This window comes from Glutamicibacter sp. AOP12-B1-11, assembly GCF_052379245.1.
Classification (GTDB): domain Bacteria; phylum Actinomycetota; class Actinomycetes; order Actinomycetales; family Micrococcaceae; genus Glutamicibacter.
Genome location: NZ_JBQSYL010000007.1, coordinates 1 through 57,671, shown reverse-complemented (window position 1 = coordinate 57,671; position 57,671 = coordinate 1). Strand labels below are relative to the sequence as shown.

49 protein-coding genes, 1 tRNA gene and 1 other RNA gene (1 of these 51 running past the window's edge) are annotated in these 57,671 nt (G+C 60.8%); 31 read left to right on the top strand and 20 right to left on the bottom strand.

The genetic code is table 11. From position 1 onward, the window contains the following. Positions 1-219: the final stretch of an FBP domain-containing protein gene (locus tag ACT3UQ_RS05640; protein WP_444636641.1), read on the top strand. Its footprint begins 270 nt before the window's first position; only the last 219 of its 489 coding nucleotides appear in the window; its start codon lies off the left edge, out of view; the stop codon is at positions 217-219. Positions 220-747: 528 nt separating this feature from the next. Further along, the gene (locus tag ACT3UQ_RS05635) at positions 748-3,990 is read left to right on the top strand and encodes a S8 family serine peptidase (protein ID WP_444615794.1); all 3,243 of its coding nucleotides are present in this window, start codon (positions 748-750) and stop codon (positions 3,988-3,990) included. 136 nt (positions 3,991-4,126) lie between these two features. Here ACT3UQ_RS05635 and ACT3UQ_RS05630 read toward each other — a convergent pair whose 3' ends face one another. From ACT3UQ_RS05630 to ACT3UQ_RS05615, 4 genes are all read right to left on the bottom strand, one after another. Further along, positions 4,127-5,356, bottom strand: a complete 1,230-nt coding sequence (locus ACT3UQ_RS05630; RefSeq protein ID WP_176484146.1) for a glycoside hydrolase family 3 protein — start codon at positions 5,354-5,356, stop codon at positions 4,127-4,129. A gap of 25 nt (positions 5,357-5,381) precedes the next feature. Then, positions 5,382-6,701: a Y-family DNA polymerase gene (locus ACT3UQ_RS05625; protein WP_096285530.1), complete on the bottom strand. Its 1,320-nt coding sequence runs from the start codon at positions 6,699-6,701 to the stop codon at positions 5,382-5,384. Then, positions 6,691-7,107 (bottom strand): LexA family protein, encoded by a 417-nt coding sequence (locus ACT3UQ_RS05620; protein WP_096285532.1) that lies wholly within the window; start codon positions 7,105-7,107, stop codon positions 6,691-6,693. The genes ACT3UQ_RS05625 and ACT3UQ_RS05620 overlap by 11 nt, the downstream gene beginning before the upstream one ends. A gap of 78 nt (positions 7,108-7,185) precedes the next feature. Continuing rightward, entirely contained in the window at positions 7,186-8,310 is a 1,125-nt protein-coding gene (locus ACT3UQ_RS05615) for a glycosyltransferase 87 family protein (protein ID WP_444636639.1), read from the bottom strand. 322 nt (positions 8,311-8,632) lie between these two features. Here ACT3UQ_RS05615 and ACT3UQ_RS05610 point away from each other — a divergent pair, with 322 nt between their 5' ends. Beyond that, positions 8,633-9,490 (top strand): NAD(P)H-binding protein, encoded by an 858-nt coding sequence (locus ACT3UQ_RS05610; RefSeq protein ID WP_096285536.1) that lies wholly within the window; start codon positions 8,633-8,635, stop codon positions 9,488-9,490. Positions 9,491-9,614: 124 nt separating this feature from the next. Here ACT3UQ_RS05610 and ACT3UQ_RS05605 read toward each other — a convergent pair whose 3' ends face one another. Continuing rightward, a complete protein-coding gene (locus tag ACT3UQ_RS05605; protein WP_096285538.1) occupies positions 9,615-10,892 on the bottom strand; it encodes an NAD(P)/FAD-dependent oxidoreductase in 1,278 nt (425 codons plus the stop codon). A 310-nt stretch (positions 10,893-11,202) separates the two neighbouring features. Between ACT3UQ_RS05605 and ACT3UQ_RS05600 the strand changes: the two genes are divergently transcribed. Next, positions 11,203-12,399 (top strand): hypothetical protein, encoded by a 1,197-nt coding sequence (locus ACT3UQ_RS05600; RefSeq protein ID WP_096285540.1) that lies wholly within the window; start codon positions 11,203-11,205, stop codon positions 12,397-12,399. Between the two features lie 496 nt (positions 12,400-12,895). Here ACT3UQ_RS05600 and ACT3UQ_RS05595 read toward each other — a convergent pair whose 3' ends face one another. Beyond that, positions 12,896-13,093, bottom strand: coding sequence for a hypothetical protein (locus ACT3UQ_RS05595; RefSeq protein ID WP_444636637.1), 198 nt, complete (start codon positions 13,091-13,093; stop codon positions 12,896-12,898). A gap of 344 nt (positions 13,094-13,437) precedes the next feature. Further along, positions 13,438-14,622: a histidine kinase gene (locus ACT3UQ_RS05590; RefSeq protein ID WP_105553480.1), complete on the bottom strand. Its 1,185-nt coding sequence runs from the start codon at positions 14,620-14,622 to the stop codon at positions 13,438-13,440. Between the two features lie 312 nt (positions 14,623-14,934). Here ACT3UQ_RS05590 and ACT3UQ_RS05585 point away from each other — a divergent pair, with 312 nt between their 5' ends. The 5 genes from ACT3UQ_RS05585 (at position 14,935) to ACT3UQ_RS05565 (ending at position 20,475) form a co-directional block, all read left to right on the top strand. After that, positions 14,935-15,609, top strand: coding sequence for a response regulator (locus tag ACT3UQ_RS05585; protein WP_105553481.1), 675 nt, complete (start codon positions 14,935-14,937; stop codon positions 15,607-15,609). Between the two features lie 112 nt (positions 15,610-15,721). After that, a complete protein-coding gene (locus ACT3UQ_RS05580) occupies positions 15,722-18,274 on the top strand; it encodes an ATP-dependent Clp protease ATP-binding subunit (RefSeq protein ID WP_105553482.1) in 2,553 nt (850 codons plus the stop codon). 99 nt (positions 18,275-18,373) lie between these two features. Beyond that, positions 18,374-18,724 (top strand): VOC family protein, encoded by a 351-nt coding sequence (locus ACT3UQ_RS05575; protein ID WP_105553483.1) that lies wholly within the window; start codon positions 18,374-18,376, stop codon positions 18,722-18,724. A gap of 77 nt (positions 18,725-18,801) precedes the next feature. Further along, a complete protein-coding gene (locus tag ACT3UQ_RS05570; protein WP_105553484.1) occupies positions 18,802-19,716 on the top strand; it encodes a hypothetical protein in 915 nt (304 codons plus the stop codon). Between the two features lie 108 nt (positions 19,717-19,824). Continuing rightward, positions 19,825-20,475, top strand: coding sequence for an alpha/beta hydrolase family protein (locus ACT3UQ_RS05565; protein WP_258133567.1), 651 nt, complete (start codon positions 19,825-19,827; stop codon positions 20,473-20,475). Between the two features lie 159 nt (positions 20,476-20,634). On the opposite strand, the gene ACT3UQ_RS05560 is transcribed toward ACT3UQ_RS05565, so the two are convergent. Next, on the bottom strand, positions 20,635-21,357 hold the full coding sequence (locus tag ACT3UQ_RS05560; protein WP_105553486.1) for an AAA family ATPase: 723 nt from the start codon (positions 21,355-21,357) through the stop codon (positions 20,635-20,637). A 13-nt stretch (positions 21,358-21,370) separates the two neighbouring features. Continuing rightward, complete coding sequence (locus tag ACT3UQ_RS05555; RefSeq protein WP_374954790.1) at positions 21,371-22,858, bottom strand: helix-turn-helix domain-containing protein; 1,488 nt, start codon at positions 22,856-22,858, stop codon at positions 21,371-21,373. 389 nt (positions 22,859-23,247) lie between these two features. On the opposite strand from ACT3UQ_RS05555, the gene ACT3UQ_RS05550 reads away from it, so the two are divergent. From ACT3UQ_RS05550 to ACT3UQ_RS05525, 6 genes are all read left to right on the top strand, one after another. Further along, on the top strand, positions 23,248-23,790 hold the full coding sequence (locus ACT3UQ_RS05550; protein ID WP_444636636.1) for a thymidylate kinase: 543 nt from the start codon (positions 23,248-23,250) through the stop codon (positions 23,788-23,790). 9 nt (positions 23,791-23,799) lie between these two features. Then, complete coding sequence (locus ACT3UQ_RS05545; protein ID WP_105569731.1) at positions 23,800-24,402, top strand: HutD family protein; 603 nt, start codon at positions 23,800-23,802, stop codon at positions 24,400-24,402. Between the two features lie 311 nt (positions 24,403-24,713). Further along, the gene (gene aceA, locus ACT3UQ_RS05540) at positions 24,714-26,015 is read left to right on the top strand and encodes an isocitrate lyase (RefSeq protein WP_105569732.1); all 1,302 of its coding nucleotides are present in this window, start codon (positions 24,714-24,716) and stop codon (positions 26,013-26,015) included. A gap of 78 nt (positions 26,016-26,093) precedes the next feature. Then, on the top strand, positions 26,094-27,731 hold the full coding sequence (aceB, locus tag ACT3UQ_RS05535) for a malate synthase A (RefSeq protein WP_105569733.1): 1,638 nt from the start codon (positions 26,094-26,096) through the stop codon (positions 27,729-27,731). A gap of 339 nt (positions 27,732-28,070) precedes the next feature. Then, positions 28,071-28,472, top strand: a complete 402-nt coding sequence (locus ACT3UQ_RS05530; RefSeq protein ID WP_105650125.1) for a hypothetical protein — start codon at positions 28,071-28,073, stop codon at positions 28,470-28,472. A 146-nt stretch (positions 28,473-28,618) separates the two neighbouring features. Continuing rightward, positions 28,619-29,656 carry an alpha/beta hydrolase gene (locus ACT3UQ_RS05525; RefSeq protein WP_096285567.1) on the top strand — a complete coding sequence of 346 codons (1,038 nt, stop codon included), beginning with the start codon at positions 28,619-28,621 and terminating at the stop codon, positions 29,654-29,656. On the opposite strand, the gene ACT3UQ_RS05520 is transcribed toward ACT3UQ_RS05525, so the two are convergent. Next, on the bottom strand, positions 29,657-30,229 hold the full coding sequence (locus ACT3UQ_RS05520) for a histidine phosphatase family protein (RefSeq protein ID WP_105569736.1): 573 nt from the start codon (positions 30,227-30,229) through the stop codon (positions 29,657-29,659). It abuts the gene before it with no gap. 248 nt (positions 30,230-30,477) lie between these two features. On the opposite strand from ACT3UQ_RS05520, the gene ACT3UQ_RS05515 reads away from it, so the two are divergent. Beyond that, positions 30,478-31,806: an amino acid permease gene (locus ACT3UQ_RS05515; RefSeq protein ID WP_258134013.1), complete on the top strand. Its 1,329-nt coding sequence runs from the start codon at positions 30,478-30,480 to the stop codon at positions 31,804-31,806. Positions 31,807-31,867: 61 nt separating this feature from the next. Here the strand turns inward: ACT3UQ_RS05515 and ACT3UQ_RS05510 are convergent, their stop codons facing one another. Then, the gene (locus tag ACT3UQ_RS05510) at positions 31,868-32,524 is read right to left on the bottom strand and encodes a YoaK family protein (RefSeq protein ID WP_444636634.1); all 657 of its coding nucleotides are present in this window, start codon (positions 32,522-32,524) and stop codon (positions 31,868-31,870) included. A 90-nt stretch (positions 32,525-32,614) separates the two neighbouring features. Between ACT3UQ_RS05510 and ACT3UQ_RS05505 the strand changes: the two genes are divergently transcribed. Further along, positions 32,615-33,271, top strand: a complete 657-nt coding sequence (locus tag ACT3UQ_RS05505) for a DsbA family oxidoreductase (protein ID WP_105569739.1) — start codon at positions 32,615-32,617, stop codon at positions 33,269-33,271. A 51-nt stretch (positions 33,272-33,322) separates the two neighbouring features. On the opposite strand, the gene ACT3UQ_RS05500 is transcribed toward ACT3UQ_RS05505, so the two are convergent. Further along, the gene (locus ACT3UQ_RS05500) at positions 33,323-33,955 is read right to left on the bottom strand and encodes a LytR C-terminal domain-containing protein (RefSeq protein ID WP_105569740.1); all 633 of its coding nucleotides are present in this window, start codon (positions 33,953-33,955) and stop codon (positions 33,323-33,325) included. Positions 33,956-34,020: 65 nt separating this feature from the next. Beyond that, the gene (locus ACT3UQ_RS05495; protein ID WP_181148438.1) at positions 34,021-34,320 is read right to left on the bottom strand and encodes a type II toxin-antitoxin system VapB family antitoxin; all 300 of its coding nucleotides are present in this window, start codon (positions 34,318-34,320) and stop codon (positions 34,021-34,023) included. Between the two features lie 259 nt (positions 34,321-34,579). On the opposite strand from ACT3UQ_RS05495, the gene ACT3UQ_RS05490 reads away from it, so the two are divergent. Then, positions 34,580-35,620: an isopenicillin N synthase family dioxygenase gene (locus ACT3UQ_RS05490; RefSeq protein WP_444636632.1), complete on the top strand. Its 1,041-nt coding sequence runs from the start codon at positions 34,580-34,582 to the stop codon at positions 35,618-35,620. Positions 35,621-35,865: 245 nt separating this feature from the next. Here the strand turns inward: ACT3UQ_RS05490 and ACT3UQ_RS05485 are convergent, their stop codons facing one another. The 3 genes from ACT3UQ_RS05485 to ACT3UQ_RS05475 all read right to left on the bottom strand — a co-directional run bounded on the left by ACT3UQ_RS05485 (position 35,866) and on the right by ACT3UQ_RS05475 (position 37,293). After that, a complete protein-coding gene (locus ACT3UQ_RS05485) occupies positions 35,866-36,633 on the bottom strand; it encodes a response regulator transcription factor (protein ID WP_181148440.1) in 768 nt (255 codons plus the stop codon). A gap of 76 nt (positions 36,634-36,709) precedes the next feature. After that, positions 36,710-37,081, bottom strand: coding sequence for a VOC family protein (locus tag ACT3UQ_RS05480; protein ID WP_105569744.1), 372 nt, complete (start codon positions 37,079-37,081; stop codon positions 36,710-36,712). A 124-nt stretch (positions 37,082-37,205) separates the two neighbouring features. After that, positions 37,206-37,293: transfer RNA gene (locus tag ACT3UQ_RS05475), tRNA-Ser, on the bottom strand. A 187-nt stretch (positions 37,294-37,480) separates the two neighbouring features. Between ACT3UQ_RS05475 and ACT3UQ_RS05470 the strand changes: the two genes are divergently transcribed. From ACT3UQ_RS05470 to ACT3UQ_RS05430, 9 genes are all read left to right on the top strand, one after another. Continuing rightward, positions 37,481-39,004 (top strand): DUF222 domain-containing protein, encoded by a 1,524-nt coding sequence (locus ACT3UQ_RS05470; protein ID WP_444636631.1) that lies wholly within the window; start codon positions 37,481-37,483, stop codon positions 39,002-39,004. Positions 39,005-39,092: 88 nt separating this feature from the next. Further along, an RNA gene (gene ffs / locus ACT3UQ_RS05465) (signal recognition particle sRNA small type) lies at positions 39,093-39,189 on the top strand. Positions 39,190-39,216: 27 nt separating this feature from the next. Further along, positions 39,217-40,137: a tRNA glutamyl-Q(34) synthetase GluQRS gene (gluQRS, locus tag ACT3UQ_RS05460; protein ID WP_105553497.1), complete on the top strand. Its 921-nt coding sequence runs from the start codon at positions 39,217-39,219 to the stop codon at positions 40,135-40,137. Positions 40,138-40,146: 9 nt separating this feature from the next. Further along, positions 40,147-43,728 carry a DNA polymerase III subunit gamma and tau gene (locus ACT3UQ_RS05455; RefSeq protein WP_444636630.1) on the top strand — a complete coding sequence of 1,194 codons (3,582 nt, stop codon included), beginning with the start codon at positions 40,147-40,149 and terminating at the stop codon, positions 43,726-43,728. Positions 43,729-43,843: 115 nt separating this feature from the next. Then, entirely contained in the window at positions 43,844-44,461 is a 618-nt protein-coding gene (gene recR / locus ACT3UQ_RS05450; RefSeq protein ID WP_105553499.1) for a recombination mediator RecR, read from the top strand. Between the two features lie 157 nt (positions 44,462-44,618). Beyond that, a complete protein-coding gene (locus tag ACT3UQ_RS05445) occupies positions 44,619-46,226 on the top strand; it encodes a DHA2 family efflux MFS transporter permease subunit (protein ID WP_258133569.1) in 1,608 nt (535 codons plus the stop codon). A 5-nt stretch (positions 46,227-46,231) separates the two neighbouring features. Beyond that, positions 46,232-46,702: a MarR family winged helix-turn-helix transcriptional regulator gene (locus ACT3UQ_RS05440; protein ID WP_105553500.1), complete on the top strand. Its 471-nt coding sequence runs from the start codon at positions 46,232-46,234 to the stop codon at positions 46,700-46,702. Positions 46,703-46,850: 148 nt separating this feature from the next. Then, a complete protein-coding gene (locus ACT3UQ_RS05435) occupies positions 46,851-47,402 on the top strand; it encodes a hypothetical protein (RefSeq protein ID WP_105553501.1) in 552 nt (183 codons plus the stop codon). 172 nt (positions 47,403-47,574) lie between these two features. Further along, positions 47,575-48,861 carry an aspartate kinase gene (locus ACT3UQ_RS05430; RefSeq protein ID WP_096285600.1) on the top strand — a complete coding sequence of 429 codons (1,287 nt, stop codon included), beginning with the start codon at positions 47,575-47,577 and terminating at the stop codon, positions 48,859-48,861. A 75-nt stretch (positions 48,862-48,936) separates the two neighbouring features. Here ACT3UQ_RS05430 and ACT3UQ_RS05425 read toward each other — a convergent pair whose 3' ends face one another. Then, a complete protein-coding gene (locus ACT3UQ_RS05425; RefSeq protein WP_444636629.1) occupies positions 48,937-50,544 on the bottom strand; it encodes an alkaline phosphatase D family protein in 1,608 nt (535 codons plus the stop codon). A gap of 183 nt (positions 50,545-50,727) precedes the next feature. Between ACT3UQ_RS05425 and ACT3UQ_RS05420 the strand changes: the two genes are divergently transcribed. Next, complete coding sequence (locus ACT3UQ_RS05420; protein WP_444636628.1) at positions 50,728-51,426, top strand: ferritin-like domain-containing protein; 699 nt, start codon at positions 50,728-50,730, stop codon at positions 51,424-51,426. Between the two features lie 103 nt (positions 51,427-51,529). On the opposite strand, the gene ACT3UQ_RS05415 is transcribed toward ACT3UQ_RS05420, so the two are convergent. After that, on the bottom strand, positions 51,530-51,742 hold the full coding sequence (locus ACT3UQ_RS05415; protein ID WP_146112463.1) for a hypothetical protein: 213 nt from the start codon (positions 51,740-51,742) through the stop codon (positions 51,530-51,532). 212 nt (positions 51,743-51,954) lie between these two features. Between ACT3UQ_RS05415 and ACT3UQ_RS05410 the strand changes: the two genes are divergently transcribed. Then, positions 51,955-52,308: a hypothetical protein gene (locus ACT3UQ_RS05410; RefSeq protein WP_146112464.1), complete on the top strand. Its 354-nt coding sequence runs from the start codon at positions 51,955-51,957 to the stop codon at positions 52,306-52,308. 15 nt (positions 52,309-52,323) lie between these two features. On the opposite strand, the gene ACT3UQ_RS05405 is transcribed toward ACT3UQ_RS05410, so the two are convergent. Together ACT3UQ_RS05405 and ACT3UQ_RS05400 are read right to left on the bottom strand one after the other, a co-directional pair. Beyond that, positions 52,324-52,995 (bottom strand): response regulator, encoded by a 672-nt coding sequence (locus tag ACT3UQ_RS05405; protein WP_105553674.1) that lies wholly within the window; start codon positions 52,993-52,995, stop codon positions 52,324-52,326. Positions 52,996-53,009: 14 nt separating this feature from the next. Then, on the bottom strand, positions 53,010-54,674 hold the full coding sequence (locus ACT3UQ_RS05400) for a sensor histidine kinase (RefSeq protein WP_105553504.1): 1,665 nt from the start codon (positions 54,672-54,674) through the stop codon (positions 53,010-53,012). 133 nt (positions 54,675-54,807) lie between these two features. On the opposite strand from ACT3UQ_RS05400, the gene ACT3UQ_RS05395 reads away from it, so the two are divergent. Both ACT3UQ_RS05395 and ACT3UQ_RS05390 read left to right on the top strand, forming a co-directional pair. Beyond that, complete coding sequence (locus ACT3UQ_RS05395; protein WP_258133590.1) at positions 54,808-56,259, top strand: CitMHS family transporter; 1,452 nt, start codon at positions 54,808-54,810, stop codon at positions 56,257-56,259. Positions 56,260-56,577: 318 nt separating this feature from the next. Then, positions 56,578-57,261: a multidrug efflux MFS transporter gene (locus ACT3UQ_RS05390; RefSeq protein WP_146113362.1), complete on the top strand. Its 684-nt coding sequence runs from the start codon at positions 56,578-56,580 to the stop codon at positions 57,259-57,261. Positions 57,262-57,671: the final 410 nt, after the last annotated feature.

Genomic DNA, 57,671 nt, shown 5'->3' with positions numbered 1-57,671 from the left:
ATCCCTTGCTACGTGAGCATGTTCAGTACCCGCCGGGCAGGGCAACCGGGCCGCGACGGCGATACCTTGGGCACCATGATCTGCGCAAACTTCGAATGCTCGACTAACGTGCGGATTCCCCCGCCAAAGAACCCGATTTATCCGGACCCGATGGTGGTAGTGGCCGAACGGATCAGGTTGCTCGAGGAACGGGTCAACAACTTCGTCGACCGCGTTTAAGGTCCATTTCCCATAACTGCTTCGCAGCTTCACGGGCGGATGCAACGGGCTCTGCATGAGCACATTGCGTCCGCTCGTTTTGGGCTGGGGCTTCGCCAAGGACTCCGACGGCTACTAATCTCACCCGAGTGATGAAATCCCCTACCCGGGAGTAACACTTGGTTAATAATTTCTAAAAAATAGAGAACCACTAGGCGCTTAGTACGTCGAGTTTCGGTTGGTGATCCGGGGTTTTGGGTGTGAAGCATATGCAAAATGTTTTTAGCTGAAAAATATCACTATTCAATAACCCCTTGATATATGACGTGGGTCACTTAGGATTCCTCAGTAGGAGACTCGACGTTTCAGCGGACGTCGGCCCCGGTCATCACTCAACGCGCACCGACCTGCCGCGAGTGAAACCGTCGCATCTTCACACGGAAGCATCCCGCTTCCTGTTCAGCTAGGAGAATCATGGTCACTCGGCGCAATCCACGATTGCCGCGCCTCATTCTGGGATCAGCCACCGCTTTAGCATTGGCTGTCACGATGACAGGTCCGGCGTCAGCTGCCAACATCCCGCAACCATCTGACGGAGAGAATGCAGCTTCCCTGCCAATAGTTAAAAGCCAAACTCTTGCAGACCTGAAGGTCAGCGGCCAGCTGGCGAAGTCCTCCGGCGAGGTGTCGGTATTCGTCCAGCTCGAAGGAGACGGCGCTTACCAGGAGGTCAAAAAGTCCGGAAAGAAAAAAGACAAGGCAAAGGTCAAATCGGTCCGATCCCAAGTTAAAGCCAAGGGTAAGGAGCTAGCCAAGGAAGCCAAGTCCGAGGTCATCTACACAACGTCCAACGCCTTGCGGGGTGTCGCGCTTACCGGTGACGCCAAAGAGCTACGCGCGCTGGCCGAACGCGGAGATGTCGCAAAAATCAGCGCCATCGTGCCAAAATCTCCAACTAACCGCGGCGCCGTCATCGACACCGAGGCTATCGACGCGTGGACCGCGTTGGACACCACCGGCGAAGGCGTAAAAATCGCCGTGCTGGATACCGGTGTAGATTACACGCACGCCGGCTTTGGCGGCCCCGGAACCATCGAGGCTTATAAGCAGGCGCAGGCTTCAGCTGAACTCCCGACGGCGGATTCCGGCCTCATCGATTCAAAGAAGTTCATTGGCGGTTGGGACCTGGTCGGCGATGACTACAACGCCAACCCAGACGCCCCGGACTACCAGCCGATTCCAAATCCCGACCCTAACCCGCTGGACTGCGAAGCCGCAGGACACGGATCCCACGTGGCCGGTTCGGCTGCCGGTTATGGCGTCAACGCGGAAGGTTCCACCTTCACCGGCGATTACGCTTCGCTGACCGCCGATGAGGTAGCCACGATGAAGGTCGGCCCGGGCACCGCCCCGGAGGCGCAACTGATCGGCATTCGCGTCTTCGGTTGCGGCGGTTCCTCCGCCGTAGTCGGCCAGGCTCTTGACTACGTGCTTGATCCAAACGGAGACGGCGACTTCGCAGACCGCGCCGATGTGGTCAACATGTCCCTCGGCTCGGATCACTCCCCCGTCCAGGATCCGGAAAATGACATTGTCGATGCGCTCTCCGAGGCTGGAATTCTCTCCGTCATCGCCTCGGGCAATGCCGGGGACGTGACCGATGTCGGCGGCTCGCCGGGCAACTCGCGTTCCTCGCTGACCGTCGCCAACTCCGTTGGCTCGCAGGTCACCCTGGATAAGATCCAGATCGATGCGCCCGAGGGCGTTGCCGGAACCGCCGCCGGCCAGTACTCGGCAAACTTTAATTACACCGCGGCCGATCCGGCCGACCTGAGCGGCGAAGTGGCCATGGCTCCGGCCGATAACGCTTTCGGCTGCTCGGCCTTTGAACCAGGATCGCTGGAAGGCAAGTGGGTTTGGCTGCAGTGGAGCGAGAACGGCGAATTCCCTTGTGGATCCGGCGCACGCTTCAACAACGCCGAAGCCGCCGGTGCCACCGGCGTCCTGTTGGATGCTGAAACCAACCTCTTCGATGCCGGAATCGCCGGCAACGCCACCATCCCCGGCGCCCAGTTCACGCTGGACTACTCCAATAAGCTGCGTCCAGCGGCCGACGCTGGCGAGCTGCAGGTCACCTTGGATGCTTCGTTTGTGGGTGCCGCTTCGGGCGACTCCGGAGTCAAGGACACCCTGAACTCCTCCTCGTCACGTGGCGTACATGGTTCGAACGGCGTGGTGAAGCCCGATGTTGCGGCCCCCGGCACGCAGATCGGTTCGGTAGGCGTTGGTACCGGCAACGGACCGGCAGTCATGTCCGGCACCTCCATGGCAACCCCAATGGTTGCCGGTGTGGCGGCCCTGGTGATGCAGGATAAGGAGCTCACCGCCGCGCAGGCCAAGAGCACCATCATGAACACCGCGGCAGCCGATGTCCTCGCGGCAAATGGCAAGGCCTATGGTCCAAACCGTGTAGGCTCGGGCCGCGTCATGGCCGAAGCTGCCCTGTCCACCCCGGCCATCGCCTACGATTCCGAGGCCGCGGATCTGACAAGCGTCGTCTTCGGAGTGCTTGAAATCGACGGCAAGAAAACGTTTACCGATTCACGTTCAATCACCGTGGAGAACACCAGCGACACGACGCAGACCTACGAGGTCGACTACGTGCCAGCTACCGAGATCCCGGGCACCAGCTTCACGCTGGACCGCCAGAGTCTCACCCTGGCTCCGGGAACCTCGCAGAACATCGAGGTCACCCTGAGCGTGGATCCAGCCACATGGACCAAGACCCTGGATCCGACCATGGACAGCGCCCAGTCGGGTCTGGCCCGCGCATGGGTTTCCGATGCCAGCGGTCGCGTCGAGCTCACCAGCTCGGAGGCTCCAACCTTGCGCGTCCCGGTTCAGGCAGCTCCAAAGCTCTCTGCCGATATGTCCGCTTCGGTCAAGAAGCTGAAGAAGGGTGAGAACACCACCGAGCTGAAGCTCAAGGGCAAGGATGTCCGCGCGGGCGAAGGCGCCACCGAGGTAGTCTCGCTGCTCGGCGCATTTGAACTGGGCGCTTCCAGCGAACGCGGGCCGAAGACCATGGACAGCGTTCCAGGGGCCCGCTCGATGGATCTGCAGCACGTTGGCGCTTCAAGCACCGCACCGGGAACCGGCGTGGCCGATGGCCTGCTCAACGTGGGCATCTCGACCTGGGGGAACTGGGCGCATCTAGCCGGCGGCACCGAATTGGATGTCAACATCGACACCAATGGCGACGGCGAAGCCGACTTCGTGACCTTCACGACCGCGCTCGACGGAATCGACCTTGACCTCGCTGCCACCTTCGATTTGAAGACCGGCGAACAGGTGGATCTGCAGCCGGTCAACGGGGTGCTCGGAGATGTTGACACCAACAGCTTCGACACCAATGTGGCAGTCTTGCCGGTATCGCTTGCGGCGCTCGGCCTGGATGAGGATTCCACCGAAATCTCCTACAGCGTCTCCAGTTTCTCCTGGTACCACACCAATGACCAGGGGGCGATGATCCCGGTGGATCAGACCGACTGGGTCACGTTCGATATTGCCGAACCTCAGGTTGATTTTGGGGCTCAGGGTTCGCTATTCACCGATCTGAACGGCACCAAGCTCCCGGTCACCGTGGCAGAGCCTTCCGTTGCTTCCAAGGCGTTGTTGCTGCACCTGCACAACAGCACCGGCACGCTCGGCGAGAAGAAGAACCAGACCGGAGACCGTGCACAGGTCCTGGAAATCACCAAGGGTGGCAAGAAAGGAAACGGCAAGGGTTAAACCTCACCTGAGCTAAGCGTCTGAGCTTGATCGCGCAGACCTTCAATCTAGACCCGGGCGTTCCCTAGCGAGTAGGGTTTCGCCCGGGTCTTCCCTTGTCGCAAAAGGCGTAGCGGCCCGGAACATAGGCCAAGCATTACCTCTGCAGGCGAAGCTTTTCGGCAAGAATCAAGATTGCTGCCTCGCGGACCTGCCCCGCCAGCTCTTCGTCTTCGCCGGACTGCGTGGCCAGCGTTTCAGCCATGGTCAGCGCCTTGCTTTCATTCACGCACAGTGGCATGGTGCCACCGGCCCGAACAAACTTCACCGCACGCTGGCCCACCGGAACCGCGGAAACCTGTTTGGCGTCGCAGAGGTCATCGGAAATGATGAGCCGCTCGTAGCCCAAGTCCTCCCGCAGCAGACCGGTGACGATCTTCTTCGAGAATGGTGCGTCGTTTGCCTTATCGAGCCGGGTGTATCTGGCGTTCGAAATCATCACCCAGGCCAAGTCCTGGTCTACCGCCGCCGCAAAAGGTTCAAGGTCGGTGCTGTCGTCACCGACTTTTGCGTCGGTCACCTGCGCATGGGTATCCGTATTCAGAGAGACCCTGCCCAGTCCCGGGAAGTGCTTAACCACCGGTTGCACTCCGGCCTGGGCCAGCTCCTCATTAACAATCAGCATGGCGGCCGCGGCATCCCCCGCATTGTTGGCGTATTGCCGCCCGAACTTGCCAATGGGCGCGTTGCCTGTACCCAGGCTTGCCGGTACCACATCTGCAACCGGTGCGAGGTTTACGTTGATTCCAGCGTCGGCTAGCTCTCCGCCCAGCTCGGAGATTTCCGCACCAAGCCTCTTCGCATCCCAAGCACCCTGCTCCAATGCGGTGGGCAGCTCGGAGAAGCCCTGCCCCTGAAGGACCCGGACGAACCCGCCTTCCTGGTCGGTGGCAACCCAGACGGGCAGGTCCGCTGGAACATTTGCGGCCAATGAGTCATGCAGTTCCGCGACGTGGCTGGAAATCTGCGCATGCGAGAGTTGCGAACGGCCACGCAGGAACACATTGGAGATCCCTTGCTGCTTGAGCGCCTGGATCTGCGCGGCAGAAGCCCCGTCGGCCGATACGCCAGCCATCACGAGGCTGCCGGCCTGCTCGGCAAGGCTCATCTCGTCGGCGAGCGCTTCGGCCTTCTCGCGCAGTTCTTCCTGTGGATCTGCTGCTGTCGGACTCGGCGCGGGTGCTGCAGAGCCCGGCGTTTGGGTATTCGGATTGCTTGATTTGCCGGGCTCGGGCCGGTCGGCGGTGCCAGTGGGGGCTGTGCACCCGCTGAGCAGCAGGGTGCCGAGCAGGCCCAGTCCCAAAGTTCGACGAAGCGCAGTATTCATATTCGACATTCTGCCACCGAAGACTTCACGCTTGCACGATGAGCAGCTCGTCCCAGTCGGTGGTGTAGCGCTGTGACATATGTTCGCGCTTCATCGACCATTCGGGATCCTTGGCAATACCGGCCCGTCCTAAACCGATGGCCTTGGCCCCGAAGCGTTGGGATACCTGCTGCACCACGTCGCTCACGTTGATCTTCTCGGACTCCTGCGCACTGTGCGAATCGAGCAGTCCCAAATCGAGTTCTTCCGCCCCCGGGTGGTCGCTGAGCCCCGAGAGGATGACTCCCCCACGTACATAGTCGATCCCGGGTGCCATCAGCTCACTCATCGCATCGACCGCGATTCGGGTCAGCGTGATCGGGTCTCTGGTGGGCCGGGCCAGCCGTACCTGAGCGGTGGGAAACGAGGCCGCCGAGTTCGCAAATCTACTGGTTCCGGCGGTGACTGTCAGCAGGCTGGCATAGCGTCCTTCGCGTGCCAAGCGGCTTGCCGCCTTCTGCGCGTAGATCGACATGACATCCGCCATCGCTTCGCGCGTGCGAACCGGTGTGGAGAAGGAACGAGTGAACATCACCTGGCCCTTGTCCGATCGCTCTTCGATCGGCCCGATACAGCGCTGCCCGTTCAGTTCCAGCACGGTGCGTTGGAGCACCACCGAAAACTTCTTGCGAATCACTTGCGGATCAGCGGCGCGCAGCTGGGCGATGCTTTGGATTCCCATGCCGGTCAACTTCTCGCCGGATTTCTTCCCCACACCCCAGACGTCGGTCGCGGGAACCTGCGACATGATCTTGTCCACTTGGTCCGGTTCCATCAGCCCTTCGATGCACAACCCGCGCATATGTGGATTGTGCTTGGCAATATGGTTTGCGAATTTTGCAAGTGTCTTCGTTGCAGCGACGCCGACGCACACCGGCACGCCGATCGACTGGTCGATTGCCGCACGGATCTGCGCGGCGGTGCTCCGCACCTGTTCAAGGGTTCCATTCAATCCGACAAATGACTCGTCGATGGAATACACCTCATGCCAGGTGCCGAAGCGGCCAAGCAGTTCCATGACGCGAGCAGACATGTCGCCGTAAAGTTCATAGTTGCTAGAGCGAACCGCGAGGTTATGGCTTTGCATATAGCGACGCACTTTGAAGAACGGTTCACCGGTGGCTATCCCCAGGTCCTTGGCCTCTTGCGACCGAGCTACCACGCACCCGTCATTGTTTGATAGGACGACCACCGGTCGGTTCCGCAGCGAGTGGTCGAAGGCGCGCTCGCACGAGACATAGAAGTTGTTCACGTCCACCAGCGCCACGTGGTCACTCTGCTCAGAAGCTCCCGGCTCAGCGGACATGGTGCAGGCACCTAGTGATCACGCCAAAGACTTCAACTTCATCGCCCTCCGTGAGCACTACCGGTAGCGGCGACTCGTCGCTGAGCAAGCTAACATGCGCTCCGTCAACTTGCCAGCGCCGCACCAGCATCTGCCCATTCAGGCTCACCACAACCACCGATCCGTGTTTCACGCTCAGCGAGCGGTCCACGATAATTTCGTCGCCGTCGTAGATTCCGGCCGAATGCATCGAGTGGCCAGCTACCCGCATGATGAAGGTGGCAACCCGGTCATGGACGAGCAACCTGTTCAGGTCGAGCCCGCCGTCAAAATAATCTCGCGCAGGCGAGGGGAAGCCCATGGCGGAGACCGCCTGCACCGGACCTTGGGTTGCCCCCGGGGGCATCACCGAGTCAGCATCGCTCACCTAGACACCACCCTTAGCTAGAACAAACTTTCGAATACTAAGAATTGTACAGCGCTTGCCGACCCCTAGTTACCCGGCTCAGGAAAGCAGACTGGCGGGCTCCGCTTTGCTGGCTTGCCGCGTGCTTACCAAGGAAATAGCAAGACACAAGAGTTGCACCAGCACGGGCACCGCGGGAAGTATGTAGCACCAAACTGGCAATTCCCCATCCGGGAAATATCCAGCGAACGCCACGATCTTCTTGGCCCCAATCGACAACACGACGTAGCACAGCACCAAGGAAATCAGCATCGTGCGACGCAGCACCGGGGCGAAGCGCAGGGCCAAGACGGTCCAGGCGAACGTCATCACCGGCAACCACACCCAGTGGTGGGACCAGCTCACCGGAGAGACGAGCAACGGACAGGCCGACGCCACACCGAGCAGGACCACCCGATCCACCTTCTCATGCAACTTCCAGAGCAAAATGACGAAGGAAAGGCCCACACCCAGGGCCAGCACGAGCCATACCAAGGACGGAGCATTGAGTCGCTCAAGCATTCCCTGAAGCGAGACATTGTCGATGTAGCCCACATTGCCCACACGCGATGGATCCTGCACCACGTCTAGCCAGTAGTCCAAGGTGTTCTGCGTTTGAAAAAGCAAGCCAACAACCTGGGTACCAATAAATGTTGCTACCCCGACCAGCACCGCACGCCACTTGCGCATTGCGAAAGGCAGAATCAGTAGTGCAATAGGGGTGAGCTTAATGCCGGCGCAGATACCCACCGCAATCACGAACGGCATCAATGACTTGTAGCGCACGAAGGTCAGATAACAGGCGCCAAGTATCAAGATGTTGATCTGGCCAAACCACACCGTGTCCCGGAAGGGAGCGGACATCAGCATCAGGCACGTCAATGTTAATGGCGTGATAACAGGAGCCAAGGTCGGCCATTTCTGCACAACCCGGGCAGAGAGATCTTTTGCGACAAGGTAGGTCAGAATGATCGAGGCGGCCATGGTGAGCGAGACCGAAACCCAGTAAGGGAAAAACGCCATGGGCAGAAACAAAATAGCCGCAAATGTGGGGTAGGTAAATGGCAAACCCGGCGCATTCGCTGGACCGACGAATGGACCGTAGAGAGCTTCGGGCTCACGCAACAGCGTCAGTGCGCCTTCACGATACACCGACAGATCCCAACCGGTTGGTTCGATAGCCACGAGAACACTAATCAAAGCCGCGACCAGCAGAATCTCAAGGACTGCAGTGCCTGGATGTACCTTACGAAAAATTGAAGACCGAATCTTCTTGCACCCTTCTATGGTGATCAATATGGGTCAATCCAACGCGAATGCCCCTGCGACCCGCACTCCGCCGTCAACAAGACCGCGACCCAAGGCACACAACCAGTCTATTTTATCGATTTATCCGCAACCGCGGACCACGCGCCTCTTCATCAAGCACATAACCCGCCTTGCAAGCCCTAGGGTTAGTAGCAGGGCTCCACTAATGGTGCCATCCGACCAACAGAAGAGGCGCCGAATGAAGATACTGTTGATCAGCTGCGGAGATGTCGCCACCGAAGCAGGCTTACGCTTCCTGGCCGCGGGCCACCAGGTCACCGCATGGCGCCGAAACGGCGGCAAACTTCCGCCCTCTTTCACCGGACACAGCGTAGACCTTCTCGAACCAGAAGCCTGGCCGAAGATAGATCCGGAAACCGACATCGTACTTTTGACTCCGGTTCCCGCCACCCGAGATGTCGACGGATACGACCGGGGCTATCTGCAAGTAGCGCGTCGCCTCGTCGAGACGCTGGTCACCTCATGCCCCGGCCTACAACGACTTATCTACGTCTCTTCTTCCGCGGTCACCGGCGGTACGGAAGGCCAATGGGCCAACGAATCATCACCGCTAGCCCCGACTCGCCCCACATCGCAGATCCTGGCCGAAACCGAGCTATTGCTGGCCGATAGTGGTCTGCCGCTAACGATTCTCCGAGCTTCAGGAATCTATGGACCGGGACGCACGCGACTGATCGATCTGGTGCGCAACGGGACCGCACGACTTCCCCGAACCTCTCATTGGACCAACAGAATCCACCGAGATGATCTCGCCGCGGCGATCGTCCACGTCGCCGCACTCGGAAATAGAGCCGAGAGCCTTTATATAGCCACCGACAGCGAACCGGCACAGCTTGCTGACGTATACCGCTTCCTCGCCGAAGAGCTCGAAGAAAAATCTCCCGAGATCGAAGCAGAAAGCCACGCTTCTCGTCGGTCTGCGGACCGCAGGCTGAACAACGCCCGTTTGCTCGCTTCTGGATTCATCCCCCGATTCCCTAGCTACCGCGAAGGCTACAAATCAATTCTTGCCGGCGACTCCACTCGCCACGAGTAACTGCCTGTCCGGCCCTCACGGCCTCGATTCCCGCCTCGCTGTAGGCGAGAGGACAAACACAAGGCTCGGCAAATGTCAGTTGAATGATTAGCCGAGCCCAGCATTTGCACCTATGCGCCCTGGTTTAGAACCCCTTGCGCAACGGATTGAAGTGACGTGCCAAGCTAGGCACCGTCTGGCCGGTAATCTGCGCGGCAAGAATTTTGCCGGTCAACGGGCCAAGGGCGACGCCCCACATGCCATGACCGCCTCCGACCGAGATACGCGAAGATTCGGTTTGGCCGACCAGAGGTAGCCCGTCCGCGGTGCATGGGCGTCCGCCCACCCACTCTTCCTTGCGATTCTCCCAATTGATTCCCTGGTATACCGGTGCGGCAGCGGCGACGATGGCCTCGATGCGCTTCGGCTCGAGTTTGTGGTTCACGTCCCGGAATTCCATGGTCCCGGCAATGCGGAAGCGATCTCCCAAGGGGGTGCAGGCCACGCGCTGGGCCGGGAAATAAATTGGGTGAGTTGGCATGTCTTCAGGCTCTACGGTGAAAGAATAACCGCGTCCCGCCTGAACCACCACGTTGACGCCAAACTTCTTGGCCAGATCTGTCATCCACGCGCCAGTGGCCATTACTACGTGATCCGCGGTGATCGCACGCCCCTCCGAACCAACCACGGTGACCGATGCACCGTTATCGCGCACGTCGGTGACGTTGAAGGAACCGATGATGTCGCCGCCACGGGCGATCACGGATTCCGCCAGCGAATCCATGAACTTAGGCGGGTTAATATAACGCTGGTTCTTGATGGCAATACCAGCCGCGACGCTGTTGGACAGCGTCGGTTCGATGGTGCGCAGTTCGTCACCACTCAACAGGTCGAATTCGACCTTGCCGCCGGTCTTGTGGATCATCTCAAATTCGTGCAGCAACCCTTCCCTGTCTTTAACGGACGTGAATCCGGCGAGGAATGGATCCGCGGGCTTGGTCTTTTCGGCTACGCCCGCTCCGGCCGTGGTGGCCTCTGCGATCTCGTCAAAGGAGTCCAGGCCGTTGGTGCCAATCTCGGAGAAGACGCGCATGGCCTGCTCCCACTTCTTGGGAGTGGAATGCCAAGTGAAACCGAGCAGGAAGCGCAAGAGCTTTGCGTCGGCCTTCAGCGGGATGTACAGCGGAGAAGCCGGGTCGAACATCATTTTCAGACCACTGGAGAAGATCGACGGTTCGGCGATCGGCAAGGTCAGTGCTGGGGTCAGCCATCCAGCGTTACCCCACGAAGACCCGGACGCTACACCGCCACGATCAACCACGGTTACTTTGACGCCGGCCTCTTGCAGGTACCAAGCCGTCGACAGTCCAACGAATCCGGCGCCAACAATAACAACATGATCCGGTGCTGGTGTTACCGCCATGGGCTACTCTCCTAGAACGACTTTTGAGGCCCGCATGCGGAGCCATATACCTTCACTCTCGCGCGAACAGAAAGGAAAATCAACGGGCACTGAGGATTCAACGGTGACCGCAACCACACAACTAAGTGATCTGCATTTTCTGCGGCAACTCAGCATGCTTCCCGTATAAAATTCGTAGCTTTTAGGCTATCTCTGCGGTATCCCCCAGAGCTGGTTCTCCCAAGGATCGTCCGGCCTCGCCGGGCGGAGCGCCCTGCGTAGACTGGAAGTAACGACCTTTTCCCGCATAGCGAAGGAACAGCAGTAGATCATGGCATCACGTAAGCCCGCCAAGAAGAAGGCCTCCTCAGGTCACCCAGCTCGACGTCCGGGAGGGAGCAGTGCCCCCTTCGAATCCGAGGTTCGCCAGGCTCTGCAGCCCTTCAAGTCGCAGCTGTTCCGCCACTTCCAAGAAGAAGACCAGCCGGCCAGCGAAACTCGCGCCGGCCTGGAGGGTTTGACTACCCTGCTGATCGCGCACGCGCAGTTGCGCAATAAAGTCGACGTGACCACACTGGACCCCACCGTTCTCGGTGAACAGCTAGGCCACCTTTCCTCACTGGGCAAAGAGGTCTCCGAAGCGAGCGCGGCGATCTTCAAGCATTACCTGACCTTCTTGGGCACCACCGCGAACTTCGGCGGTAGCGTCGAGGAATTCAAGGAGACCTTTGAATTCCTCTCCCGCATGGCCGGTGATTCGCCGATCGTGGTCCCCTTCATGGATGACGAGGAAGCTAACGCAGCCCTGGAGGCGATGCCATTCGTTTTCGCGGCACGTGAGCTGATCGAGTGGGTTGGAGACGGCAAGCCAAGCGACCCCTCCGGAATGATCAGCGGACAGACGCTCCAGGAAGCCGCCGGTGCGCTGGGACTCTTAGTCTCCGTCGATGAACCCGCCGCCCAAGGCACCAATGCCTGGGAACCCGAAGACGGCACAGTTGTTTCGGATCTTGCCTCCATCCCCCGACTCGCGGCCTACTGGGATGCCTTGATCGGCACCGCGATGCTTCGCTACAGCGCGCCGAATGCGGTCCCTACCGAATCACTGCGAGAGGCCCTGCTAGCCTCCAGCGGACCGGGTGCTCGTCTGGTCAAGGAACTCATCGCAGAGATCATCTATTCGCATGTGCTGATCACCACCTTGCAAATTCCCGGACAGGCACAGGTTGCCGAGATGGTTGCTGGGCTATTGACCCATGCGGCCTCCTCGAAGCCACCACGCACAGAATTCGCTCTGCAGATCCCTTCCGAAGACGATCTGCCTGTTGAACAGCATCACCTCATCACGAGCCTCGAAGAGTCCGTCCCACGGGTTGAAGCGATCTTGCGGACCTTTGAACGCGAAGGAATGCTGAAACTTGAGGAAGAAATCACCGTCCCAGTGATCCTGCGCGCGGCATTGGAACGTGCGCTATCCAAGGTGTCGGATCACCTGCTGGAGAACGACCCTGTCGGCATGACTGAGTAACTGGGCCAAAACACCGGAGGGGTGAGAAACGCGATGCGTTTCCCACCCCTCCGGTGTCTAAGCACTGCGAAGCCTAGATGCTGTCCGTAGCGAATTCAGCCGCGTGGCGTGGAATGCGTCCGAACCACGCATCCGCGCCAGGCTTTCCCACGTTCACTACAAAGAATGACTTGTTTCGACCATCGGTGTTTACGATTGCGTCAACGACAGAGTTGTCGAACCCGGCCATTGGGCCTGCTGCAAAGCCGACGGCCTGAACTGCCGTGATGAAATACCCTGCCCGCAATCATGCACAATGGCTGCCCACAGCTGCGCGCATGCCCTGATCACCAAGCATCGCCTTGCATTCTGGGGCGTGAGGGAAGAAAGACGCGAACCCTTCGTGCCACTCGGTTTCGACAGGAAGGATCGCAAAGACCGGCGCATTCAGTGCCTTTTGCTTATTGGTTCCCGCCATAGTCTCAGAGATCTCTTGGCGAGCGTCCGCACTCTTCACCTAGGCGATGCGCATCGGCTGGTTATCCATGAGAGTTGGCCCCATTTTCATGGTCTCGTAAGTAGCTTCAAGCACTTCATCCGAAACCGGTTCATCGCTGAAGGTGTTTGCGTTGCAGGCTTCGAAAAACAGTTGATCCGCCGCTTCCGACCCAATGCTCAGCGATTCGCGGGGCTGGTTTTCAGCCTGAACCGACATGTGATGCCCACTCTCGAATGACAATAGGATTCAAGAGGCTTAGCAAGAAAGCTCGATGGGGTCATCCCGAAATCGGGGAGTGGTTTACAGCGCTCTGAGGCTGAAGGTGATTATAAAAGGTACGTCGCGCCACTAACGAACTCAGGCGTGCGATGGGGGCACAACGCCGAAGAAAGATCAGTTCATCCATGACGCAACGTACCTTTTAATCACTGCGGAACCCTTGATGATGCCACTCGCAAAACATCACCAATTTCCCTGCGGTGATCGGTCTTCACCGATACGTATATAACTTATCGCGATTACAAGAATTCCGAAATCATACTTAAGTAGGAGGGTAGGGCTCAGAAGGGGATGCTGGCACTAAGTATCCACTGATCGTTCACAACGCTAGTGCTGAACCGCCCACCGAAGGCATTCATGCGATCCTTCATACCGATCAGCCCGATTCCACCGCCGGAGAGCTCCTCTCTCGTGGAATGCGAATTCGGCATCTGATTAGTCATTTCAAGAACAGCATTCGGCCCTACGATCTCCAAACACATGGTGCAGGCTCCTCCCCGACGACCATGTTTGATGATATTGGTCGTCGCTTCCTGCATAACCCGATATAGCGCGGTCTGCGCAGATCTCGGGAGCGCCGAAATGTTCTCGCCCGTGTGAGATGTCACTTCAAATCCAGACTCATGCAATCGTTGAGAGAAGATCTCCACGCCCTGGACCGCATAAACAGTTGTCGCCGCCGGCTTGTCGACACCGGACCCAGGCGAGCCACTCATCGTTCCGTCGGTCCGCAAGACGTTTAGCATCAGGCGCAAATCATGCAATGTTTCGGTACTGAGCTTTGCGATGATGTCGATTGCCTCGATGGCCGCTTCCCCATTATTGGCGAACTTTGCAGCTTTGGACTGCATGGCCACAACGGTAATATCGTGCGCGACGATATCGTGCAGATCGCGCGCAATATTCTTGCGTTCGCGCTCAACGGCAATCCTGCTCTGCTCGCTGTTCTCCTGCATCTGCCGAATCGCATTTAGATTTCGTTCGCGCAAGTTGAAAATGCTGCGGGCCAGGATATAGGCCAACAGGGCAAGCGGAACGAAAATCACCAGCAAGATGGCGTCCTTGCCTGCCCTAACTCCGTATTGCCCCATCCACACGAATAGCATCACCAGATACCAGTTACGCACCAGTGAAGATGCAACCGTCGCCGCGAGAACACTGAAGATAACGAGCGAGAAGACCAGCCATAGCAAGAGGCCGCCATCCCAGAAGAAGAAAAAGAGCGTGGCTAGATACATGCCGAGCGAGGTGGCAACCCATCGCATTCCGATCGCCAACGAGGCGGACAGCAGCAACCCAACGGCCACCCCGCGAATAACGCTCGAGGACGAATTATCAATCCCGTCCTGAAGCAAGGTGTATCCCTCAGTCGCTGTAATGGCGACAAAGGCGAGAATACCCGTCCAGACGACAACGCCCCGACCAGCAAAAAGCTTAGTCAGGGCGGTTTTTATTCGCAGTCTCATATGCGGAATACTTTACCTGGTTGCGGGTAAAGTCAAATATGCCGCTAACCGCAAGCGTAGCCGTAATTCTCGCACACCCATTTAGAGAAGTCAGTGCCCCAACCGGCAGGATTCGCAACGCCCGATGAAGAATAGGTAGGCTCTGCCACTGGTGCCGCCATAGCAGGCGCGGCAAACGCCAACGGAGTTGCCGCCAGCGCGGCCACCGCCAAGATCTTTAAAGCTTTCATTTCAAACCCCAAACTCTTGAACTTATATACTTCGATTCATGCCAGGTTGGTTCTTGTGCCAACCACCGTTCAAAGGACTCCAATGGAACAGATTAAGGTGCTCATCGTCGATGACGAGCCGCTGATTCGGCATGCGCTTAGCACGATCCTAGCAACTGATCGTCGAATTGTGACCGTTAATACTCAAGAAAATGGTGAAGGTGCGGTTAATTATTGTGAAACAAATGATGTAGACGTTGTTCTTATGGATTTGCAAATGCCAATTATGGACGGGATTGAAGCGACCAAAATTATCAAGGCCGCCCAAAACAGCCCAGCAGTCCTTGCAATTACGGCCTTTTCGTCTGATGACTATCTAGTTCCGGTCCTCATGGCCGGAGCCAGCGGCTACCTCGTGAAGGACACGGAACCGGCCGAAATCATCGCGGCAGTCCATGCCGTTCACCAAGGTTCGGCGGCTATCTCCCCGTCGGTTTCTTCTGATCTAATCTCCGCTGTAAAAAACGTCTATAGTAAATCGCACGACATTGCAGGACTTATCGAAGATCTCGGACTAACTAATCGCGAAATGCAGATATTGGATCTTTTGGCAAAGGGATTCAATAATACGGAAATTAGCCGACAGCTCGTGATCTCCGAGGCGACGGTGAAAACCCATATGGCGAAAATCTTCATGAAGCTCGAAGTACGCGACCGTGTGCAGGCACTTGTGGCCGCAGCCAGGCTAGGACTCGTTGAGATCTCCCGCCAAGCCTAGAGTTGTGAACTCGGCCTCTTATTGTTGCCTTGACCGACATTGCGGGAATAGATTCGCTCGTATTACGTTGAACATGAGCATAGACCACTCAAGTTTCTATTAGGAGGCTCACTTGCCAGCATTTTTCGGCTCCTCGTCAGATGGCTCGTTCGAGGAATTCCTCTCCCGGTTCCTTTCCTCGCGCACCCAAGCCGCGCGACCCATCGACATTACCCGCCTGCTCTCGCAGCGCACCCACGAAGCAGTGTCCATCGCGGCTGCCTTCGCACATGAAAACGGTCATGCAGAAATCGACGCACTGCACCTGCTGGTCGCGCTGCTTCGCACCGAACCCGCTGGCCAGCACTTGAGCGCCATGGGCGTTGATCTGGAAGCCCTGGCCAAAGACGCCATCGAACGCTTGCCACGTCGGGAAGAAGCCACCGAGAAGCCCTCGCGCCTCTCCTCCGCCGCCCAGCGCAGCCTTTTCGATGCCTATCAGGTCGCTCGAAATTACGGTTCGACTTACATCGACCCGGAACACCTGTTCCTCGCCTTTGTCTTCTCCCCCGAATCTCCTGTGGGCGTGCTACTCGCGCAGCACGGTATCACCGGCCAGTCCCTGCAACAGGCAGCCATGGAGCAGGCCCAGCGCGCCCAGACGGGAGAGGCAGAGTCCGGCGAAGAGCAAGACGTCTCTATGCTGGAACGCTACGGTACCGACCTGACGGCGCTGGCCTCCGACGGCCAGATCGACCCGGTCATCGGCCGCGAGGACGAATTGGCCCAGACCATTGAGATCCTGGCCCGTCGAACCAAGAACAACCCGGTGCTCATCGGCGAGGCAGGCGTCGGCAAAACCGCCATCGCCGAGGGGCTCGCCCGTGCCATCGTTGCCGATGAAGTCCCGGAGCAGATCCGTGGCGTCCAGCTGATCTCCATCGACCTGCCCGGCATGCTCTCCGGCACCCGGTACCGCGGTGACTTCGAACAGCGGCTGACCGGCCTGCTCGAAGAGGTAGCCGACGCCGAGGGCCAAACACTGATATTCATCGATGAAATGCACCTCTTGGTCGGTGCAGGTTCCGGCGAGTCCGGAAATATGGACGCCGCGAATATCCTCAAGCCACGCCTGGCCCGCGGCGAGCTGCACCTGATCGGCGCCACCACCCTGGATGAATTCCGCAAGGTAGAGAAGGACTCCGCCCTGGCCCGCCGATTCGGCAAGGTCACAGTGGGAGAACCCTCTCAGGAAGTTGCGCTGGCAATCCTCGACGGGTTGCGCGAATCCTACGAAGACCACCACCAGGTGCAGTACACCCCGGAAGCATTGAAGGCCGCGGTCTCGCTGTCCGCACGCTATTTGACCGACCGGCGCCTGCCGGACAAGGCCATCGACCTGCTCGATATCGCCGGTGCCCGCAGGTCAATCGCCGCAGGCGGTACCGAAGACGTGCAGGCGCTGCGCAACGAACTGGTGGAAGCAGATCGCGATAAGGCCCGAGCCGTCGGCGAGGAACGCTTCGAAGATGCCGGTGCGTGGCGCGACCACATCGCAACACTTACCGAACGCATCGCCGCTGCCGAGCAGGCGGGAGACTCCGGGGTTACCCGCATCGTCGATGAGGCCCAGATTTCCGAGGTGATCTCCCGGTCTACCGGCATCCCGACCTCGCGGATCAACGGGGACGACAAGACCCGCTTGGCCTCCCTTGAGGAGCAGCTGCACGCTTCGGTCATCGGCCAGCATGACGCGGTGGCCGCGGTATCCCGCGCGGTACGCCGTAGCCGTACCGGGTTGGCCCCGGCACAGCGTCCGATCGGTTCCTTCCTGTTCCTCGGTCCCACCGGTGTGGGCAAGACCGAGCTGGCCAAGGCCCTGGCCAACAACCTCTTTGGCTCCTCCGAGTCGCTGGTGCGCATCGACATGAGCGAGTACGGAGAGAAGCACACGGTTTCGCGGCTCATCGGAGCCCCTCCGGGATACGTCGGCCACGACGAACCCGGGCAGCTCACCGAAAAGGTCCGCCGCAACCCGTATTCGGTGATCCTGCTCGACGAGATCGAGAAGGCCCACCCGGACGTGTTCAACGTGCTGTTGCAGGTACTGGATGACGGTCGGCTGACGGATACCGCCGGACGCACCGTGGACTTCTCCAACACACTGATCCTGATGACCAGTAACCTCGGCGGCGAACACCTCGCCAGCAAGGCCGGCAACTTCGGCTTCACCTCGATCAATGCCGGCAGCGAGAAGGCCGAAATTCGAGCCAAGGTAATGGGCAAGGTACGCGAGTTCATGCGTCCCGAGTTCCTGAACCGGCTCGACGAGGTACTGCTCTTCGGCAAGCTCAGCGAATCCGAGATCGCCCAGATCGTCAAGCTGGTACTCGATGAGACTCGCAAGCACCTGGCGGGGCAGGAACTCAAGCTCCACGTCACCGACGCCGCGATCACCTGGTTGGCAGCCGAGGGCTATGACCCGGAGTTTGGTGCCCGCCCGTTGCGCCGCCTGGTGCAGCGCAAGGTGCAAGACGCCATTGCCGATCTATTGATCGGCGACGAAGTCGCCGCCGGAGACACCATCGAGGTGGACTTCGCCGGAGGCCAGCTCTCGGTTGCCAAGCAGGTTCCGGCCGTAGCCGCGGAACCGGCTGCACCGGTTATGGACTACTTCGGCAGCTAAGACCCCATGAAAGCCAGACCCAACAGATCATCGCGATCTGTTGGGTCTGCTTTTCGTTTAAGTCTAGAAACCACTGCCGGCTCGCGGTAGGTTGAGCTCATGCCAAACATCGCCATGATCACCCTCGATGCCCTAGACGAAGTGGCTGCCGCCGAGTGGTGGCGGGAACGTCTCGGAGCCGAATACGCCGGGCAGTACCCGGGGTTCACCATGCTTACCGCCCCGGGCTTCAGCGCCAGGCTTGGATTCCAGAAGGTTGGGTCGGTCTCCGCTGATAAGAATCGAGTGCATCTCGATCTAGAGGCCGACGGCGACCGCGAACAATCCGTGGCCGGCTTTGTGGCCGCTGGCGCGGTCTTGGTTGAAGAACACACCGAGGATCCTAGCTTTGGGTGGAGCGTACTGCGCGATCCCTTCGGCATTACCTTCTGCCTTTCCGACCCACACTAAGTCACACGCACTACCGAAACTTGCTGAGCGAATTTGCTTCGATAGACTGATATTTACTCGAGTCTCCGGAGGTTCTCATGCGCTTGCGCGTAGTTTTCACCGCGGCGCTAGCCGCCTTGGCGCTGACCGGTTGCTCGGTTCAAGCAACCCCACCGCCCGGCGAAACTGCAGGTGTTCCGGCTTCGGCCACGACGTCATCACCTTCGCCAAGCCCGAGCCCCGCTGCGGCCGAATCCTCAGCGACGCAAGACTATGATCCTGCGCGCGGCATAGACGCTAGCGGACAGGACTGGGCCGATTCCAAGATCCAGGCCTGGTTGGATAACTCCGGCATCAAGTCGGTCAAGGGTTTTCTCGGTGCCTACAAGCTCATGAATTCGTGGGATTCACCCAAGCCCGGGCATCTGTCCATTCATCTGGACAACTCATACCGTTTTAATCAGGACGGATCGGCCGAAAGCCATGAAGTCTCCACGGACGAACTGCGATTTATGGGGCGGATCATGTTCGAAAGCATCGGCAAAAAATCCCCGGAGCTCGAATCGGTCACCTTTGCCACGGAGAACAAGCAGCATTCGGGCACCTTCTCGCGTGCCCGCACCGGAGCGGACCCGGCTGACCGGGAGGCTTGGGCCGAGGAAAAGTACGTGCAGTGGCTCGAAGCAATGAATGATACCTACGAGTCATTCTGCTCGGCGAACATCAAGAAGATCGAAACCTATCGCGACTGCATTCCCACCGATCCCCACGCCTACATCGATTCGGTCTCTTCCCCGGCAATTGGCGAGCTAGTCGTCACCCTCGCCCCGGGGATCTGGCAGGGGAACACCTACGATACCGATTCGATACCCGGCGTCGACTTCGTTTCGGGCAACATGATGCTCAAAATCAACAGCAAAGCCCACGGACCGGAGCAGGTGGAAACTCTCACCGTCAAGGTGCAGGGAACTGAGGAAACGAGTACCGAACACAAATCAGAGTGGACCCAGTAGGCGTTTGGTCAGTGACGGGCCCCGGCCCGCGCATACGAGCCAAAGTGGTGAACACCCGGTTCGTGGAACCGAACAACAAGACTTAGCCTTGAAGGCATGGACCAGGAAATGAGAATCCCATGGGAAAGCGGAACCCTCACCGCCATCGTTGACCACGCGGAGCATCCCAGCGCTTTTCTGATTCTGGCTCATGGATCTGGAGCGGGCAAAGACCACGACTTCATGTCGGGGTTTTCCCAAGCAATGGCTCAGCGTGGAGTATCGGTATTGCGTTTTAACTTCCCCTATATGGACGCCGGGAAGAAGTTTCCTAATAAGGCTCCCGTTGCCCTAGCGGTGTGGAAACACGTCCGAGAATGGGCCGGCACCCACCTGACAGGCGACCTACCCGTTTTTACCGCCGGGAAATCCTTCGGCGGGCGAATGGCGTCTCTGGCGGTTGCCGAGGACATGCCCACCGAAGCGCTCATTTTTCTTGGGTATCCCTTGCATGCACCCAAGAAGGAAGAAAAGCTTCGCGACGAGCATCTCTACCCGCTGAGCACACCGATGCTTTTCCTCGAAGGAACCCGTGATCCCTTCGCGAACCCGGCAATCATCTCTCGCGTAGTCGCAGGGTTGAACGCCGACTGCGAACTTATCTGGTTCGAGGGCGGTGACCATTCATTCAAGGTTGCCCGTTCCGGTCGCAGCGTCGCCGAGGATGGCGCACAATTGACCGAAGCCACCGAGAAATTCATTCGAAGGCACCTGAACTGATGTCTGGCACATCGCAACACAAAAACAGACGGTATCCGAATGACTGCGTGTACCTTCGGGCAAGGCCAGAACCCCCAGTCGTTTCGGTCCCTGGATCACCAAGCCCCCGGCGGTGATCACCATCTGTTTCACCATCATCGGTGCAGCAATTCTGCGCGGTTACTCCGTCTCCGGCGAGCCGAGGAAAGCGTCCGGATCGGTGAAGAATTCCCGCCAGTTTCTGACCAGTTCCAAGTGGTCGTATTCGCGCTCGCGGAACCCCCAGGAACCGACCTCCAGTATTCGTGCTCCGGGGAAGGCGGCCAGTACCGGGGAATGGGTGGAGATGAGCACCTGCGAGCCGCGCTCCACGATCCCGCGCAGCCGCTCGATCAACTGCACGCTGCCGGTTAGGGACAGCGCCGACTCGGGCTCGTCGAGGACCCACAGCCCTTTGAGCCGGATCCGTTCCTCGATGAGGTCCAAGAAAGATTCGCCATGGCTGCGCTCATGCAACGCCGATCCCACTCTCGATTCCTCCAAGTACGTGTAGAAAGAGTGCATGGTTTCGGCACGCAGAAAGAACCCCTTGCGTGAGGCGGCAGCACCACGGTGAAGTTTCAGCAGCTGCGAGAGGGTGGATTCAGAGGCCCGGGTGGCATGCATGGCGCCGGTGGATCCGCCCTCGGCGTTCAACCCGTACGCGATGGCCAGAGCTTCGAGCAGCGTTGACTTGCCGACCCCGTTCTCCCCCACCATTACGGTCACCGCTCCCAGGTCCAGGCCTTCGAGCAGAAGTTGGCGTACCGGCGGCATCACCATAGGCCAGTGCGCGGGCAACTCGGCATTCGGCTCGCTTGCCTCGATCCGACGCACCGGCAAGAACAAATCGCTTCGATTCATCGCCACTTATTGGCTATCTCTGCTGCTGCAAAAAGCGGTAGACCTCGGTCTCATCCACGCCGGGGAAGGCCCCGGTTGGCATGGCGGCCAAGAGGTGGGTGTTGGCGCGCGTCGAAGGCCATGCGTTGCCGAACCACTCGCTGGACAGCTCGGCCGGTGGACGCCTGCAGCAATTTTCATCTGGACAGGTCGACTGGCAACGCTCCTTGGTGTCGCGGCCGCGGAACCATTTCACATGCTCAAAGGGAACGCCTATGGACAGTGAATACAATCCCGAGGAGTGCCGCTCGGTCCGCGCGGTGCACCAATAGGTCCCGTTGACCGTGTCCGTGTACTGCTCGAAGGAGCGGAACTTATCCAGCTGGTCAAAGACCACGCGGCTGGTCCAGTAGCGGCAGATGCTCTGCCCTTCGATGGCGCCGGTATGGTCGGCAGGAAAATTCACCCGGTCATTCTCGTAGGCCTTGTGCAGGATGCCCGATTCGTGGACCTTCTGGAAGTGGCAGGTCATGCCCAGATGCTCGGTGGCGAGATTGGTGAACCGGTGCGCCGCGGTTTCGTAGGAAACCGCAAAGGCATCACGCAGATCCTCAATGGCCAGTTCCCGGTTGGCCTTGGCCCGGCGCAGGAATGCCGTGGTGGATTTCTCCGGCATCATCAGCGCCGCGGCGAAATAGTTTGTGGCGACGCGCTGGTCCAGGAAGTCCGCATAGCTTGTGGGTGCCTCATGCCCGAGCAGGTAGTGGCCCAGCGCCTGCAATAGCACCGAGCGCGGATCATGCTCGGAGCGGCTGGTCTGGGTCAGATAGATCCTTTTGTTCTTCAGATCCGTGACCGAACGGGTCGAGTGCGGGAGATTTCCCACGAACCGGAGGCTGAAGCCGAGATGCTCGGCGATATCCGCCGCGCGATGGTGCGAGAGCGGGCCTTCGTCGTGGCCTACCGCCGCGAGCACCTTGGCCGCTTCCTGCTCGATTTCCTTGTAGTAGTTGTTGCGTTGGCGCATCTCTTGGCGCAATGCCGTGTTGGCTCGACGAGCTTCCTCGGGAGTTGCCGCCTGTTCGTTGAGCCGGCGCTCCAATTCATGCTGCAGGCCGACCAGGGATTCCAGCACGTCCATCGGCAACCGCGTGCCGACCCGCACCGTGGGCAGACCCAATGCCTCGTAGAGCGGGCCGCGTTGGGCCCGTTCCAAATCGATTTCCAGCGCCGCGCGACGAGTGGGAGGCTCCGCACCTAGTAGATCATCAACACCTACCTGCAACGCCCTGGCCAGAGACTTCAGCAGGGAAAGCTTCGGTTCGCGTTTGCCGTTTTCGATCAGCGACAGCTGGCTCGGCGCCGTATCGACCAAGGTTGAAACGTCGTCCAGGGTCAACCCCTGGGATTTGCGCAGGTGGCGGATCCGCCGGCCGAGCGCGAGCGTGTCCAGGGCGGCGTCAATTCCCTGATCGGTTTCCGGTTCTTGCGATGAGCTTCGATTCCATGTGGGTGCAGTCACATTCATAGCCTAAGCGAAGAACAGGTAATTTTTCTAGAAATTCGGTAAAAATCGCGTCGATAACGTCGTTTCGTTAGCTTACGCGCCAAAGTTTTCGGCTTCTTCGCTTTCACCGCTGAGTTCTGTTTTCGCCCTTGCCTGGGATGGCCACTCCGGTTACCGCCGTTGAACCGCGTCCCGCACAAGCAGCCTTCATGAGATTCACATCGAATTTTCAGCCAGAAATTGGTATCACCACGGCGTTGCCACTCGTTATACGTTTCGAGCACACTGTCCATCCACCAATATTCAAAGGGAGCCGCAAGATCGCCTCCATTGCCATTAGACCCATCACGCCTGCCGTTCGAGCCCCCGCCGAGGATTCCTGCCAGGCCCTGATTATTCTGGGCATGGACGGTGCGGGGAAAACCACCACCATCCGCGAACTGGTGCGCAGCTTGGAGCTCCGTGGCCAAGCTGCCCAAAGCCTGGCAAACCCTGCCGGGCGCCGCTGGCTGACGCGTGCGGAACAAAAGCTCGGGCTCACTATGCCAATAGCCCTTCAGGACGCGATGGAGACGATGATCCGCACCGGCAACATCGCCTTGAACGCTAGGCGAGCCGTGCTGTTCCCGGGCGTGACCGTGATGGACCGCCACCTCTTTTGCCAGCTTGCGCTGCGCAGCATCCGCCAGTTGCCGCACGGACGCTTCCTGACTTGGCTGGCCCGGAACAGCGTGCAGCGGGCGCAGGTGGTCGTCCTCGACGTCGACGTGCGCACCGCTCATGCTCGCATCCTTGCGCGCGGCGAGGATTCGGAAACCTACGCCTTCTTGCATGCCAGCCGGGCAGAGTATCTGCGGCTTGCGGCAACCCACGGCTGGCCCGTCATCGATGCCACGCAGAGCACCGCGCGGGTGGTCGATGAGCTGATGACCCTCTTGGAGAAGTAAACTCGAACCATGAGTGAAGCTCCCCAGCAATTCCTGCCAGGTTCCATCACCCCGCTTGCCCAGAGCAGCAAGAAGCAGTGGGAGCTGGGCCAGATCCGCCAGATCTGCGCCGGTGAATTGACCGACGGCGGGCAGCTCACCGCGGCATCCCAAGATTCGGGCAGCTGGCAACTTTCGATTCGCTCGATCGAAAAGGCCGGGTCCTTCCACAACGCGGGGACCTCGCAGGTGCTCACCCTGCTAGCCGGAGATTTTCTCCAGCTCGACGTCGACGGGCAGGCGCAAGGCCTGGAACCGCTGCGCCCGCTGAAAATCGAGGCAACGCTTCCGGTCTCCACCAGCCAGCCCGCACAGGAGCTGCTGGTTCTGCATCTGCTCACCCGGCCCGAGCGGGTACGCGGCACGGTGCGCATCGTTGAGCTTTCCAAGAAGCGCGAGCAGTACCTCTTCGATGGCCAGCTGGGCATCATGCTGCAGGGCAACGGCGTCCTGACGCTGCACGGCGAAGAGCGCAAGCTCGAACTGCGCGATACCGTCATCGGCGGTGATGCGGCCGAACCGACGATCTCCGGGCGCGGATTCATGGCCGTCGTTTCGCTAGACCTGCCGTAACCGCCATAGATCGCACACATCTGGCTTAGCTGCCTTTGACGCGCCCAAAAACCCCAAACCGCCACCACCTCATTCCTCAAGAAAAACACTTCTTCAGATTACGAAGTCTCCAAATCAACCATTTCTGCCATTTTTCACTTATTCATGCGAAGAAACCTACTTTTTTCAGCTTTCTCGAAGAACCGCGAATCTTTCCCTCGAATACCCCTATTCGCCCCCTTGCATCTACGGAAAAGTAAGTGTCACGAAGAAGTTCACCGCATCTCTCCGATTCGGGCGAACACCAACATGTGGGCGAAGGGGCCAGAACAATGACCGAGCAGAATTCGATCGACAACCGCATCGCAACTATCGAAAACGATTGGGCGAACAACCCACGCTGGAACGGGACCACCCGCGACTACAGCGCAGCCGACGTCGTGAAACTGCAGGGCCGGGTTCAGGAAGAGCACACCCTGGCCAAGCGTGGCTCCGAGAAGCTGTGGAAGCAGCTGACCGAAGAAACCCCGACCGGCGGCTACACCAACGCACTGGGTGCGTTGACCGGCAACCAGGCGGTCCAGCAGGTCAAGGCCGGCCTGCGGGCCATCTACCTCTCCGGTTGGCAGGTCGCCGCGGATGCAAACATTTCCGGCCAGACCTACCCGGACCAGTCGCTCTACCCGGCCAACTCGGTTCCGCAGGTCGTACGCCGCATCAACAACGCGTTGCTCCGTGCAGATGAGATCGAATTCTCCGAGGGCATCCAAAGCGTCGAGGACTGGATGGTCCCGATCGTCGCAGATGCCGAGGCAGGATTCGGCGGCCCGCTGAACGCCTACGAGCTGATGAAGTCGATGATCACCGCCGGTGCCTCGGGAGTCCACTGGGAAGACCAGCTGGCTTCGGAAAAGAAGTGCGGCCACCTCGGCGGCAAGGTGCTGATCCCTACCCAGCAGCACGTCCGCACGCTGAATGCGGCCCGCCTGGCGGCCGACGTGGCGGGCACTCCCTCGGTGGTCATCGCCCGCACCGACGCCGAGGCGGCAACCCTGATCACCTCGGATGTCGACGAACGCGATGCGCAGTTCATCACCGGCGAGCGCACCGCGGAGGGCTTCTATAAGGTCCGCAACGGCATCGAACCATGCATCGCCCGCGCCAAGGCCTACGCTCCGTACTCTGACCTCATCTGGATGGAAACCGGAACCCCGGACCTGGAAATGGCCCGCAAGTTCGCCGAATCGGTCAAGGCCGACTTCCCGGATCAGATGCTCTCCTACAACTGCTCGCCTTCCTTCAACTGGAAGAAGCACCTGGACGATGCGACGATCGCCAAGTTCCAGCGCGAACTCGGCGCGATGGGCTTCAGCTTCCAGTTCATCACGCTGGCCGGCTTCCACGCGCTGAACCACTCGATGTTCGACCTGGCCGAGGGCTATGCCCGCGAAGGCATGAGCGCCTATGTCGAACTGCAGGAGCGCGAATTCGCCTCCGAGTCCCGCGGCTACACCGCAACCAAGCACCAGCGCGAAGTAGGCACCGGCTACTTCGACGCGATCGCCACGGCATTGAACCCCAATGCCTCCACCCTCGCTCTGGTCGGCTCCACCGAAGAAGGCCAGTTCCACTAACTCGGACCCCAGCGGTCCGGACGGTGGGGCCGGCAACGACGCCGGCCCCACCGCCCTCAAACTTTTAAGGAAAAGATCATGCCAACCCCCACCTCCCTGAACCCGATCCAGATCACCGCTACCCCAGTGCGCTACCAGGAGCAGATCCTCACCGCACAAGCCCTTGAATTCATCGCCGCCCTGCACCAGGCGTTCGAAGGCCGCCGCGCCGAGCTGATGCAGCGCCGCCAGCTGAATCGGGCGCGCATCGCCAATGGCAAGGACCCGAAGTTCCTGGAGGAAACCCGCCACATCCGCGAGGATTCAAGCTGGCAGGTGGCCCCGATCGCTCCGGGCCTGGAGGACCGCCGGGTGGAGATCACCGGACCGATCGAGCGCAAGATGGCGATCAACGCGTTGAACTCCGGCGCGAACGTGTGGCTGGCCGACATGGAGGACGCCTGCTCACCGACCTGGCAGAACGTGATCAAGAACCAGGTGAACCTGCTGCGCGTGCTGGACGGCGAGCTCGACTTCACCGCCCCGGACGGCCGGGACTACAAGCTGCACAGCTACGAGCTGTCGCAGCTGCCAACCATCGTGGTCCGCCCGCGTGGGCTGCACCTGCCGGAGAAGCACCTGCTGATCGACGGGACGCCGATCGCCGGCGCCTTTGTCGACTTCGGCCTGCACTTCTTCCACAACGCCCAGCGGCTGATCGATTCGGGCCGCGGCGCCTACTACTACCTGCCGAAGCTGGAGAACCACCTGGAAGCGCGGCTGTGGAACGACGTGTTCCTGCTGGCCCAACAGCTGCTGGGCATCGATCGCGGCACCATCCGCGCCACGGTGCTCATCGAGACCATCACCGCGGCCTTCGAGATGGAGGAGATCCTCTACGAGCTGCGCGAGCACTCGGCCGGGCTGAACGCCGGACGCTGGGACTACATCTTCTCGATCATCAAGAACTTCCGTTCCCGCGGCCCGCGCTTCGTCTTCCCGGACCGGGACCTGGTGACCATGACCAGCCCGTTCATGCGCGCCTACACCGAGCAGCTGGTCCGTGCCTGCCACCGCCGCGGCGCCAGCGCCATCGGCGGAATGAGCGCCTTCGTGCCTAGCCGCAAGGACGCCTCCATCAACCAGCTCGCCTTCGCGAAGGTCTCCGAGGACAAGTCCCGCGAGGCCAACGACGGCTTCGACGGCTCCTGGGTGGCCCACCCGGACCTGGTGCCGGTGGCCCGCGAGGTGTACGACGAGGTTTTGGGCGCCAACGCGAACCAGATCTCTCGGACCCGCGAGGACGTGGAAGTTTCCGAAAGCGAGCTGCTGAACGTGGCAGGCCTGGAGGGCCGGATCACCGAGCGCGGGATCCGCGAGAACATCGAGATCGCCATCCGCTACATCGAGTCCTGGCTGCGCGGCAACGGCGCGGTGGCGCTGCGCAACCTGATGGAGGATGCGGCCACCGCGGAGATCTCCCGCTCCCAGCTGTGGCAGTGGATCCACCAGTCGGCCATCACCGACGAGGGCGAGATCATCACCCGCCGCTGGGTGCAGGATCTGGCCGAAGAAACCATGGAGCGGATCGAGCGCTTCGAGGGGGACCGCTTCGAGCAGGCGGTGGAGATCTTCGAGGCCAGCGCGCTGCGCGACGATTTCCCGACCTTCCTGACCAAGAACGCCTACCTGCGCTACCTGGACACCCCGGCTCCGGCCTACGAGATGGCGGGCTAGTCCAGGACACCAACTCGGCTGCACGCGCCTGAACTCAACAAGCGAAGCGGTACGGCCACGAATTGCGGCATTCATCGGATGGTAACCAGCCCATCCGGGGGATGCCGTTTTTCGTGCCCCGTAGTTGCCACGCCATGCTAGGCATTGACCGCTCGACCTCTGGCGCTTCTCGTTCGCAAAGCGGAATTGAAATCCGAAAATGAGTTGATCATCGCGTTCCAAGCAGCTGGAATTCCTTATGACCTTGCGAAGGACGCGGCGTGGGTCATCATGAACATCATCATCGAGTTGATACCAGCCAGATGGTAAGTTAGACGTTTTAAATGGTATGGAGAATTTGTGGCTGAAACTACCGACGACGATAAACCTTTGAACAAGGCCATCGCGATTTTCTGGGTGATACTGGTTCTCTTTGCAGTCTTGGTGTTCATCTCGCTTCCGCTTTCGGCGGGCATCGGAAGTTCAATTTTGATTTTTGGAATGGAACAAGTTCGTCAAGATATTGCTGGTTGGTTCGTTTACTGGGCGATGGGCACGTTGATTGCGACTGCGATTGTCGCCGGAATCATTGAAGCTGTACTCAAGTCGAAACTTCTAGGCAACAAGCCTCTTCGAGAAGCCGCATCATGGTCCACCGGATTTGTTGTCATGACTGTTTGCTACTCGGGATTTTTCTACTCTTGGGTGGCTTGTGTGGTTGCTTCAGCAGTCTCAGCATTGTTGTTCATCTTGTTGCTGTGAATCGTCAAGAAGTTTCCTGCACCTAGGCGACCCACGTCGCAAGCGGACTGAGCACTACCAATGTACGGCCACGAATAACGGCATTCATCGGATGGTAACCAGCTCATCCGGGGGATGCCGTTTTTCGTGCCCCGTAGGATGTTTCCATGGCCTTCCAATTTCGTTCCCCCGCCGCCGGCCGCTGGGAGGCGGACCTCCTGGGCGAGGGCTTCGCCCGGCGCACGCTCCCGCTGTCCGACGGGTCAACCGCGACGCTGATCCGCCACCGCCCGAAATCCGCGCGGCCGCAATTCGCCCCGCCCTTGCGCGGGCTGGCGATCCTCTACGTGCACGGCTGGTCCGACTACTTCTTCCAGCGCGAACTGGCGCAGTTCCTGAGCACCGCGGGAGCCGACTTCTACGCGCTGGATCTGCGCAACTACGGGCGCAACCTCACCGCGGACAGCACCCCGGGGTTCATCACCGACCTGGAAGACTACTTCGAGGAATTCGATGCGGCGCACCGGATCATCTCCAGCGCCCACCCGGGAACCCGCTTCGTGATGCTCGCCCATTCCACCGGCGGGCTGAGCGCCGCCCTGTATGCCGCGGCGCACCCGGCAAAGGTGGACGCGCTGGCGCTGAACAGCCCCTGGCTGGAATTCCAGGCCTCCGAGTTGGGGCGCACCGCCCTGGCGAAGCTCCTGGCGGTGGCCAGCGGGCGCAATCCGCACCGGAACCTGCCAACCATCGACCCGGGCTTCTACACCCGCACCGTCTCAAACCGCTTCGAGGGCGAATGGGACTATGACCTGCAATGGCGTCCGGCCAACGGATTCACGCTCAGCACCGGATTCATCTCCGCGGTATTCGCCGCCCAGGCGAAGGTGAAAAAGGGGTTGGAGCTGCGCCAGCCGGTGCTGGTGATGCTCAGCGCCCGGGACTACCTGCTGCCGCGCTGGAGTGACGCGGCCACCCGCTCAGATGTGGCGCTGAACGTGCAGGTGGTCGCGCAGCGCAGCATCAACCTGGGCCGCGAGCTGCACCTGGTGCGGCTGCCCGATGCGCTGCACGACGTGTTCCTCTCCGCCGCGCCGGTGCGCTCCGCGGCCTACCTGCGCCTGGGTTCCTGGTTGGCCACGGTCAAGAACCGGCAGGCCGACTCGTCGCTTGCGCGCAGCGTGCGGCGCACCGTGGGCGGCTAGCTACGGTGCGGTGACCGGAGGCTGCGGCACCCGGTCGTTGACCAGTTCCAGCTCCCAGCCCGCGGCGCGGCGGGCGAGGATCGCCACCGAGCCGTTGCGGATGGTATCCAATTTGTAGCCGGCGAAATGCGAGAGCGTGTAGCGGATGATCGTGCCGTGGCAGACCACCGCGACGTTCTGCCCCGGGTAGTCCGCGGCGATCTGCTCGATCGCGCGCAGCCCGCGGTCCACCACCGATTCCAGCGCTTCGATGCCCCCGCCCAGCTTGCCCGGCCAGCGCTCCGCCGCCTCGGTCTCCAGCACCCCTTCGCCCTCGCCGTAGTCCCGCTCGATCAGCAGATCGTAGGCCGGACCGAGCTCCAGCCCCAACCCGTCGGCAATAATCTGCGCCGTTTCCCGCGCGCGGCTCAGCGGGGAGGAGACGATCGCGTCCCAGCGTCCGGCGCCGAGCACCGCCACCGCCTCGCGGGCCTGCCCGCGCCCGGTGTCGTTCAAGGCGATATCGCTGCTTCCCTGCAATCGGCCTTCGAGGTTCCAGCGGGTCTGTCCATGCCTGATAAATCCGAGTTCCATAGGGCCATTCTGCCACCGGGCACCCGGTGCCTGCCCCCTGCGGATGAGCTATCTCACGCTAGAGCTTCGCCACAAAGCGCCCCGCCGCGCCTCCGGCAGCACGTAAGATGCTTGAGGCAGCGGCTGGCTTGAACCTTCAAGTCTCCGGCCGCAGATCGCATGCACCTCAAAGTAGATCCGAGTATTTCATCGTGACCGATATCAAGGCGTCCCTCGCCCGCGGGCTCACGGCCCGCCACATCCGCTTCATGGCCCTCGGCTCGGCCATCGGCACCGGATTGTTCTACGGCTCCTCCGCCGCCATCCAGGCAGCCGGCCCGGCCGTGCTCTTCGCCTACATGATCGGCGGCGCGGCGGTTTTCATCGTCATGCGCGCCATGGGCGAGATGGCCGTCAAGCATCCGGTCTCCGGATCCTTCGCCCACTACGCCTCGCGCTACCTGGGCCGCTTCGCCGGGTTCGTCACCGGGTGGACGTTCACCTTCGAGATGGCGATCGTGGCGATCGCCGACGTCACCGCCTTCGGCATCTACATGCGCTTCTGGTTCCCGCAGGTGCCGCAGTGGATCTGGGTGCTGGCCGTGGTGCTGCTGATCGCCGCGATCAACCTGATGAAGGTCAAGGTCTTCGGCGAAACCGAATTCTGGTTGGCGGTCATCAAGGTCACCGCGATCATCGCGATGATCATCGGCGGCGCGGCGCTGATCCTCTTCGGCTTCAACGCCCCGGACGCCGAAACGGCCACCGGCTTTGCCACGCTGATGAGCGCCGGCACGCTGTTCCCCAACGGCTTCATGGGACTGCTGCTGTCCTTCGCCGTGGTGATGTTCGCCTTCGGCGGCATCGAAACCATCGGCATCACCGCCGGCGAAGCGGAGGATCCGGGCAAGTCGGTGCCCGCGGCGATCAACACCGTGCCCTGGCGCATCCTGCTGTTCTACGTGGCCTCGCTGGCGATCGTGATGATGCTCTTCGACTGGCGCCAGATCGACGGTTCGGCCTCGCCGTTTGTGCAGATCTTCGACGCGCTGGGCATCCCGGCGGCCGCCCACGTGCTCAACGCGGTTGTCATCACCGCCGCGGTGTCGGCGATCAACGCGGACACCTTCGGCGCCGGGCGGATGATGTTCGCGATGTCCCGCGAGGGCCACGCGCCGGCTTCCTTCGCGAAGATCTCACGCCACGGGGTGCCGTGGATGACGGTGCTGATCATGTCCATCGTGCTGCTGGTCGGCGTGCTGCTCAACGCCCTGCTGCCCGAATCGCTGTTCATGATCATCGCCTCGATCGCGACCTTCGCCACCGTCTGGGTGTGGATCATGATCCTCGCCTCCTACCTGGCCATGCGCCGCCAGGAGAAGTCCGGCGTCGTGGTGGACCGCGAATTCGCGGTTCCCGGGGGCACCGCCAGCGCCTGGATCGCGCTGGTGTTCATGGCCTTCGTGGTTGTGCTGCTGGCCTTGAGCGCCGAGACCCGCATTGCGCTCTACGCGGGCGCCGGCTGGCTGGTGCTGCTCGCGGTGGCCTACAAGTTCCTGGTCCGTTCCCCGCAAGCCGAGCTGGTTTCCAGCAAATAACTTCCGGAGCACGCCACATGCTGCCCCCGCGGACCGCCCCGGTCCGCGGGGGCAGCATGGTTTAAAGGGCGGTGCTATCCAACCGGCGCTCGCGCCACAGCCCCAGGCTGGCCCAGGCCAGCATGCCCCCGGCCACCAACCACAGGGCGCCCAATCCCAGTAGCAGATAGGCGAAAGCCCCGCAGACCGAGCCGAGGGTGATCATCGCCCACAGGATCGCGTAGGGCACCCACAGCGCACGGTTCGCCCCGGACAGCGCCCCGGCCAGATGCTGGCCGAGTTTCACCAGGGTGCCGGTCATATAGGTCAGCCCCAGCGAAACCTCCCCGGAGCGCGTGTAGCTGACGTTGACCGCGCCCATGGCTGCGGCCAGCAGGCAGGCGGTCAGCACATTTCCCGCCGCACCCAGCACGGCCGCGCCCAGCAGCAGGGTGGCGGATAGATACATCACCCGGGGCCGCCGGTAGCGCGTGGCCCGGGCGGAAAACAGGGTTGCGAGCATGACTCCCAAGACAAAGCTCGCCACAAATCCCATGGCCAACCACCATCCGCTCGCGTCTCCGGTGGCCAGGGCCGCGGAGGATCTGGTGGAGTTCCCGGACATGAAGGAGAGGAAATAACCGGAGAAGTGCAAGAAGCCCACCCCGTCGACGAAGCCCGCCATCATGGTGATTCCGCCGGCAAAAATAATGCCCTTATAGCTCAACGACTTGGCCATCGTCCTCCTGACGGTGCATAGGTTCTGCCTATTCCATCTTGCCATCGCCGCGGCGGGAATGTTGCGCAGCGGCTAATTGTTGAAGCTTGCATGAGTGAAAAACGAGTCCGTGTGGACATCTGGTCCGATATCGCCTGCCCCTGGTGCTTCATTGGCAAGCGCCGCTTCGAAAAGGGCGTAGAACAGTTCGAATTCTCCGAGAACGTCGACGTCTTCTGGCACGCCTACCAGCTGGACCCCACCCTTCCGGAGCGCTACGACGGCGACGAGGTGCAGTACCTCTCCGAGGTCAAGGGCATGGATCCCGAGCAGGTCAAGGGGATGCTGGCGCATGTCACCGAACAGGCGGCCGGCGAAGGACTGAACTACAACTTCGACGCGCTGCGCCCGGCGAACTCCTTCACCGCGCTGCGCCTGCTGGAGCACGCAAAGTCCGCGGGCAAGGGCAGCGAGCTGAAGGAGACGCTGCTTTCGGCGCACTTCGAACGCGGCCTGGACACCGGCGACCGCCAGGTGCTGGCCACGCTTGCGGCCGAGGTGGGACTCGACGAGGCAGAAGTGCAGGAGACCCTCGGCTCGACGGCCTACACCGAGGAAGTAAACGCGGATATCGCCCAGGCCCGCCAGCTGGGCATCAGCGGAGTGCCGTTCTTCGTCATCGACGGCAAATACGGGATCTCCGGGGCGCAACCGGCCGAGGCCTTCACCAATGCGCTGACCCAGGTGCATGCCGGAGCGGTGAACTAGCTTCGCGCACCGGCTGAGCGCAACGACAGCCCCCGGAGATCTTCGCCGCCGCTATTTAGACTCGGCGCAGTGCAGCTTTCCGGGGGCGTCATTGAGCTTGCGTTCCTTCTCCAGCCCCTCGAACTTCGCCCCGACCTCCAGGTCGATGCGCGCATCACGGCGCTCCTTGTCGAAGACGAACACCGCCCCGGGCAGCTGGCGCTGAACGCTCAGCGCCTGGGCGTACCCCTTGGGTCCGGCGATCACCGCACCCACCTCGTTTGCGTAGTCGCTCGCTGATTCGGTGATCGAGGTGATGGTGAAGCCGCGCTCCTTGAGCGTTTCTGCGGTCGCCCCCGCCAGCCCCGATTCTCCGGTGGTATTCAGCACCCGGACCTGCACCGAGGCTGGATCCTGCACCTTGAACTCAACGTCGGGGCATACCGGATTTTCGATGGTGACCGGCGTATCGGCCACCGCCTCCTCCGCCGGTTCCTCGGCCAGCGGCCAATTGCCGGTAAAAATCAGCACCGCGGCCACAAAACCGAGCACAACGAGCGATGCCATCACGGAGAACACCACGTTCTGCCGGGTGCGGCGGCGCTTCTTGGCCTGCAGATCCGATTGGAAGGCCAGCTCGGACTCGCTGACGATATGCTGCCCATGCCAACTGCTTGGATCGCGACGATCCTTCGGCTCGGTCATTGGCCTACCTTCCCTGCGCACCTTTCGGCCTGCGCCCTGAGGCTATCTTGATCCGAGCCTACCCGTTAGGCGTCTAAATCCAACACCCTTGCGTGCAGCACCGATCGATGGTGCAAGGCCGAGCGCAGCGCCCGATGCAGCCCGTCCTCCAAATACAGCACCGATTGCCAACGCACCACGTGGGGGAAAAGATCTCCGTAGAAGGTCGAGTCTTCCGAAAGCAGCGCCTCCAAATCGAGCACCGTTTTCGTGGTCACCAATTCGTCGAGCTTCACCTGCTGCGGCGGAATTTCGCTCCACTGCCGAGAGGTAGTTAATTGATGCTCTGGGTAAGGGCGCGAAGCGCCAACGGCTCGGAAGATCACCTTCCAAGCATATGGAAACCCGCCGGCAAAAACACATTCCCAGGCGTTGGGGCGCATTATTCATCGCGGACGCCCAGCGCGTGAACAGGTGACGGGCAGTACCGTGAACACCCGGCGTAAACCCCTCGGAAGATTCGCCATCGCGTAGCTTGCGCCTCTATGAAGCAAAAAGCAAGGATTGTTACGACGGGAGAAACTTGGAGGAACCCGGCGTAACGGACGCTAGTAACAATTGAGTTTTTGGGTGCAGTCTAGGTGTATGAACAACGTAGTCACCGAGATCCCAGTCCTCGACATCTCTACCTCACGCAACGCCGACGGAAGCTTCAACGAAGCCTTCGTGGCAGCGCTGCGCGATGCCGCGCACCGCGTAGGGTTCTTCCAGATCGTTGGCTACGCCTCGCAGGCGAACCAAGACCAGGAACTGCTGGATACGATTGCCGAGTTCTTCAAGAAGCCCGTCGCTGAGAAGATCAAGCTCGATAACCGCAACAGCGCCCAGTTCCGCGGCTACACCCGCATGGGCACCGAAATCACCCGCGGCCGAGCCGATGCCCGCGAGCAGATCGACTACGGACCGGAGCGCGAGACCCTGTCCGAGGTGCCTGCCGACAAGCCTTATTTGAACCTGCAGGGCCCCAACCAGTTCCCGACAGATTTCCCGCAGCTTGAGGAACGCGCCTTAGCGTGGGCCGAGCTGATGAACCAGACCGGCCACGAGCTGCTCGCGGCCATCGCCGTGGGTCTGGGCCTGCCCGAAGACCACTTCGACGAGCCATTCGCCGACACCCCGTCATGGATGGGCAAGCTGGTGCACTATGTTTCCGGCGACGTCGTACCCGACGCCGGCAACCAGGGCGTGGGTCTGCATGCGGACTACGGCTTCGTGACCTTGCTGCTTCAGGACCAGGTGGGCGGACTGCAGGTGCAGCCCTACGGCCAGGAGGAATGGATCTCGGTGCCGCCGACCCCGGGCGCGCTGGTGGTAAACCTCGGCGAGATGCTCGAAGTGGCCACCGACGGCTATCTGATGGCCACCATCCACCGAGTGGTCGCCCCGCCAGCTGGCGTCGACCGCTACTCGGTGCCGTTTTTCTACTCCCCGCGCCTGGACGCGGTGGTCGACAAGGTGCAGCTTCCGGCGGAACTCGCTGCCGTAGCGCGCGGCGTATCGGATGATCCGCATAATGCGATGCTCGCCTCTTACGGTGCGAACGTGCTCAAGGGCTGGCTGCGCGCTCACCCGCAAACCGCTGCCATTCACTACCCGGAACTGAGCAACAAAAAAACCAGCGCCTAGCCGCCGGCCTAACCACAATGCGTGAAGGCTTCGACTTGGTATTGCGCTACCATTTCGAAGCCTTCACGCACTCAAATGGGTACCAGTAATGATTGCCGCCTTGCGCGGCAGCTAGTTAATCCCCCAAGATCTAACCTCATTCAGCACAGCACCCCTATGGCTCAGGGCCATGGTGATTATTCTGCTCGATAATCCTCAAGGGTTGATTATCGGATGCTCAAGATTCGCTCAATGTTTCGCTGTGGCTAGGAACGCGAGTTTTGCTCGCCGACCATCCGGTATCCGACCCCGCGCACCGTCTCGATCCACAGCTCCGTTCGCGCCGAATCGCCCAGTTTTCGTCGCAGATTTGCGATATGCACTTCAATGCTTCGCACGGCGGCGGGCGACACGTATAGGTCCACCGCACCTGCCCCATCCTCGTCATTCAGCATTCGGGCCAGTTCCTTCTTGCTCCGCACATGCCCTGGATGCAGCAGCAACGCGCGCAGCAAGGAAAATTCGGTGGCGGTCAGCTCCACCGATTCTGCATCGATCATTACCTGCCACGTCACGACGTTCAGCGTTAGATTTCGATGGCTAAGTATTCGACCCCGCTGGCTCTCGCCTAAGGCCAGCAACCTACTGGTGCTGGCCTGGCGGCGCACGAAGGAATCGATTCGTGCCCTGAATTCCCGCTCTCGCAGCGGCTTGGACATCACGCCATCGGCGCCCGCGTCAAAGGAGTGCACGACATCGAATTCTTCATCGGATTCAAGCACCGCAAGCAAGTGGGCACTAACGCGATTTGAGAGCCGGCGCAGGGTCTCATGGCCGTCGATGTCCCGAAGTCCGGACCCAACCACTATCACCTGAGGGTTGATTCGTTCGGCTAGCTCTACTCCAATTTCTCCAGAGGAGGTCTCGTGCACGACAAATCCAACCTGTCTTAGCAGGCGCGACAACACCGCTCGAACCTCAAACTCGTGCTCGATAACTACGGCTTTACGGACGTCCCCTGCCAAGCTAGTCACAACCCCCATTTGGTGACATAAATCACGCACTGCGTGAAGATCCATGCTACCGGATGGGGGCGTTCTTCGCGCCTGCCTAGGCCTCCTGCTCCGACAAAACGCAGAATTCATTGCCTTCCGGGTCAAGCAAGACGATCCATGGGAAATCACTGGATTCGACTTCCGCATATTTCGCACCGAGACTCAAGAGCCTCTCGACCTCTTCGTCTTGCGTGCAGTCGACCGGGCGCACATCGAGATGCACGCGGTTCTTGATCGTTTTCTCCTCCGGCACCTGAGCGAAGGTCAAGACCGGGCCTTGCGAGTCCTTAGTTGCCTCGGCAGGACCTATCGTCACCAAGCCGGCTTCTTCGCTGAGCACCGAATAATCGAAGACCTCGCCCCAAAAACGGGCAATCAGTACCGGATTCTTGCAGTCAATGGCCAGTTCTGCGAACCTGCAACCCATTTTCAATCTCCCACATGATGGAGGAAAAGCGATTCGCTGTCCCCTCGATTACCTTGCGCGTCGGGATGCTACTCCCAAGCCCGGACTTAAATGCGAAAACCCCCGATTTCTCGGGGGTTTCCTTTGGCGGAGGATAGGGGATTTGAACCCCTGAGGGCGTTAACCCAACACGCGTTCCAGGCGTGCGCCATAGGCCGCTAGGCGAATCCTCCTCAGTTTGCTCCGTGGAGCAGGTACCAGCATATCTAAATATCTCCACAATCACGAATCGAGAGCCTTGTGGGTTCAACTACACGTATTTTCAGCAAAAAATTGGCGAAATTTCGGGGATTATCTAGTTTATCCACATCTGGCGCTCGTCCGCCGAAGACCCTATCCGCGGCACTGGATACTTAAAACATGAACAAACGAGAGGTATTTCATAGCGGCGATGATCCTCATCGGCTGCATATCAGTCCGCCGGGCACCAGAACCGATCCAGGTACCGACGGCGTGTGGGCTGCCCACGTTGAGCAAGAAACGATCTTCGCGAAGCTAGCAGCAACTATCAAGAGCCTTCATGAGCAGGGCAGGGCAATCGAACCAGCCACTGGGCTCAAGCAACTGGAAACCCTTGGTCGGATACGCAGTATGTTGGATGCGGCAGAAGCTGCGTTACTGGCCGATACCTACGAGCTGACTAGCAAGCAAGCCGCCTTGTCCGGCACTCAGGACCCTTTAGTCGAAGACACTTTGCAAACGCAGTCTGCAGTGCATTTCGGAATTGATCCCGAAGCGGAACCTTTGGTTCGTTCGTCATTCATTTCCGAGGCATCTGGTGCACTGCGGCAAAGCGAACGCATAGTCCAAGGCAAATTATTCACCGCCGAGGGGCTTCGTCACCTCTGCCCCGATACCTTGAACGAGCTAGGAAAGGGCGCCATCACCACCAAGAGCGCCACGGAGATCGTTCACCAGGCGCAGGACCTTGAGCCCGAGAACGTGCAACAGATGCAAGAAGTACTCTTGCCGATCGCTCGCACCGGCTCGGATCGCACGGTGAAGGATCGTGCTCGCAAAATGCGTGAACGTTTCTTGCCAGAACCTGCGGAGACGAGACATGAAAAAGGGCGTGAATCTCGTTCGGTGATCTGGTGGCCGGAGGCCGACGGCATGGCCGTGCTTCAAATTCGACTTCCAGCCGAGGATGCCTTGGCAATCATCAACACCATCAACTGGCACGCCACGAAACATGATGACCCTGATGATCTGCGCAACGAGCAACAACGCCGCGCCGATATTTTCCGGGACGCTTTGCTCGATGGCTGGCCGGCCGGAAACGGCACTCCGCTCAAAGCGCGGGTGGCCTTGACCATCCCCGCCTTGCAAATGCTCGCAGATCCGACTCGAACGTTGGCCGATCTGGAAGGCTACGGGCCAATCGCCCTAGGTGCAGCCTTGCGACTGGCAAAGGATGCTCCTTCGCTGATGACGGTGCTCACCGACCCTTGGTCCGGTGCCGTCATCGACGTCGGGCGAAAGAAGTACCGCCCAACGAAAGCCCTCAAGGACCTCCTGCGATTACGTGATAACCACTGCAGGTTCCCTGGTTGCAACAGACTTCCGGATTCCAGTGAAATCGACCATGTCGATGACTGGGCCAAAGGCGGGCATACGAACCGCGACAACTCGCAGCTACTGTGCAAGCGGCACCAAATGTATAAGCACGCCTTAGGTTGGCAGGCCACATACATGGCCGACGGTTCGGTCAATTGGCGTTCGCCGAACGGAATCTTGCAGGTTGAGCTACCGGGTAGCGTCACCAGCGTGCAGAACTTCGACTTTGAACGGAGCCAAACCCCGATGCTCCCCGCCTCGGAATTGCCTGCTCGAGTTCGCCGGATTCTAGGTTGGTTTGACCCGCCGGATTCGAAAGCCGGGTGACATAGCCTCCTTCCTTTCAGGGGTTGGATTGAGAGCAAGCGCACGGCTACCGATTTTCATCCACCCCCAACTTTCGGGTAGTATCTTCTGTGACCCCTCGTGTGGTGTCATCCTGTTGAACTCCCCCAGGACCGGAAGGTAGCAAGGGTAGATGGGCTCTGGCAGGTGCATGAGGGGTCTTTGATTTTTCTAGCAAGCCGAATGGAGTTCGCGTGGGCGTTGGTCGTTTCGCCCCAAGCCCGACCGGGCAACTCCACCTGGGCAATCTGCGCACCGCAATTCTTGCTTGGCTTTTTGCCCGGTCCACCGATCGGCAATGCCTTCTGCGCATCGAAGACCTTGACCGAGTGCGCTCCGGCGCCGAGGAGCAACAGCTTTCGGAGTTGGCTTCCATCGGCTTGGAGTTCGATGCTCCCGTGGTCCGCCAAAGCGATCGCCTCCCCATTTATCTCGAAGCAATCCAAGCTCTTCGCGAAAACGGCTTGGTCTTCGAGTGTTTTTGCACGCGCAAAGACATTTCAGAGGCTGCCAGCGCGCCGCACGCGGCACCCGGCGCATACCCCGGCACGTGCCGAAATCTCACTGCCGAAGAACGTGCCGAAAGAGCCCGACAACGGCCGGCTGCTCTGCGCCTTCGTTCCACGGTTGACCAGTTCACCATTCACGATGAGCTTTTCGGGCCTTACACCGGCGTGGTGGATGATTTTGTGTTGCTGCGCAATGACGGCTCCCCCGCTTATAACCTTGCAGTGGTCGTTGATGATGGCGCCTCCGGCATTGACCAGGTTGTTCGCGGTGACGATTTGCTGTCCTCCGCCCCACGCCAGGCATACCTAGCGCAGCTGCTCGGATTGCCTATTCCTACGTACGCCCACGTCCCGTTGGCATTAAACGTTCAAGGCCAACGTCTGGCTAAACGCGATGGTGCGGTTACGCTCGAAGACCTTTCCGAAAAAGGACTAAATGGCGCACAGATCCGCGCCTACTTGTTAGAGTCATTGGGCTTGCCCGGCACGTCTTTGCAGGCAGCTTTGGACTCCTTCAACCCTTCAGCTTTGCCTCGCGAGCCTTGGGTCGTAGAACCAGAATTTATTGTTGACCAGTTGATGCCTCCGGCATCGCACAACCGATAGGGTACCGGTGTGAGTACAGCGCTTTATCGCAGATACCGTCCAGACACTTTCGCCGAGGTCATCGGGCAGGAACATGTCACGACCCCGTTGATGACTGCGTTGGAAAAGAACCGGGTCAATCACGCGTACCTGTTTTCCGGTCCGCGCGGTTGCGGCAAAACGACCAGCGCACGCATTCTGGCGCGTTGCCTGAACTGCGCGCAGGGGCCGACTCCTACCCCGTGCGGCACCTGCCCCAGTTGTGTCGAGCTGGCAAACGGCGGCCCCGGTTCCTTGGATGTCATCGAGATCGACGCCGCCAGCCACGGTGGTGTCGAAGACGCCCGTGATCTGCGTGAACGTGCGACCTTCGCGCCTACCCGCGACCGCTACAAGATTTTCATCATCGACGAGGCCCACATGGTCACCTCGGCGGGCTTCAACGCCCTGTTGAAGATCGTCGAAGAGCCACCACCACATATCAAGTTCATTTTTGCGACGACCGAACCGGACAAGGTCATCGGCACCATCCGTTCGCGCACCCACCACTATCCGTTCCGCTTGGTGCCGCCCGAGGCACTGCTGGCATACCTCAAGACGCTCTGCGAACGCGAAAACGTAGTGGTCGCCGACAGCGTGCTTCCGCTGGTGATTCGCGCCGGCGGCGGTTCGGTGCGCGACACCCTCTCGGTGCTAGACCAGTTGATGGCTGGTGCCCGTGAAGGAGGCGTGGACTATGAGACCGCCATTGCCTTGCTCGGCTATACCCATTCCACGCTGCTCGATGAGGTCATCCTCTCCCTGCACGAGGCCAACGGCGCTTCGCTCTTTGGCGCCATCGACCGCATCATTCAAACCGGCTTGGATCCGCGACGTTTCGTTGAAGATCTGTTGGAACGCATGCGCGATCTGATCATCGCCAAGGCGATGCCTGAAGGCCTGGAGAAAATTCTGCGAGGCACCCCAGCCGATCAACTGGAGTCGCTGCACATGCAGGCCTCGCTGGTCGGCGCCGGTGAACTGAGCCGTTGGGCCGATGTGACCAACCAGGCGCTGACCGAGATGACCGGCGCGACCTCTCCGCGATTGCACTTGGAACTGTTGGCGGCGCGTTTGATGCTGCCTGGAGCGGAAAACTCGGCGAGCTCTTTCGCCGCACGCCTCGATCGCTTGGAACGTCATGCGATGACCGGCGGCGCGCTTCCAGAGCTCCCGGAAGGCGAAATGCCAACGCAGTCATCGGGCGTTGCCCCCTCCCCCGCGGCGGCCCGCCAAGGAGCGGCCGCGGTACGCGAGGCCCTTGCCGCCGCGAAGTTGCGCAATGGCGGCGTCGAGTCGGCAGCCCAGGAACAGTCCTCCGCCGGCACTCCCGTAACGCCGGCGCAGCAGCCCAGCGCCTCCCAGCCCCAGACGCAGCCGACCGCGCCAGCTCAGGCGCAGCAGGAACAGAAAGTTGCCCCTAGCGAGCAACAGAACGTCCAGCCGCGGGAGCAAGAACCCGCGCCACGCGAACAGCAGCACCAGGAAGCACGAGCTCAACAGCCTTCGCAGGCGCAGCAACAGCCAGGTCAGCCTCGCGAACAGCAGCCGCCGGTGACGCAAGAAGAGCCAGATATTAACGCTCCGCTGGATCCGGACGCCGCCCGTTCACTCAACACCGGCGAAGCGGCCGATTGGGGAGCCACCTGGGGCCCGAAGGAAGACTTGAATCCGGTCACCACTCCGGTGCAGCCGGGTCCGAGCGTTCCCGAAGCTCGTCCGGAAGGCGTCGCGCCGTTCAGCCTGGTTCCAGATCCGGCCGCAGGGGAAGACTTGTCCTTCGGTACTGGTGTTTCCATCGATGACGTGAAGCAAAATGCGGCGATGGCCGAGTTCACTCGCCGTGCGGCTGAAAATCGTCCTCAGCAAGCCCCGCAGCAGGTTGACCCTCGCCAGATGCAGCAGCAACAGCCGCAGCAAGATCAACAAGCTCAAGGCCAAGCGCAGCCTCAGCAGCAGGCGCAGAACCAGGCACAGGAACAGGCAGCCCACGAGGCACGCCGCCGCGCCGAGGAACAGGCAGCTCGCGAGCAGGCCGAACAACGTGCCGCAGCGGAACGGGCCGAGCAAGAAAAGCTCGCACGCGAGCAGGCCGAGCAACGCGCCGCTGCAGAACGGGAAGCTGCAGCACAGCGTGCTGCCCAGGAGAAGGCGGCACGCGAGCAAGCCGAAGCGCAGCAACGCGCACAAGCCGCTCGAACTGCCCAGCAGCAGGCGCCACAGCAACCGGTCCAGCAATCCACGCCGCCAGCACAGCAGTCGAATGCTGCCGGGGCATCGGTTCAGCAGTTCCAGCAGGCCTGGCCGGCGGTCTTGGAGCAGCTGCAGTCAAGCTCCAGGGTGCTCCATTCCATGGTCGCCAACTATGGTTCGGTCGCCGGTTTCGATGGCCGCACGCTGACGATCGCGTTCAGCAATACCGGTCCGATTGTTAATCTGCGCAATCGTCCGGACATGATGCAGATATTGGTAGGCATCCTGTGCCAGGTGGCAGGCCAACAGATCGAAGTCGTACTTGCCGAGGGCGGATCGGCACCCGCCGGTGGTGGTTCCCCAAAAGGTGAACGCCGGCCAACACCGGCGTCCTCCCCAGCAGCAGCCACCAACGTACAGGCTCCGATCGCTGGGGTAGCGCCCAACGCTCCGTCGCGCCCGCAACCAGCCGGCGCTCCGGCTCCGGCTCCGGCTCCGGCCAGCAAGCCATCGCCATCAGGTGATTCGGGGTACGTCAGCAGTTACGACGATGTGCCGCCTCCGCTGGACGAGCCGTATATGGACGAGCCCCCGTACCCCGACGACGGGTACGGCACGTCTGGCAGCCCAGCGCCGCAGGCTCCCACCGTTCCGGCGACGGGCTCAGCGGCAATCCCGCAACCAGCAAAGCCGCAGGAAGCTAGCGCATCATCCGAACTCGCTGCGGCCGTGCTGGAACCCGTGGCTCCAGCGCCGCGAGGTACCGCTCCGCGCTCCTTTGACGGCCCCCCGGTGGCCCCGCGTCCCCGGCTGACCGCCGGGCTCAGCGCACGCCAGGCAGAGGTGGGAGCCCCGGTAATCTCGCGTCCGGTTTCTTCCACACCGTTGCATCCGGGCAGCACCACCGATACCTTCGAGTCCAAGGCGATCCGCGAGCCGGAGCCGGAGGCACCAACGCCGGCGCCGGTTGCCCCCGAGCCTGTTCGGGTGGCACCGCCGAAGCCTTCCGTGCAGCCTGCCACCGAGTCCGCTCCCGCATGGGGCGCACCCGGCGAACCGGCCGAGCAGCCAATTGCCGAGGCCCCGGCGCCGACCGCCGGACAGCGGCTCAGCCGCTACCAGCAGCTGATGAGCCAGGCCAAGGACAGCGCTCCGGCAGTGCCGGTGGAAAGTTCCGCCAGCAACTGGGGCACGCCGGATCGCGCCCAGCCTCCGTCCCCGGCCCCAGAGCCGGAGGAGTTCACGCCCAGCGAAGACGACATCGAGGTCGAGGATTCGGCACTCATCGGCGTCCCCGCGGTAGAGCGGCTGCTCGGCGGCATGGTCATCGAGCAGCGTGACGTTAACGGAAATGTCGTGGAAATTAAGCGCGGGCTCTAACCGCCAAACTGTCTAGGTGAGACACTAGGGTATAGGACGGTGGGATACCACCGCAGGCCAATTATGGCACCGCAAGATCAATGGACGTTTGAGCTGTCAGGAAAGTGGGCATTAGGTGTACGAAGGTGCTGTTCAGGAACTGATCGACGAGCTCGGTCGGCTACCCGGCATCGGTCCTAAATCGGCGCAGCGCATCGCTTTTCACATTCTCGATGCCGACGCCGAGGATATGACGCGCCTTGCCGCGTCCATCCAGCAGGCCAAGGAGAAGGTCCGCTTCTGTGAGATCTGCTTCAACATTTCCGAGCAGAACACCTGCGGGATCTGCCGCGACGAGCGCCGCGATACCAGCCAGATCTGCATCGTCGAGGAGTCCAAGGACGTGCTCGCCATCGAGCGCACCCGCGCCTTCAATGGCAAATACCACGTGCTGGGTGGCTCGATTAATCCGATCGCCGGGATCGGCCCGGAACAGCTGCACATTCGTGAGCTGGTCACCCGCCTGGGTGACAGCTCGATCACCGAGCTGATCCTCGCCACCGACCCGAACCTGGAGGGCGAGGCCACCGCAATCTATCTGGTGCGTCAGCTCAGCCCGCTGGGCATCAAGATCACCCGTCTGGCTTCTGGCCTGCCCGTGGGTGGCGACCTGGAGTACGCCGACGAGGTCACCTTGGCCCGCGCCTTCGAAGGGCGACGCAACACCATCGCACCGAGCACTTCACGGGCCTAGGTTCCCTGCCACACGAGCATATTTCATGCTGCCCGGTCCATCACCAGATGGTCCGGGCCTTCTTGTCTGTGGACTCAACCACATTGGTTGATAATGGTCAACTATCGACATATAGTTGATATCAGTCAACTTTATCTTTGAGTCCTTTGGAGTCCGCATGACCGCAGTAGCACCGGTCGAAAAACCCAAGATGAGCCACCGGCAGATCATGCAGTCGCTGACCGGTCTGCTTATGGGCATGTTCGTTTCAATCCTTGCAGGCACGGTAGTGTCCAGCTCCCTCCCGGTAATCGTTTCTGACCTGAACGGCAGCCAGACGGCGTTCACCTGGGTGGTTACCGCCACCCTGCTTGCCACCACAATTTCCACCCCGATCTGGGGAAAGCTCGCCGACCTGGGCAACCGCAAACTGCTATTGCAGATTGCCCTGGCCATGTTCGTGCTTGCCTCCGCGGCCGCCGGCTTCGCGCAGAACACCGAATTCTTGATCTCCATGCGCGTGATCCAGGGCCTGGCAGGCGGCGGCATGGGCGCGCTGAGCCAGATCGTGATGGCAGATATCCTCTCGCCGCGCGAACGCGGCAAGTACATGGGCCTGTTCGGGGCCGTTATGGCGCTGGGTACCGTCGGCGGGCCGCTGATCGGCGGCTTCGTCACCGACACCATCAACTGGCGCTGGAACTTCTTCGTCGCGCTGCCTTTCGCCGTCGTGGCAATCATCTTGATCCAGCGCACGCTGAACCTACCAGCCATCGCCAAGCGCAAGGTCCAGATCGACTACCTAGGCATCATGCTGCTCGCCTCGGGCGTGGCAATGCTGCTGATCTGGCTTTCCATGGGCGGCAGCCAGTTCGAATGGAACTCGGCCACCAGCTACCTCATGGTGATCGGCTCGATCATCCTGCTGGCAGTCTTCGTGCTCGTCGAGTTCAAGGTTGCAGACCCGCTGATCTCCCTGCAGCTGTTCAAGAACCGCACCTTCACCTTCGCGGTGATCGCCTCGCTCGTGGTGGGCATCTCGATGTTTGGCACCTCGGTGTTCCTCAGCCAGTACATGATCATGGCCCGTGGTGCCACCGCCACCCAGGCCGGTCTGATGACCTTCCCGATGATGGCCGGCCTCCTGGTCGTCTCCACCATCGCCGGCGCACTGATCTCGCGTTACGGTAAATGGAAGGCCTTTGTGGTCACCGGTGCCGTACTGCAGGTTATCGGCCTGTACCTGCTGGGCACCATCCACTACGACACCGCCTTCTGGCTGGTGGGCCTCTACATGTTCATCCTCGGCGCGGGCGTAGGCCTGGTCATGCAGAATATGGTGCTGGTGGTGCAGAACTCGGTGGATCCAAAGATCCTCGGCGTCGCTTCCTCAGCGGTCACCTTCTTCCGCACCTTGGGCGGCACCGCAGGCACCGCAGGGCTGGGCGCAATGCTCGCGGTCACCATTCCGAATATGATCGCCGAGCGCCAGGGCGAGCTGACCAACGCCATCGCCTCGCTGGGCGACAAGGCCGCCGAGGTCGGTGCGGCGCTGAGCTCCGGTTCCCTGCCGACGATCTCCACGCTGCCCGAACCCGTGCGGATAATTCTCGAATCGATCTACGGCGATGGAGTGGCAGGCTTGTTCGCCTTGGCCGCGCCGCTCGCGCTGATCACCGTCGTCGCGGTGATCCTGCTGCCTAACCAGCACTTGAACACCAAGACCAATACCGAGCGGCTGGCCGAGGAATCCGACGCTTCTTCCACCGCGGATACCGACGCCTAGCCACCGTGGATACCTTGGATGAAGCGCAGCCGGAGACCCGGCGCGGGGTGCTATTCGACGACGCCGAGCAAGAACTGTTCACCTTGATCTCGGTGACCGCCAAGTCGCGACGCACCCTTGCCGCCCGGCTCGATGAAAGGCTGCCGCCCGCGGCGGTGCCGGTGCTGGGAATGATCCTCAAATGCCAGAGCATCACGCAGTCCGAAATTTGCGAGCACCTCATGACGGACAAGGCCACACTTTCCCGCCTGGTCACCCGCCTCGAAGAGCTCGGACTGGTCAGCAGGCAGGTCGATGAAGCCGACCGCCGGGTCTCCAACCTGCTGCCCACCGAACTGGCCAAGGAACGCTGGCACGGATGGCTGCAGTCCTGGCGCGAGGGCTTGCGCGAACGCATTACGCAGTGGTCCGACGACGACTTGGATCATTTGGTTGGCTTGCTCGGCAGGCTCAACACGGATTTGCGCGAACTGTGAACCATTGGCGCGGAGCCGCGGCCTTCGGTGAAGGCCGCGGCTCCGCGCCATTTGCGCGCCCGGATCGGCTGATGACCCGGCAGCGACCTTGGCCGCCAGGCTACATGCGGGCTGGTTAGTCCTTGGCTGCAGTGGCTACACTCGTTTCATGGCAATCAAGGGCAGCAATATCGAGGCAATCGCCAAGGCCACCGGCACCGGGTGGGACCAATGGGTCAGCCGGCTCGAAGCGGGCGGAGCCAGCGAGCTGGCGCATAAACCGCTCGCCTCGCTGGCCTACGAGATGATGCCCGCCGAACTTTCCAATCCCGGTTGGTGGGCCCAGTCCGTGGCCATCGCCTACGAGCAGCACATCGGACGCCGGGTCCCGGGCCAGTCCAGCGACGGCACCTTCAAGGGCTCCGTTTCGGCCACCATGGCCGCCGATCTGGACGGCGCCCTGGCTCGCTGGGTGGAGGCCGTCGGCGTGCGAACCGACTTCAACGGCGCGCAGCTGGTGGGGGAAGCCTCCGTCAGCGGTTCGGATCGATGGCGGTATTGGAAGGCCGAATTCAGCGACGGAAGCCGGGTGAGCGTGAACATCTCACTCAAGGGCGACAAGGCAAGCGTAAGCGCTGAGCATTCACGGCTCTCCAACCCTCAGGTATTGGATGGCTGGAAGTCATTTTGGCGACAAATCTTAGCCACAGCGCGCAAATGACCCGCATTTCCAGGCATCGAAACACCAAAGGCTAGGCAATATGACCAATGGTTACCTTCACAACTAGGTGATGCACCCGCGGTACTGACACAATTATCTACGGTAGATATGTCGCATCTGTGCTGGCAGCACGATGCGCATCAACAACTTTCATCAGTTGGAGTGTGCGCCCATGGGCCTGATAGTTCAAAAATTTGGCGGTTCGTCCGTATCCGATGCCGAAGGCATCAAACGCGTCGCGCGCCGAATTATTGATACCAAGGCGCAGGGCCATGAAGTCGTTGTGGTCGTTTCCGCAATGGGCGACTCCACCGACGAACTGCTCGACCTCGCGGCCCAGCTCACCGAGGACGCCCCCGCTCGCGAAATGGACATGCTCCTTTCGGCCGGCGAACGCATCTCCATGTCGCTGCTGGCCATGGCCATCGACCAGTTCGGCGAGAGCGCGGTCTCCTTCACCGGATCGCAGGCGGGGCTGATCACCGACTCAACCCACGGCATGGCACGCATTATGGAGGTTTCTCCGCAGCGTATCCGCCGCGCCATCGACCGCGGCTTCATCGCGATCGTCGCCGGCTTCCAAGGCATGAGCAAGGAATCGAAGAACATCACCACCATGGGCCGCGGCGGCTCGGACACCACCGCGGTGGCCCTTGCGGCCGCCCTCGGCGCCGATGTCTGCGAGATCTACACCGACGTTGACGGCATCTACACCGCCGATCCTCGCGTGGTCGGTGCCGCGAAGAAGATCGACGAGATTTCCAGCGAGGAAATGCTGGAGATGGCGGCCAGCGGCTCCAAAATCCTGCACCTGCGCTGCGTGGAGTACGCCCGCCGTTTCGGCGTGCCGCTGCACGTGCGCTCCTCATTCAGCACCAACGAGGGCACCTGGGTGCTCCCGGACCCCAACGACAAGATCAAGATTCAAGAGGGAGAACCCTTGGAACAGCCAATCATCTCCGGTGTTGCCCACGACCATTCGGAAGCCAAGGTCACTATCATTGGCGTGCCTGACATCCCGGGCAAGGCAGCACAGATTTTCGGGGTTATCGCGGCCGCGCAGGCAAATATCGACATGATCGTGCAGAACATCTCGACTCGCGGTACCGGCTCCACCGATATCTCATTCACCCTGCCGATGACCGAGACCAAACGGGTTCTCGCGGCGCTGGAAACCTCCCGCGGCGAAATCGGCTTCGAGGATATCGAGCACAACGACGAGGTCGGCAAGCTCTCGCTCATCGGTGCGGGCATGCGCTCGAACCCAGGAGTTTCCTTCACCTTCTTCGAGGCGCTGCACCAGGCCGGGGTCAACGTGGACATGATCTCCACCTCGGAGATCCGCATTTCGGTGGTAACCGACGCGGACAAGCTCAATGACGCGGTCCGCGCCATCCATACCGCTTTCGATCTGGACACCGACGTGGAGGCCACCGTGTACGGCGGCACCGGACGCTAAATACCAGCGAAAGCGGCGGCGCAGATCTTGAGGATCTGCGCCGCCGCTTTTTAATGCAGCAGTTACGGTGGCGGATTAGCGCGCCGGTTCCAAGGTCTTGGCGTAGACGGTCTCGCCGAGGCCATTGCGCAGCGAAACGGTGAATCGCTCGGACTCGTCGAGGTCGACATGGCCGAAGAACTGGCCCTTGCCGTCGCGCGGCGACTGGTTGGTGGTTCCGGCGAGCGCGAATTCCACCTTGGGTCCGAAGGTCCCGTCCATCTTGTTCGGACCGAAGGATCCTGCATTGACCGGACCGGCCACAAATTCCCAGAACTCGTTGAAGTCGCCGAAGGCGGCGCGCTCCGGGGAATAGTGGTGGGCCGCGCAATAGTGCACGTCCGCGGTCAAGAAGACCACGTTTTTCACGCCGCGGTCCTTGATCGCTTTGAGCAGCCTGGCGAGCTCCAGCTCGCGGCCCAGCGGTTCGCCGTGCTCGGCGTTGGCGATCGATTCCTGGGCCTTGCCGTCCGGAACGATGACGCCCAGCGGCAGGTCGTTGAAGATCACCTTCCAGGTGGCCTTCGACTTCTGCAGGCCCTCAACGAGCCAGTTCAGCTGTTCCTCGCCGAGGGTCGTGGTCTCTTCGGCTTCCAGTCCGGCGGTATTCTCCGACTTGTGGCTGCGCATGTCCAGGGCGAAGAGGTCCAAGGCCGGTCCGCGGGAGATCTTGCGGTAGATCCGGGCAGGCTCAAACCCGGTGCCCCCGCGCATGGCACGCGGATCGGCGATGGGCTGGTATTCCTGCCAGGCGCGGCGACCGCGGGCAGCGAGGGTATTGACATCCCGCACGGTGTATCGCTCGTCTTCGATTGTCTCCCCGGCCCACCAGTTGTTGTGGGTCTCATGGTCATCCCACTGCGCGATGACCGGAACCTCGGAGTACATCGCGCGCACATTTGCATCCATGTGGTTATAGCGGTGCCGGCCACGGAATTCCGCCAGGGTTTCGGCGACCTTCGAGACCTCCTCGGTGACCAGGTTGCGCCAGATTTGGCCATCTGGCTCCATAACTTCGGCGGCGATCGGGCCATCGGCGTAGATGGTGTCGCCGCTGTGCACGAAAAAGTCAGGCTTGGTCGCGTGCATGGCCGCGTAGGCCCGCATGCCGCCGATTTCCTCGTTGATGCCCCAGCCTTGGCCTGCCGTATCGCCAGACCAGACGAAGCTTTGCGCCATCGATGCGCTGTGGTTCCGGCGGCCGGTGAGCGAAGGCGCGGTGAGGAAGGAACCGGTGTTGGTTTCTCCCAGGGTCCCGTTCTCGTCCTCGAAACCGATGGTCACCGCGAATCGGGTGCCCGCCGGCAGGTTGGATGCGGAAATCTTGGCGGTGAAGTCGGTGTTGGAGTTCGCCTGCGCACCGCGCAGGGTTCGTTCGAATGATCCGCGGCCGCGAATAATCGCTCCCGCCTCGTCGATGGCACGCAGTTGCGCCCGTAGCCGGCCTTCACCGGTGGCGCGTGCCCAAAGCACCGCGTTGTTGGTGGAGACATCTCCCATCGAGAAGCCATTGGTGAGGCCTAGCCGCGAACGGACCAGGCGCGGACTATTTGCGGCCAGTGCCGAACCGGCCGGGGAAATAAGCGTCAGAGCACCGGCGCCCAAGGCGCCAGTGAGCAGATTGCGCCGTGAAATTTGTGTCATGATCACCAGTATTTCGCGGCGAGTTAGCCGCATGGTGTCAGCTGCGTGAACAGCTCACGAAACACGGTACTGATGTTTAATGTTTCAACGGCTCGTGCTGACCCATCCCACGGCTACCGTGGAGCTATGCAATTCACATCATGGTTGGCATATTTTGAAGCAAACTCGAGGCTGCATGACACGATGAACGCGCAATTGAACTGGAGCGGTGTTCCGGCGCTAACGGAGAATGCACGACGCGGATTCATCCGCTCTTTCCAGCGTCTTGAGCTTGGCGAAAGCGGCGAAGGCAGGCACTTGCTAGGTTTGGCGGAGCGGGCCGGCGACTCGACCTACGTACGAGCACTTGAGCTCCTGGTGCGCGAAGAACAGCAGCATTCTCGGTTGTTCGGACAAGCGCTGGATTACCTGGATGCCCCACGCTTGGAATCGCACTGGTCGGATAAGGCCTTCACCCTGCTGCGGCGAATGTTGGGGTTGCGTACCGAGCTCGGGCTGTTCCTCATTGCTGAAAGCGTCGCCATGGGATATTTCGAGGCCCTAGCAAGCCATGCACCGGCTGCGACACTGCGCGGGCTGGGAAGAAGAATCGCCTCAGACGAACGAAACCACCTTCGTTTCCAGATCGACCGTCTGCGTCAGGGGTTTGAGTTTACGCCCAAGCCGCTGAAACATGTCGTACGTGGAATCTGGTCGGTGGTGGCGGCAGGCGCGGCAGTTGTTGTCTGCTTCGACCACGCTCAGGCCCTACGGGCATGCAGCCTGAATCCCGCGCATTATTGGTTCCGAGCCATGAGCAGATTCAATGAGGTGGCTCGGCAGGTATTTTCCGGAACAGCTCCCACCGCCCTGGGTCCCCTGCCGCCAACGAACATTGCATGACTTTTGCTGCATATCTCGTCCAAGCGGACGTATCACAAAGGCGAAGGTTTCTGGCCCCGCTCCACTAGTTTCGCCTCAACCTTGCCAACAGCTTGCGCGCAGTTCAGGTCTCTCGTGATTCCACGCGAGATTTCTCGACCGCCAGGCATACGAGGGTGACGGTGTGGCCTCCTACGGAGAGGAGAATCAGGTACAAGCCCCACGGGTCAGGAATTCGCTGGTTCCAAGCGAGGGACATCGATACGAATATGGCGATGAAGAATCCGGTCGAATATTTGCTCAGTAGAGTGTTCCCGCGCCCGTCTGGATGTTCCATAGAAAGAGACGCTACCCCAATGTGGCCGCTTGCAACAAGAAACTTGAGCCAGGTACGAGTCCAACGCTGGACTGTCCTACTTAAGGTTGAGGATTGAACTCGATAATTCATCCGATATGCGCTGTCTTGACCTAACAGAAATAGATATGCTGAGATTTGAACGCGCAGTTCTCTTAAGATTGCTGGACAAAACCTGGCTGGAGGTAGCTACGATGCATTCAAACGAACCGTTGGGGATGCCAATGGGTCTCAAGGTCTTCGTGGCAGCGTGCTTTAGCGTGGGATCTATATTCACCGGCGCTCACGGACTGTTCGTGGTTTCTTTGCTCGCCGCATTCGGGGCCACCATCACCGGAATTACGGCCGTTGCGAATGCTGGTAAAGCTGCCCCGAACTCGGCAATGCTAGGAATTGCGGCTGGTACGTTGTCCATGCTCGCAACGGCCTTCGCATTGACGGCGCCGATAACAATTCCGTTTGGAATCGTGGCGCTCTTAGCCGCTATCCCGGCTGTCATCTGGTTTGCTTTTTGGGTGAGGAACCGAGAATTCATCCAGCGCTCGTAATAGTTTCGTCCGCGATTACCTCGCCAGGTAGCGGTGCTCGGGACGTCCCCTGGTCCCATAACCCAACTGCAGGTCGAGCATCTCGCTGGCGACCAACGACGCGAGGTAGCGTTGGGCAGTCGCCCGTGCGACGCCCACGGCTTCGGCGACCTCGGCCACGCTCAGCGGTTCGCTGGATGCTTTGACGCACGCCATGACCGCCTGCTCGGTAGGTGCAGCATTAGCGGCAGCTGGCGCATCTTCGATCCCTTGCAGGGTCCGGTACAACCGATCCACGCCTTGCTGGTCAAGGTCGGTAGCGGCCGCCAGCTGCCGGCGGTACCGAGCCCACCCCTTGAGTTTTGCCGCGAGCGTCTTGGCTCCGAAGGGCTTGATGATGAAAGCCAGGGCGCCTGCTTGAAGAGCCGCCGCAACATTGGCCGGTTCGGTGGCGGCAGAAATCATAATCGAGTCGATTTCGATTTCACGCAGCAGTTCGATGCCGCTGACATGCGGCAGGTAGAGGTCCAACAGCAGCAGATCTGGTTGCAGTGACGCGACAAGCTTGGGCACGGTGCGGGGGTCTTGCACCGGTTCCAGGGCTTGGAACCCGGGGATCTCATTGACCATGTCGGCGTGCAATTGCCCGACGCGAAAGTCATCGTCAACGATCAATACCCGGTAGTCCCCCACGGCATTCTGTGTCATTTTCGTTCCCTTATTCATGAGAAGTTCTTCGGTTCACTCAGTACCGCTGGAAGCCGGGCCGCGATCACGGCCCCGCCCTGTTCCCCGCCGGCGTCGGCAATCCACACATCACCGCTGCGCGAACGGGCCAACCGGCGAATCAGCGGCAGCCCCACGCCGGAGCCGTGCCCCTCGCCGAGCGAGGACCCGGTGCTCACCCCCGGGGCGAAGATATCTTCCTCGGTGCTGATCCCCGGCCCCGAATCGGCGACCGCAAGGTGCAAGGTGCTCCCCTCGGAGAGCAGATCCACCTCAACCCACGGATCCTTGCTTCCGCACAGGCTCGCGGTGAAGGCGTTGTCCAACAGGTTCCCCAGCACCGCGGTGACGTCCTGGGCGTCGCTGGCCGATGCGATCTGTTCGAAGAGCATGGATTGCGGCGAGACCCGCAGCTCGATGCCCAGCTCGTGGGCGCGCACCCCCTTGGCCGAAAGGAATGCGGAAAGGTAAGCGTCTTTGACCAGTTCCAGGCCGCCGACCGGTGCAATCACCGGGCCGGCGTCCATCACTTCGCGCAGGTACTCCTCGGCCTGATCGGTTTTGCCCAAGGTAATCAGTCCGAGGACCGCGTGCATCCGGTTGGCGAACTCGTGGCGCTGGGCGCGCAGCGCGTCGGCCATATCCTGCACGGCATCCAGTTTGGTGCCGAGCGCTTCGACGGTGCTGACGTCGTGGAGCAAGACAACCTGGCCAAGATCCACCCCGTCGCGCACCACATCCGAGACGCGGGCAACGATCGCATTCGAGTTGGCTTCCAGCCTGATGGGAGCCGGCTCATGGTCTTTGATTGCCTTCACCAAACGCGGGTCGAGATCGGCCGACTCATAGTGCCGGCCAATGATGTCCGCCAGCTCGGTACGGTGCGGCAATCCAAGCAATTGGCGTGCAGCCTTATTGCGCACGGTCACCGTGCCGTCCGGCCCCAGTCCGATCACGCCCTCGCTCACCCCGTACAGCACCGCCTGCTGATCACGCACCAGTTGAGCGATTTCTGCGGGCTCCAACCCCAGGGTCTGGCGCTTGAGGGTGCGCACGGTGAAGCGTCCGGCCAGAGTTGCCAACAGCGCGGCAAGCACCGCGAACAGCACGATCCAGCCGAAGGAGGCCACCAGTGCACCGGTCAGCGACTCGGTGGCCACCCCCACCGACACCTCGCCGATAACCCGTCCGTCGACGGACCGGATGGGCACCTTGGCGCGCACCGATTCCCCGAGAGTGCCATGCTCGCGGGCAATGTCCTCCACTCCGCTCAACGCCACCGGGTCGGTGGAGACCAGCTTTCCCAGCTCGTCCGGGTTCGGGTGGCTCAGTCGCAGACCGCGGTCCTCGGTGATCACCACAAAGGTCGCCTGGCTTCCTTCGCGCACGGCCTCAGCCAGTTCTTGCAGCTTTCCGCTGCGCAGCTCTTCGAGGTCCAGCTCATCGCGCTGCGCGTAGTCCGTCACCTCGCGCACCACCTCCGGCAAGGCGGCGACCGAACGCGCAATCCCCAGGGAGGTGTCTTCGCCCTGGTCGAAGACCCTGTTGTAGCTCACCAGCAGGGTCGCGGTAGTCACCAGCGCGAAAAGTACGCCGAGCACCACGAACTGCGGACGCATGATCCGCGAGGCAAAGTGCAAGGTGGCTGTGGAATGCGGCATCTGTCCAGCATAAACCGTCCGTGATTTTAATGAGCAAAAAGATTGCAAAAACCTAAAGGGATCAGAAAACGAACAACCCCGGATACGTGAGCGCCGCCACGTAGCTTGGATAAGTGCCCGCACCCCTGCTGGCATCATCACTTGCCACACACTTCAGGAGGTCCGCGCAATGCTAGTTGCTCTCGGATTCCTCATGATCATCACCTTCATGGCGCTGATCATGACCAAAAAAATGACGCCGCTGTTGGCGCTCATCCTAGTTCCCACCATCTTCGGCCTGTTCACCGGCGCCGGCTTTGGCCTCGGCGACATGATCATGGACGCGATCAAGTCGATGTCGGGCACCGCCGCCCTGCTCATGTTCGCCATCATGTACTTCGGCATCATGATCGACGTGGGCCTGTTCGACCGGCTGGTTTCGGGAATCCAGAAACTCGTGGGCAACGACCCGGCGAAGGTCGTCATCGGCACCGCCCTGCTGACCGCCATCATCTCGCTGGATGGCGACGGCTCCACCACCTTCATCGTGGTCACCGCCGCCCTGCTGCCCATCTACCAGCGTCTGGGCATGAGCCCGGTCGTCTTGACCTGTGTGGCCGGCCTGACCAACGGCACGCTGAACATCGTGCCCTGGGGCGGTCCAACCGCTCGCGCCGCGGCAGCCTTGGGCGTGGACGCGGCAGACATCTTCGTGCCGATGCTCCCATCGCTGGGCGTCGCACTGATCGTGATTGCCATCTTCGCCTGGCAGCTTGGGCTCTCCGAGCGCCGCCGGCTGCAGAAGGATCGCCCCGAGCTGTGGGGCACCGGCTTCGGCGGCGGAAACCTGGGCGGCGGCAAGCCCAAGGACGGCACCTCGCCTTCGGGCTCCTCGGTGGCAGTCCTTGAATCCGTAGCCCGCAAGGGGGATGGCTCGGAGGCCGCGACCATGGACGGCACCGTGCTCGATCCGGACCGCGAGACCCTGCGCCCGAAGATGTTCTACTTCAACCTGGCGCTCACCGTGGCCATCATGGTGCTGCTCATCGTCGACGTGCTGCCGCTGGCCTACCTGTTCATGGTCGGTACCGCCATCGCGCTGGTCGCCAACTTCCCGAAGGTCAGCGACCAGGTGAAGATGATCGCCGCGCACTCCAGCGAAATCATCGCGGTGGTCTCCATGGTGCTCGGCGCGGCGGTACTCACCGGTGTGCTCTCCGGAACCGGCATGGTCGACGCGATGAGCCTCTGGCTGGTCAACATCATCCCGGACTCCCTGGGCCAGTACATGGCGGTCATCACCGGCTTGATTTCGATTCCGGCCACCTTCCTGATGAGCAACGACGCCTTCTACTTCGGCATTCTTCCGGTCCTCACCGAGGCCGGCGCGCACTTCGGCGTTCCCGCGGTGGATATGGCTCGCGCCTCCATCACCGGACAGCCGGTGCACATGCAATCTCCGCTCGTCCCGGCAATCCTCTTGCTGGTCTCGCTCTCTCGTGTGGATCTGGGCGATCACCACAAGAAGGTGCTGTGGCGTGCGGCCGTGGTCAGCCTGGTCATGCTCGCTTCGGGCGTGCTCTTCGGCGCAATCCACATGGGCTAAACCCCCAGGACCTATTGGTCCGTCGTCAGCCAAGCTCCGCGAGACTCGGTATTTTTACCGAGTACCGCGGAACTTGGTGTTTAAGGAGCGGGAGGGAATCCGAGCCGCACACTTTCGGTTCTAGAGCCGAGTCCATGTTCTTGGGCCTCCCTGTCCTTCCTCTCGGGAAAATACGTGGAGATGTTCTTGAGCCAACCGGACATTGGACGAACTGTAGTTGTGGTTTATCGGTTCACCCAACCTTGAACCAATCAACGCTTGGGAAGACCGCTACAAATCCCGTGTGTTCATCCGGTCATCCTCGTCCTGCCCATCGCCGTGATCGCTCTCATACTGGGAGCCGTCAAGCGCAAGAACATCACGACACCGGAACACACGACTCACGACGTATTCTCGCTCGTTCTATCCGTGCTTGGCATCGGCTTGGCCCTCCCCCTCGCACCTACCAAGGCGTTGAGAATGGGCACATTGACTACCGGACTCTTCCTTGTCCCGGGAGGCGTCCTGATCGCGCTGGTCTCCGCAGCGGGCTGCCGGATCTACGACCATTTCGGCCCACGGCCATTGGTCGTCCCCGTCGGAATTATCTGGGCGGCGAGCATCTGGTTCCTCAGCACACTCGATGAGAGCAACAGCGGCTGGTTGTACCTCGCCGCCTATCTTGTCCTCTCTGCATCCCAGGCGATGATGTGGGCACCGATAACCACCTTGGCCCTATCGTCCCTGCGCCCCGAGCTCTACCCGTACGGGAGCGCTGCATTCACTACCGCGCAGCTACTCGCCGGTGCCGCCGGCGGCGCGGTCCTCGTTGCCATGTACACGATCGGAGCAAACGCAGCACAGACCGGAGCCCTGACCGTTTCGCAAACCGTCGCCGTAGGACAAACGGCGTTCACCACGGCCGGTGTCATTGCGATGTTGGCCGTCAAAGGCACCTTCTTCCTCGGAAAGCGCCGCCAACCGGCCCCACTAACCGGTTCCACACCCAACAAACAACCGTAACGTCGACTATCCACGAGTACGTCGGGATCAATCCCTCGACCTAGCAGTAGCACCAGCTGGCCGCGCCGCGCACAACTACAAGGCCAGCTGTTGTCGCGTGCCCATTGCGCGACGAAGACCAGCTGGCAGGCCATTGTCGGTTGGACGAGGAAAATGACAGAATTCGCTGTTTTAGGATCTGCCTATGACTTTGCCTTGAGCCGTCTAACAAGCCGATCAGTCTATAGTTGCGATGTGGGAGATCAGGCGGTGGACGTCGAGCGAACTCTCACGGTTGCGCTGAAGAAGGGCTGGACACAAGCGGAGCTGAACAGGATTGGAACGCCCACCTCTGAACAAAACACCTAGGAACATCTCCATGCGAAAACCAGTCGCAGCCGCATCCCTCGCCTCAGCTCTACTGCTCGCCG

Bases quoted from the DNA above. Each gene is read 5' to 3' on its own strand.
- ACT3UQ_RS05635 (WP_444615794.1), top strand. From the start codon at position 748: ATGACAGGTCCGGCGTCAGCTGCCAACATCCCGCAACCATCTGACGGA.
- ACT3UQ_RS05630 (WP_176484146.1), bottom strand. From the start codon at position 5,356: ATGAATACTGCGCTTCGTCGAACTTTGGGACTGGGCCTGCTCGGCACC.
- ACT3UQ_RS05625 (WP_096285530.1), bottom strand. From the start codon at position 6,701: ATGTCCGCTGAGCCGGGAGCTTCTGAGCAGAGTGACCACGTGGCGCTG.
- ACT3UQ_RS05610 (WP_096285536.1), top strand. From the start codon at position 8,633: ATGAAGATACTGTTGATCAGCTGCGGAGATGTCGCCACCGAAGCAGGC.
- ACT3UQ_RS05605 (WP_096285538.1), bottom strand. From the start codon at position 10,892: ATGGCGGTAACACCAGCACCGGATCATGTTGTTATTGTTGGCGCCGGA.
- ACT3UQ_RS05600 (WP_096285540.1), top strand. From the start codon at position 11,203: ATGGCATCACGTAAGCCCGCCAAGAAGAAGGCCTCCTCAGGTCACCCA.
- ACT3UQ_RS05595 (WP_444636637.1), bottom strand. From the start codon at position 13,093: ATGTCGGTTCAGGCTGAAAACCAGCCCCGCGAATCGCTGAGCATTGGG.
- ACT3UQ_RS05590 (WP_105553480.1), bottom strand. From the start codon at position 14,622: ATGAGACTGCGAATAAAAACCGCCCTGACTAAGCTTTTTGCTGGTCGG.
- ACT3UQ_RS05585 (WP_105553481.1), top strand. From the start codon at position 14,935: ATGGAACAGATTAAGGTGCTCATCGTCGATGACGAGCCGCTGATTCGG.
- ACT3UQ_RS05575 (WP_105553483.1), top strand. From the start codon at position 18,374: ATGCCAAACATCGCCATGATCACCCTCGATGCCCTAGACGAAGTGGCT.
- ACT3UQ_RS05570 (WP_105553484.1), top strand. From the start codon at position 18,802: ATGCGCTTGCGCGTAGTTTTCACCGCGGCGCTAGCCGCCTTGGCGCTG.
- ACT3UQ_RS05565 (WP_258133567.1), top strand. From the start codon at position 19,825: ATGAGAATCCCATGGGAAAGCGGAACCCTCACCGCCATCGTTGACCAC.
- ACT3UQ_RS05560 (WP_105553486.1), bottom strand. From the start codon at position 21,357: ATGAATCGAAGCGATTTGTTCTTGCCGGTGCGTCGGATCGAGGCAAGC.
- ACT3UQ_RS05550 (WP_444636636.1), top strand. From the start codon at position 23,248: ATGGACGGTGCGGGGAAAACCACCACCATCCGCGAACTGGTGCGCAGC.
- ACT3UQ_RS05545 (WP_105569731.1), top strand. From the start codon at position 23,800: ATGAGTGAAGCTCCCCAGCAATTCCTGCCAGGTTCCATCACCCCGCTT.
- aceA (WP_105569732.1), top strand. From the start codon at position 24,714: ATGACCGAGCAGAATTCGATCGACAACCGCATCGCAACTATCGAAAAC.
- aceB (WP_105569733.1), top strand. From the start codon at position 26,094: ATGCCAACCCCCACCTCCCTGAACCCGATCCAGATCACCGCTACCCCA.
- ACT3UQ_RS05525 (WP_096285567.1), top strand. From the start codon at position 28,619: ATGGCCTTCCAATTTCGTTCCCCCGCCGCCGGCCGCTGGGAGGCGGAC.
- ACT3UQ_RS05520 (WP_105569736.1), bottom strand. From the start codon at position 30,229: ATGGAACTCGGATTTATCAGGCATGGACAGACCCGCTGGAACCTCGAA.
- ACT3UQ_RS05515 (WP_258134013.1), top strand. From the start codon at position 30,478: ATGGCCCTCGGCTCGGCCATCGGCACCGGATTGTTCTACGGCTCCTCC.
- ACT3UQ_RS05510 (WP_444636634.1), bottom strand. From the start codon at position 32,524: ATGGCCAAGTCGTTGAGCTATAAGGGCATTATTTTTGCCGGCGGAATC.
- ACT3UQ_RS05505 (WP_105569739.1), top strand. From the start codon at position 32,615: ATGAGTGAAAAACGAGTCCGTGTGGACATCTGGTCCGATATCGCCTGC.
- ACT3UQ_RS05500 (WP_105569740.1), bottom strand. From the start codon at position 33,955: ATGACCGAGCCGAAGGATCGTCGCGATCCAAGCAGTTGGCATGGGCAG.
- ACT3UQ_RS05490 (WP_444636632.1), top strand. From the start codon at position 34,580: ATGAACAACGTAGTCACCGAGATCCCAGTCCTCGACATCTCTACCTCA.
- ACT3UQ_RS05480 (WP_105569744.1), bottom strand. From the start codon at position 37,081: ATGGGTTGCAGGTTCGCAGAACTGGCCATTGACTGCAAGAATCCGGTA.
- ACT3UQ_RS05470 (WP_444636631.1), top strand. From the start codon at position 37,481: ATGAACAAACGAGAGGTATTTCATAGCGGCGATGATCCTCATCGGCTG.
- ACT3UQ_RS05445 (WP_258133569.1), top strand. From the start codon at position 44,619: ATGACCGCAGTAGCACCGGTCGAAAAACCCAAGATGAGCCACCGGCAG.
- ACT3UQ_RS05435 (WP_105553501.1), top strand. From the start codon at position 46,851: ATGGCAATCAAGGGCAGCAATATCGAGGCAATCGCCAAGGCCACCGGC.
- ACT3UQ_RS05430 (WP_096285600.1), top strand. From the start codon at position 47,575: ATGGGCCTGATAGTTCAAAAATTTGGCGGTTCGTCCGTATCCGATGCC.
- ACT3UQ_RS05425 (WP_444636629.1), bottom strand. From the start codon at position 50,544: ATGACACAAATTTCACGGCGCAATCTGCTCACTGGCGCCTTGGGCGCC.
- ACT3UQ_RS05420 (WP_444636628.1), top strand. From the start codon at position 50,728: ATGAACGCGCAATTGAACTGGAGCGGTGTTCCGGCGCTAACGGAGAAT.
- ACT3UQ_RS05415 (WP_146112463.1), bottom strand. From the start codon at position 51,742: ATGGAACATCCAGACGGGCGCGGGAACACTCTACTGAGCAAATATTCG.
- ACT3UQ_RS05410 (WP_146112464.1), top strand. From the start codon at position 51,955: ATGCATTCAAACGAACCGTTGGGGATGCCAATGGGTCTCAAGGTCTTC.
- ACT3UQ_RS05405 (WP_105553674.1), bottom strand. From the start codon at position 52,995: ATGACACAGAATGCCGTGGGGGACTACCGGGTATTGATCGTTGACGAT.
- ACT3UQ_RS05400 (WP_105553504.1), bottom strand. From the start codon at position 54,674: ATGCCGCATTCCACAGCCACCTTGCACTTTGCCTCGCGGATCATGCGT.